Source organism: Enterobacter cloacae complex sp. P2B, assembly GCF_014895985.1.
GTDB lineage: Bacteria > Pseudomonadota > Gammaproteobacteria > Enterobacterales > Enterobacteriaceae > Enterobacter > Enterobacter bugandensis.
In genome coordinates this window covers 170046-226429 of sequence record NZ_JADBQQ010000022.1, presented here as the reverse complement: position 1 = coordinate 226429, position 56384 = coordinate 170046, and the positions used below count along the sequence as shown (strand labels likewise).

Sequence of the window (56384 nt, the reverse complement as noted above, 5' to 3'; positions counted from 1 at the left end):
TGTGGAAAATAACGCGTCAGAATCTCATCACGCGTGGTGTCATTGTTGCGTAACCGCACCTTTACCTGACCAGATAATTTCGCCTGTCTGAACCAGCATCAGCTGCATCTGCAGGGCTGGGGTATTCACATTACCGGTCGCATTAGAGTACAGCACATACTGGGCGCCAACGTTGCGGGCAATGCCAATCGCCTTGCTGCGGGAGCCGAGGCTATCCTGCGGCGACAGGCCCAGCTGCTGTTTGGCTAACGCGAGCTGCTGAGCAGAGACCAGCGTAAACTTACCGTTGTTTGCCAGCGCATTGCGCAGCGTTTCTGTCGCTTCGCCCGCGTTCAGCGAACCGTTGGTACGGTTGTTCACGCTATCCACCAGCAGCACGCTGCCTGCCGTCACGCCCTGAGCCTGCAGCATTTTACCGACCATCGGCTGCATCGCACCGTTCCAGTCGTAATGGCGCACGCGCGGCGCAGGTTGTGACGTCTGGTCCTGATGTTCAATCGGGCCAGGCTGTGACGGAATAGACGGTACAGACGGCACGGTTGGCTGGGTCTGCGTTGGCGGTGTCGGCTGCTCGGTACCCGGCTTTGCCTCTTCCACAGGTGCTGGCTGTTCTGTACGGGTCACACACCCTGCAAGGAACAGCGCGAATGCGGTCACGAGCGCATAACGGCTCATATTTTTAATCAAGGTTCACCCCTTAGAGATAAAGATAAAGTCTCACCTTATGCGCACCCAGATAGCTGGCGCTGTCATAGAGCGTTACCGACGACCTTGCCGGAAGAGTGACGCTGCGCGGCGCCTCCAGCGGGTGCATCTCAAGACCTCTTACGTCATACCAGAAAAAACGGTAGTGGACCGTCACCGGTTCATTTCTTTCGTTATAGAGCGTAGAGGAGGCAGAAGATTTAATTTCACTGATGGTCATTGCGGGCTGTTGCGCCGTGATGCCCGCAGCCAGCACGGAGGATTCCATCACCAGCGTCTGTTCATCGCTGACGGGGATCGCCGGACGCGTGCTGCACCCCACAACCATCATCGTCATTACCAGCGCTGCAATACGCCCTTTAAACATGTTACAGACCTTTGTGAGCCAGCATCGGTCCCAGCGGACGTCCACCCAGCAGATGCATGTGAATATGATAAACTTCCTGGCCGCCATGACGATTACAGTTCATGATCAGACGATAACCGTCTTCCGCTATGCCTTCCTGCTCGGCAATTTTCGCCGCCACCGTCAGCATACGACCTAACGCCACTTCGTGCTCGGTTTTTACGTCGTTTACGGTCGGAATCAGAATATTAGGAATGATTAGGATGTGTGTCGGTGCCTGAGGGGAAATGTCCCGGAAAGCCGTTACCAGTTCATCCTGATAGACGATATCCGACGGGATTTCGCGGCGAATAATTTTACTGAAAATCGTTTCTTCAGCCATGACCTTTTCCTTTTTTGTTAGGTGCGTCCGCTGTTAACACACTCTCTGGAGGACTGTGTGACACAATTCAAGAGTATGAGCGAGTTTCTCCTGTCCTTTCAACCTTCTCCCCCGAATTCTTTGCTGAATATTCATCAGCTGACTGAAGAGTGACCGCTCGCGTGCCTTAACGGGCTGAAACATTATTTCAGTTACGCACGACACATCTGTTTACAGCATTAATGGCAATGCGTATATTTCGCATTTGCATTTTCATGCGCATTTTTAACATAGAAAACGACGTCAGACCGTATTTGTGGGACTGACGCAAACACTCTTCACCGTTCATAAGGGTTTGATAATGTCTTTCATTGATCACACCAGGGATGGGCAACGTCAGCCTGTCGCAACGCCTTCGTTGCTGGCAGCCTGTATTGCTATGGCATTGACGCCAGCCGCCGCTTTCGCTGCATCAGCAACCGAAGACACCGTCGTCGTGGATGGAGGTTTTGACAATACGCAGGATCCTTCCGCAAGTCAGGACCGGGATTACAGCGTAAAAACCACCACCACCGGCACAAAGCTGTTGCTGGTTCCACGCGATATCCCACAGTCCGTTAGCGTGATTAGCCAGCAGCGTATGGCCGATCAGAACCTGCAGTCCATCGGTCAGGTGTTGACTAACACCACGGGCGTAACGGCGCAGGTGCAGGACAGCGATCGTACCGTCTTTTACTCGCGCGGATTTTTCGTCAGTAACTACGCGTATGACGACCTGCCCACCTCCATCAGCGAAGTGTGGAACTTCGGCGACACCGCCGCCGATACCGCGATTTACGACCGTATCGAAGTGGTTCGCGGCGCGACCGGGCTGATGTCCGGCACCGGTAACCCGGCGGCGTACGTCAATATGGTGCGTAAGCATGCGGACAGCAATGAGTTCAAAGGCAATGTCTCCGCCAGCTACGGCAGCTGGGACAAACAGCGCTACGTGCTGGATCTCCAGGCACCGCTGGTAGAGTCCGGGAAGGTACGGGGACGCCTGATTACGGGCTATCAGGACAACGACAGCTTCGTTGATAACTACCACTACCGGAAGAAGTTCCTCTACGGCGTGGTGGATGCGGACGTCAGCGACAGCACCACCCTCTCTGTAGGGTATGAATATCAGGAAAGCCACACCGCCGATCCGACCTGGGGCGGATTGCCGACCTGGTACAGCGACGGGAGTAAAACCGACTACAATCGCAGCCAGACCGTCGCGCCTGACTGGGCCTACTCGGACAAGGATAGCACCCGCATCTTCGCTAACCTGACCCAGCGTTTCGACAACGGCTGGGAAGCGCACGTCAACGGCATGCACGCGGAGACCAACTTCGACAGCAAGCTGATGTATATGTCCGGCTATCCGGAAAAAGAGACCGGGGCGGGCATGGTTGGCTACGGCGGCTGGAACAGAGGTGAACGCAAACAGGATGCGGTTGATGCCTTCCTGCGCGGCGGCTTCGATCTTTTCGGCCGCCAGCATGAGATGATGTTTGGCGGCAGCTTCAGCCGACAGCGCAACCACTATGACAACAGAATGCCGGATGCGCTGTACGGCATGGTGGACGTGGGGAATTTCAAAAACTGGAACGGAAATATCGCCGATCCGCAGTGGACGCCGTGGAAGCTCTATAGCAAGGACGACATTCGCCAGTCCTCAGCGTACACCTCCGCCCGCTTCTCGCTGGCCGACCCGCTGCACCTGATCCTCGGGGCGCGCTACACCAACTACAACATTCGCTATAACCCGGCGGGCTCTCCTGACACCCGTCTGGAAAGCACTGAAGATGACGTAACGCCTTACGCGGGCCTGGTCTACGATATCAACGAAGACTGGTCGACCTACGTCAGCTATACCTCCATCTTCCAGCCGCAGGACAAGCGCGACGCCAGCGGACGTTATCTCGATCCAACCACGGGCAAAAGCTACGAAGCCGGTGTTAAAGCAGACTGGTTTAATACCCGTCTGACCACCTCGCTGGCGATTTTCCGCATCGAGCAGGATAACGTGGCGAGCAACACCTATACCTACATGCCGAGCGGTGAGTCGATTTATGAATCGCTGGACGGCGTGGTCAGCAAAGGGATTGAGTTCGAGCTGAACGGCGCCCTGACCGATAACTGGCAGCTGACGTTCGGCGCGACCCGCTACATTGCGGAAGATAAGAACGGCAGCGCTGTCAGTTCCGATCAGCCGCGCACGACAATGAAGCTGTTTACCCGTTATCAGCTGCCAATGCTGCCGGCGCTGACGGTGGGCGGTGGCGTAAACTGGCAGAACAAAGTTTGGACGGATGTGGACGGTGGCCCGGCGGGACAATCCCGCGCAGAGCAAGGCAACTACGGACTGGTTAATCTGTTCAGCCGCTATCAGGTCACCAAAGATTTTGCTATTCAGGCGAACGTCAACAACGTGTTCGACAAAGAGTATTACGATTACGTCGGCTCTTACGTGGTTTATGGCGCACCGCTGAACGTTTCAGTGAGCGCAAGCTACGACTTCTGAGTGTTGGCACAACAAACCACAGCAATAAAAAAGGCAGCCATTCGGCTGCCTTAGTCTCCCCAGGTCACAGCTTAGCTGTTGCGGATGTACTCATCCATTTCGGTTTTCAGGTTATCGGATTTAGTACCGAAGATAGCCTGAACGCCCGAACCTGCAACAACCACGCCCGCTGCACCCAGTTTTTTCAGACCCGGCTGGTCCACTTTCGCAACGTCGGCAACGCTCACACGCAGACGAGTGATGCACGCGTCCAGGTTAGTGATGTTCTCTTTACCGCCGAACGCAGCAACCAGTGCCGGAGCCATTTCGCTGGTCGCGCCTGCTTTGCTGTCTTCAGTTGCATCTTCACGACCCGGAGTTTTCAGGTCCAGTGCTTTGATCAGCACGCGGAAGATGGTGTAGTAAACAACGGCGTAGCACGCACCCACGATTGGGAACAGCCACAGCTTGCTGCTGTTACCGGACAGAACGATAAAGTCGATCAGGCCGTGAGAGAAGGACGTACCGTCACGCATACCCAGCAGGATACAGATTGGGAACGCCAGGCCAGCCAGTACAGCGTGGATGATGTACAGGATTGGCGCAACGAACATGAAGGAGAACTCGATCGGCTCGGTGATACCGGTCAGGAACGAGGTCAGCGCTGCAGAGATCATGATACCGCCCACTTTTGCACGGTTTTCTGGCTTAGCAGAGTGCCAGATTGCAATCGCAGCAGCCGGCAGGCCGTACATTTTGAACAGGAAGCCACCAGACAGTTTACCTGCAGTTGGGTCACCCGCCATGTAACGTGGGATATCGCCGTGGAACACCTGACCTGCTGCGTTGGTGAATTCACCAATCTGCATCTGGAATGGAACGTTCCAGATGTGGTGCAGACCGAATGGCACCAGGCAACGCTCGATGAAGCCGTAGATACCGAACGCGACAACCGGGTTCTGGTAAGCAGCCCACTGAGAGAAGGTCTGGATAGCGGAACCGATTGGTGGCCAGATGAAGGACAGGATCACGCCAGTGAAAATCGCTGCCAGACCAGAAATGATCGGAACAAAACGCTTGCCCGCGAAGAAGCCCAGATACTCAGGCAGCTTGATGCGATAGAAGCGGTTGAACATATACGCTGCAATCGCACCGGAGATGATACCGCCCAGAACACCGGTATCTGCCAGGTGTTTCGCGGCAATCTCTTCTGCAGGTAAATGCAGAACCAGCGGCGCAACCACAGCCATGGTTTTCACCATGATGCCGTAAGCAACCACTGCAGCCAGCGCAGAAACGCCGTCGTTATTGGTGAAGCCCAGCGCCACACCGATAGCGAAGATCAGAGGCATGTTAGCAAAGACGGAACCGCCTGCTTCAGCCATCACATGGGAAACTACGGCTGGCAGCCAGCTGAAGTTAGCAGAACCGACACCCAGCAGAATACCTGCGATAGGCAGTACGGATACTGGCAGCATCAGCGATTTACCGACCTTTTGCAGGTTAGCAAATGCATTCTTAAACATAATTGAGAGTGCTCCTGAGTATTTGTGCTTTTTTTACGCTTTCACGCATTGGCCCGGGGGGAGTACCGTGCCGTGGACAGGACATCTAAGCGCCCTTTATTTATTACACAGAGTAAAATAATTCCCTCTGAGTTTGTTTGACGGCTATCACGTTTCAGCTTAAGACGGTCGAAAAACTTTCAGTAATTTACAAAAAGCATGTCTGGATGTTTCTAAGAACACCGTCACCGCCCCAAATGAGGCGGTGAACTTTACTCGTTTTATTTATTAATTACGAGCCTAAAAAAAACAGGCTTATCAGACGGATTGCAGGCGGGCGGGGTCGATATGGAACAGCGCAGAGAAGTTTTGCGTCGTGACGCGGGCCAGCTCTTCGATACTGACGCCTTTAAGCACGGCCATGTACTCTGCGACGTCTCGCGTCATGGCCGGCTGGTTCTCTTTACCGCGATGCGGTACCGGCGCCAGATACGGAGAGTCTGTTTCCACCAGAATGCGATCGAGCGGGACATAGCGCGCAGCATCACGGAGCTGCTCAGCGTTACGGAACGTCACGATCCCGGAAAACGAAATATAAAACCCCAAATCAAGCAGTTTACCCGCCGTTTCTCTGTCTTCTGTGAAACAGTGTAGTACGCCACCGCAATCCGTCACGTTTTCTTCCCGGAGGATCGCCAGCGTATCGGCGCGCGCATCGCGCGTATGTACGATGACCGGTTTATTCAGTTCGCGGCCGATGCGGATATGGTTGCGGAAAGACGCCTGCTGGCGCGCTTTCGTTTCCGGCGTGTAAAAATAGTCCAGCCCGGTTTCACCCATCGCCACGACGCCCGCTTCTGCTGCCAGTCGGCGCAGCTCTTCTACGTCATACTCTTCGTCCTGGTTCAGCGGATGAACGCCGCAGGAGAACACCACGTTATCGCGAACGCCCACCAGCTCACGCATTGAGCGATACCCTGGCAGCGTCGTCGCCACCGCAAGACAAAATTTCACATCGCGGTCAGCGGCTTTCGCCAGCACGTCATCCACGTCGTTGTGCAGGGATTGATAATCCAGGCCATCAAGATGGCAGTGTGAGTCGACTAAAAACATAATGTCTCTCTCAGAGATGGGAAACAGGCGGCGTAACGCCCGGTTGCAGGTAGTGTTCAATACGCAGTAACTGGTCGGTCAGCAAAAGCTCGCGATTAAGACCCGTCACGGTTAAAAGCTGTTCGCGGCTCTCGCAAACATCATGAAGGATAGCGTGCAGAGACGCGCCTGTAAGGCGGCTCGCCAGCATGTTCACCAGGGGCCACGCGTCTGGGTTAGTCAGCAGCGTAGCCCCTTGCTGGATTTTTAGCGCATCGAGCAATAAGGAGGCCAGCCAGTGCAGACGCTCAACGGCCCGATCGCTATTCAGCGCAGGCAGTAAACTCAGCCAGTCCTGGTTGTTAAGTGAAGCCTCAACGGCCCGGCAGAGCGCTTCTCGCTGCGACCAGACGTCAGGCTGTAGTAATGCCAGCGCCTCCGCGGGGGCGCCGCTACTGAGGCGCAGCGCAGACAACGCACTCTCCTGTGACGTTGTCACCTCTCGCTCAAGCCAGCTTAACGCCCACGATTCCTGAGGTACCGCCAGATGATGGAGACGACAACGGCTGCGCAGCGTCGCCAGTAAACGTCCCGGGTCCCGGCAGGAAAGGAAAAACCACGTCTTTTCCGGCGGCTCTTCCAGGGTTTTAAGCAGCGCGTTCGCCGCCGCCTCGGTAAGCAACGCAGCGTCGTTGAGCCAGACCACTTTTGCCCCGCCCAGACGCGCATGTTCGTACAGTTTCTCGCTGACTTCACGCACGGCATCAATGCCAAGCGCGCTTTTGCCCTTCTCAGGCTCAAGCGTGTAGTAGTCAGGATGCGTGCCGGCCTGCATCAGCTGGCAGCCGCGGCATTTACCGCAGCTTTTATGCCCTTCCGGCTGCTGGCACATCAGAAAACGAGTGATGGCGTAGATCAACGCATCATCGCCCATTCCCGGCAACGCCTGAATCAGTAACGCATGATGCCCCCGACCGGCCTGATAGCTGGCGATCAGCTGTTCAAAGTGCGGGCGCAACCATGGATACCATTTCATGCCTGCTGCTCCTGTAGCCACTGCGTAACGGTCTGTTGAATATCGCGCGTGACGTCGTCCAGAGATTGCGTGGCGTCAATGGTACGAATTGCGCTGTCCCGTGCGGCCAGCTCAAGATAGCGTGCGCGCGTGCGGTTAAAGAAATCGAAAGACTCTTGCTCAATGCGGTCCAGTTCGCCGCGCGCGCGGGCGCGCCTGAGGCCCACTTCCGGGGTCACATCCAGGTAGAGGGTCAGGTCCGGGCGAAAATCCCCCAGTACGGCATCGCGAAGGGTTGCCAGCATCGCCTGGTCAATACCGCGGCCGCCGCCCTGATAGGCCTGAGTCGACAGATCGTGACGGTCGCCGATCACCCACTTGCCGTCGGCCAGCGCAGGTTTAATCACGGTCTCAACCAGCTGGACGCGCGCCGCATAGAACATCAGCACTTCGGCTTTGTCAGTAATAACCTCGTCGCCAACGGATTTAATATCCAGCACCAGACTGCGCAGTTTCTCCGCCAGCTGAGTACCGCCCGGCTCGCGGGTAAAGACCATGTCAGCGACGCCAAGCGATTTCAGCGTATCCACTACCACGTTACGGGCGGTGGTTTTACCCGCCCCTTCGAGTCCCTCAATGACAATGTATTTACTGCGCATTTTTTTCCTTAAGTGCCTTCAGATAGTCCTGAACAGAGCGATTATGGCTGGCAAGGTTGGTGTTAAAGGTATGCCCCCCTTTTCCATCAGCCACAAAATAGAGGTAGGGTGTTTTGGCCGGGTGCGCGGCGGCTTTGAGCGAAGCCTCGCTCGGCGTGGCTATCGGGCCCGGCGGCAAGCCGTTAATCACGTAGGTATTATACGCCGTTGGCGTCTCCAGATCTTTTCTGGAGATCTTACCGGCATAGCTCTCGCCCATGCCGTAGATAACGGTCGGGTCGGTTTGCAGACGCATGCCGATGCGCAGGCGGTTGATAAATACCGACGCGACCCGGTCGCGCTCGGCCGCCACGGCCGTCTCTTTCTCAATGATCGAGGCCATTGTCACAAACTGGTTTTGATCTTGATAAGGCAGCCCGTCCATGCGCCCTTCCCAGGCGGAATCAACTGCCTCAACCATCTTTTTGTGTGCCCGTTTAAGAATCGCCACATCGGTCGTGCCCGCCGTATACATCCAGGTGTCTGGCCAAAACCAGCCTTCCACCCACTCAGGATGTTCAAATTTCAGCACCTCGGCGACCGTCTCATAGCGGTCATCTTTGAGCGTGTGCTTGATGTAAGGCGCATCACGCAGCTGCTTGAGGTAATCGCTTAAGCGCATCCCTTCAACAAAGCGCAGCGGGAACTGTGCCTCTTTACCGCTTTCCAGCAGCTGCAGCATCTCTCTGACGGTCATGCCGGGCGTAAAGCGATAGGTACCAGCCTTGAAGTGAGACAGTTCAGGCTCGATACGCAATAACCACTGGAACACGCGTGGACGGTTGATGATTTTATCCCCGTAAAGCTGCTCGCCCAGCGCCATCCGCCCGGTACCGGCTTTCAGGGTAAAAATCGTCTCGTCTTTAATCAGTATTTTACTGTCCGCCAGCTGGCGAACCTTCCATACTCCCGCTCCGCCGGCAATACCCAGCGCAACGAGCAGGAGAAGGACAAAGCGCAACATTTTCTTCATGACTTTTTGATTTGCTCACATATCGGGGCTAAAAACGTAAAGAGCTCTCGCGAAGACCAGCGCTGTTGACCATACGCCCGAACGGGTATAACAGGCATCAGCGCATTGCAGATCACAACTTCATCGGCGGACAGCAGCGCCTCTTCCTTCGCGTTTACTTCGACAACGCGAAAGCCTGCATGTGCCAGCTGTTGCAAACAAAACTGGCGCATGATGCCGTTAACCCCAGCCTGCTCCAGCGAAGGGGTGAAGACCTCACGGCCCTTCCGCCAGAGTAAATTAGCCGCACAGCATTCCGTAATGAACCCTTCGCTGTCAAGGACTAGCGCCTCATCCGCGTCCGTCTGTTCAAGATGAGTACGAATAAGCACCTGTTCAAGGCGGTTGAGATGTTTTATTCCGGCGAGCATAGGGTTTCGCCCCAGCCGTACCGGGCTCAGCGTCAGCGTTACCCCCTCCTCACGCCAGCGCGCATAGTGAGCAGGATACGCTGATACGGAAAGAATACGCGTGGGATGCTGACAGGCGGAACCGCTGTACCCTCGCCCGCCGCTGCCGCGGCTAAGAATAACTTTTAAAACGCCGTTTGTATTACCTGACGCCAGCCGGCGCATCTCGCGCTCGAGAATGTCCCACTGCATGAAGGGAATCAGCAATTTCTCGCAGGCTGTTTGTAAACGACGGATATGGGCGTCAAGCAGGCTCACCTCACCGTCAAGAATACGCGCAGTGGTGAAACAACCATCGCCAAACTGGATTGCCCTGTCGCTTGCCGGCAGCGTTTCTTGCTCAAGGCCATTAATTAAAAACATGGTGGCTCCTTATGCGTGGAGGCTCAGTCTGGCAGGATGTTAAAAGCCGGACAAGGGGATTTTCCCTAATAAAAAAGGCCCGCTAAGCGGACCTTTTTTTATAGCTTTCGGGCAGTCAGGCTCAGACCTTTTTGAAGATCAGAGAACCATTCGTGCCGCCAAAGCCGAAGGAGTTACACAGGGTGTACTCCATACCGCTAACCTGACGCGCTTCGTGCGGAACGAAGTCCAGATCGCAACCTTCATCCGGGTTATCCAGGTTGATGGTTGGCGGCACAGCCTGATCGCGCAGCGCAAGGATAGAGTAGATTGACTCTACTGCACCCGCCGCACCCAGCAGGTGACCGGTCATGGACTTCGTGGAGCTGACCATTACGCGGCTGGCAGCCTCGCCGAAGATAGACTTAACCGCCTGCGCTTCTGCTTTATCGCCTGCAGGCGTAGAAGTGCCGTGTGCGTTAACGTAGCCAATCTGTGCAGGGGTAATACCCGCATCACGGATCGCATTTTCCATCGCCAGCGCAGCACCCGCGCCGTTCTCCGGAGGAGACGTCATGTGATACGCATCGCTGCTCATCCCGAAGCCAACGACTTCAGCATAAATTTTCGCGCCACGTTTTTTCGCATGTTCGTACTCTTCCAGTACGAGCATACCTGCGCCGTCACCCAGCACGAAACCATCGCGGTCTTTATCCCACGGACGGCTCGCCGCCTGAGGGTTATCGTTACGGGTAGAGAGCGCACGCGCTGCGCCGAAACCACCAACACCCAGTGGGGTACTGGCTTTTTCAGCACCGCCCGCAACCATAGCATCTGCATCGCCGTACGCAATGATACGCGCGGCCTGGCCGATGTTATGTACGCCAGACGTACACGCGGTAGCGATAGAGATGCTTGGCCCACGCAGGCCGAACATAATGGTCAGGTGACCTGCCACCATGTTAACAATCGTGGACGGAACGAAGAACGGGCTGATCTTACGCGGTCCGCCATTCATCAGCGATGTATGGTTTTCCTCGATCAGGCCAAGACCACCAATCCCGGAGCCGATAGCGGCGCCGATACGGGTTGCGTTCTCTTCCGTAATCTCAAGGCCAGAATCCTGCATGGCCTGAACGCCAGCGACAATTCCATATTGAATGAAGGCATCCATCTTGCGCTGTTCTTTTCGCGAGATGATCTCTTCACAGTTAAAATCCTTTACTAAGCCAGCAAATTTCGTTGCATAGGCGCTAGTATCGAAATGGTCGATTAGGCTGATGCCGCTCTGACCGGCAAGGAGAGCTTTCCAGGTGGACTCTACGGTATTGCCGACAGGAGACAACATGCCAAGTCCGGTCACAACTACACGACGCTTAGACACGTTTGTCCTCCAGGGAGGGATAAAAAAAGAGATACGTGGGACTAAAAAAGATAAAACTCAGGCGGTCGAATGACCGCCTGGAGATGTTCACTTACGCCTGGTGGCCGTTGATGTAATCAATGGCAGCCTGAACGGTGGTGATTTTCTCAGCTTCTTCGTCCGGAATCTCAGTATCAAACTCTTCTTCCAGAGCCATTACCAGCTCAACGGTGTCAAGAGAATCTGCGCCCAGGTCTTCAACGAAGGAAGCGGAGTTCACAACTTCTTCCTGCTTAACGCCCAGCTGTTCGCCGATAATTTTCTTAACGCGTTCTTCGATAGTGCTCATACTCTTAAATTTCCTATCAAAACTCGCTTTCGCGATGGTTTTCGTAGTGTATAAAATGTTGAAAAATTTGCAACTAAATCCCGGCAGGTCTTACCACGATTTTACGTTATTTTGAGGCCATTTGCCCTAATAACGCAAATATTTTCGATCGTGATTAAACCATGTACATCCCGCCGTTGACGTGGAGGGTCTCACCAGTGATGTAACCCGCTTCGTCAGAGGCTAAAAATGCAACCGCACTGGCGATTTCTTTAGGGTCGCCAAGACGACCCGCCGGAACTGCCGCCAGCGTACCCGCACGCTGATCATCAGTCAGCGCACGCGTCATGTCCGTTTCAATAAAGCCCGGAGCAACAACGTTTACAGTAATCCCGCGGGACGCGACTTCACGCGCCAGCGACTTACTGAAACCGATCAGACCTGCTTTCGCCGCAGCGTAGTTAGCCTGACCAGCATTTCCCATGGTACCAACCACAGAACCAACAGTGATAATACGACCATGACGCTTTTTCATCATAGCGCGCATTACCGCTTTTGACAGACGGAATACAGATGACAGGTTGGTTTCGATAATATCGTTCCACTCATCATCTTTCATTCGCATCAGCAGGTTGTCGCGAGTTATCCCGGCATTATTGACCAGAATATCCACTTCACCAAACTCTGCGCGAATATTTTCCAGAACAGATTCGATAGATGCAGGTTCGGTCACATTCAGTACCAGACCTTTACCGTTCGCACCCAGATACTCGCTGATGGCCTGAGCGCCATTCTCGCTGGTTGCTGTACCAATCACCTTCGCGCCGCGCGCGACCAGTGTTTCAGCAATTGCACGCCCGATACCGCGGCTTGCGCCAGTAACCAGGGCAATTTTTCCTTCAAAACTCATGGTATTCCTCTTTTATTGCGAGAGTGCCGCTGACATCGCTTCCGGCTCGTTAATCGCCGAGGCAGTCAGGGTGTCAACAATACGTTTCGTCAGACCGGTGAGGACTTTACCAGGACCGACTTCATAAAGGTGCTCAACGCCCTGAGAGGCCATAAACTCAACGGTTTTGGTCCACTGTACCGGGCTATAGAGCTGGCGAACCAGTGCGTCACGGATAGCCTCAGGCGCGGTTTCGCATTTCACATCGACGTTGTTCACAACGGAAATCGTCGGTGCGTTAAAGGTAATTTTTTCCAGCTCAGCCGCCAGTTTCTCGGCTGCGGGCTTCATCAGTGCGCAGTGAGACGGTACGCTGACCGGCAGCGGCAGTGCGCGTTTGGCGCCCGCGGCTTTACAGGCAGCACCGGCACGTTCAACGGCCTCTTTATGACCAGCAATAACAACCTGGCCCGGCGAGTTGAAGTTAACCGGAGAAACCACCTGCCCTTCAGCAGATTCTTCACACGCTTTTGCAATCGCGGCATCATCCAGACCAATAATGGCAGACATGCCACCCGTTCCTTCTGGCACCGCTTCCTGCATGAATTTACCGCGCAGTTCTACCAGGCGCACCGCGTCAGCAAACGCAATCACACCGGCGCACACCAGCGCAGAGTATTCACCCAAGCTATGGCCCGCGAGCAGCGCTGGCGCTTTACCGCCCTGCTGCTGCCATACGCGCCACAGCGCAACGGACGCAGTCAGCAACGCTGGCTGAGTTTGCCAGGTTTTGTTCAGCTCTTCGGCCGGACCCTGTTGGGTCAGCGCCCACAGATCATAACCCAGCGCATCAGAAGCTTCACGAAAAGTCTCTTCAATGACCGGGTAGTTTGCTGCCATTTCAGACAACATCCCAACGGTTTGAGAACCCTGGCCCGGGAACACAAAAGCAAATTGCGTCATTTTTTATTCCTTATACTAGAAACGAACCAGCGCGGAACCCCAGGTGAACCCGCCACCGAAGGCTTCAAGCAAGACCAGCTGGCCCCGTTTGATTCGTCCGTCGCGTACCGCTTCATCAAATGCGCACGGTACCGACGCCGCAGAGGTGTTGCCGTGACGATCCAGCGTCACCACAACGTTATCCATCGACATGCCCAGCTTTTTAGCGGTGGCGCTGATGATACGCAGGTTCGCCTGATGCGGCACCAGCCAGTCGAGTGCGGTGCGTTCAAGGTTATTTGCTTCCAGCGTCTCATCGACAATGTGCGCAAGCTCGGTCACCGCCACCTTGAACACCTCGTTACCCGCCATGGTCAGGTAGATGGAGCTGTCCGGATTAACGCGATCGGCGTTAGGCAGCGTTAACAGCTCGCCGTAGCGGCCATCGGCATGCAGATGCGTGGAGATGATACCCGGCTCTTCGGACTGCCCCAGCAGCACCGCACCGGCACCATCACCGAAAATAATGATCGTTCCGCGATCGGTTGGATCGCAGGTACGCGCCAAAACGTCAGCACCGATAACCAGTGCATATTTGACGGAGCCAGATTTAACATACTGATCGGCAATGCTCAGCGCGTAGGTGAAACCTGCGCACGCGGCGGCAACGTCAAACGCCGGGCAGCCTTTAATACCGAGCATGTTCTGCACCTGACACGCCGCGCTTGGGAAAGCATGCGTGGCAGACGTCGTGGCAACCACGATCAAGCCAATCTCTTCTTTATCGATACCCGCCATTTCGATAGCGCGCTGTGCGGCTTCGTAACCCATGGTGGACACGGTTTCGTCTGGCGCGGCGATACGACGTTCACGGATACCTGTGCGCGTGACAATCCACTCGTCAGACGTATCTACCATTTTTTCCAGATCGGCGTTGGTACGCACTTGTTTTGGCAGGTAGCTGCCGGTACCTAAAATCTTCGTATACATGTACGCTCAGTCACTTTTAGCTAATACAGATTCCAGGCGAGCGGCAATCCGCTGAGGGACTTGTCGCTGCACCGCCTGCACTGCCTGTTCAATGGCGACAGAAAATGCTCGCTGATTGGCGGCGCCATGACTCTTAATCACGATGCCGCGCAATCCTAACAGACAGGCGCCATTATACTGGTCGGGGTTGAGGTGACTGAATCGCCGCGTCAGGCTCTTTTGTAACCAACGCTTCAATAAAATCAACCACCAGGCGCTTTTTTTGCCTTCTCCCTGAGATTTCAGCAGAGAAAGGAACATGCGCACGACCCCTTCCATGGTCTTCAACGTTACGTTTCCGGTGAAGCCATCGCACACCAGAACATCCGTTTTTCCCGTCAGCAACTCATTGGCTTCGAGATAACCAATATAGTTGATGGAGGGAACCTGTTTGAGCATTTCAGCAGCGTCGCGAATGCTGTCCAGGCCTTTGGTCTCTTCTTCACCAATATTCAATAACGCAACGCGGGGATTGTTGATCCCGACCACGTCTTCTGCCAGCACCGACCCCATCACGGCGAACTGAGCCAGCATGGTACTATCACAATCCACGTTAGCGCCCAAATCGAGCACCACCGTTTTCCCCTTCTGCTGATGCGGTAACACCGTCACCAGCGCCGGGCGCTCAATGCCCTCAATCGGCTTGAGCAGTAATTTCGACAGCCCCATCAGCGCGCCGGTATTGCCGGCGCTGACGCAAGCCTGCGCTCGCCCTTCTTTTACCAGCTCCAGCGCCATGCGCATAGAGCTGCCACGGCTATTACGAATCGCCTGTGAGGGGCGTGCATCACTGGCAATAACTGACTGCGCAGGAATAATCTGCAGACGCGAACGTTGTTCAAAGTCAGCTTTTGCAAGTAATGGCGTGATTGTGTCGGGATTGCCGACTAAAAGAAGTGTGAGTTGCGAATTAGAATTCAGTGCCTGCAATGCTGCAGGCACTGTCACGGAAGGGCCAAAATCTCCCCCCATGACATCTAACGCCAGGGTTAGACGTGTCAAGGTATCGTCGCAGCCTGGTTCGGTAACTTCCCCGTTTGCACGGGGAAATCCTCACTAAGCCTAATCACGCTTTCGCGCGATTACTTAGTGATAACCTTGCGGCCGCGGTAGAAACCGTCAGCGGTGATGTGGTGACGCAGGTGTTTCTCACCAGAAGTCTTGTCTACAGACAGGCTGGTAACTGCAGTCAGCGCGTCATGGGAACGACGCATGCCACGTTTGGAACGGGTTGGTTTATTCTGTTGTACGGCCATGGACCTTACTCCTCAATTACTTACGCTTTAAGCTGGCTAATACGGCAAATGGGTTTGGTTTTTGCGCTTCATCAGGCAGTTCCCCAAAGACCATGTCCGCCTCGGACACTTCACAGTGTTCAGAATCATGCACCGGAACGACTGGCAAGGAGAGGATGATTTCATCTTCAACCAGAGCCAGAAGATCGATTTCACCGAATTCGTTAACCTCAATCGGCTCATACGCTTCCGGGAGTGCTTCAGCCTGTTCGTCAGAACGAACCGGACTGAAACAATACGTTGTGTGAACATGCTGTACAAACGGTTTCCCGCAACGCTGACACTCGAGCGTTACCGTTACCTTTGCATCACCGGTTAAAACGGCGAGACGCTGGTTGTCGATAGCGAACGACATGGAGCATTCTACATCACTGTCCACACTGACTACAGATTCGGCAATACGCTCGGCCTGATCAGAAGTATAGATACCTTCGTAATCAAGGCGTTTTTGAGCCGTACGAACCGGATCAAGAGTCAGGGGTAATTTTACCTTTTGCATAGGGCGCGCATATTAACTTTGTAACGTCATAGAGTCAAAGAAAAAGGCAACCAGAGCTGCCTTTTGCCAATTATTCGCACACATTGCGGCCTGTAGTTTAAAATGGCTGGCATCGATACGCTATATCTGGTGATAAAAATATGCCAAATCTCGTCCTTGCTTCCACTTCTCCCTACCGTCGAACGCTGCTGGAAAAGCTCGGGATCCCGTTTGAATGCGCCGCGCCAGAAGTAGATGAGACGCCGCAACCGGGCGAATCACCTCGTCATCTGGTAACGCGTCTCGCTAAGGAGAAAGCGCAATCGCTGGCCGCACGTTATCCTGCACATTTGATTATAGGCTCCGATCAGGTTTGCGTGCTGGACGGCGAAATCACCGGCAAGCCTCATACGGAGGAGAATGCCTGCCAGCAGCTTCTGCGTGCGCGGGGCACTATCGTGACCTTTTACACGGGCCTGGCGCTCTATAACTCCGCCTCCGGCCATCTGCAAACCGAATGCGAGCCGTTCGACGTGCACTTCCGCCATCTTAGCGAGCAGGAGATTATGGACTACGTGCGCCGGGAACGTCCGCTGAACTGCGCAGGAAGCTTCAAAAGTGAGGGGCTGGGAATTGCGCTGTTCGACAAGCTGGACGGTCGGGATCCGAACACACTGGTGGGATTGCCGCTGATTGCCTTGTGCCAGATGTTACGGCGAGAAGAGTGTAATCCGCTGATCGTGTAAGTTATGCCCAGCGGCGCTTCGCTTGCACGGGCCTACGGGTTTCGTAGGCCGGGTAAGCGCAGCGCCACCCGGCACATAATCAGCCGCGCAGAACCTTCAGGCAGCGTTTCAACTGCTCGTCCAGCGGCGCTTCAATACGGATAATTTCCCCGGTATTAGGATGGGTAAACTTCAGCGCTGCCGCATGCAGGAACAGACGCGACAGGCCCGTACCCGCCAGCTGTTTATCAAATTCCCGGTCGCCGTAGCGGTCATCAAACGCAATCGGATGGCCCGCAAACTGGGTATGCACGCGAATCTGGTGGGTACGCCCCGTCACCGGGCTGCAACGCACCAGCGTGGCAAACTCATAGCGCTCTTCAACCTTAAAGCGCGTCTCCGACGGTTTCCCTTCCTGGCTCACGCGCACAATGCGCTCGCCGCTTTGCAGAATGTTCTTCAGCAGCGGGGCCTGCACCACCTTCACGTGGGACTGCCACTGACCGCGCACCAGCGCCAGATAATCTTTCTGCATGTCCTTCTCACGCAGCTGCTCGTGCAGGGAACGCAGCGCTGAACGCTTTTTCGCTACCAGCAGCACGCCTGAGGTATCGCGGTCCAGGCGGTGAACCAGTTCGAGGAAACGGGCTTCCGGACGCAGCGCACGTAACCCTTCAATCACGCCGAAGCTCAGACCGCTACCACCGTGGACCGCGGTACCCGATGGCTTATTCAGCACCAGAATATGATCGTCCTCATAAAGGATGACATCGCTCAGGGCCGCGACTTTTTGCAGCTTCGGCGAAACCACCTCTTCTTCACGTTCAGCCACGCGCACCGGTGGAATACGCACTTCATCACCGGCTTCGAGCTTATACTCAGGCTTCACGCGTTTTTTATTCACCCGCACCTCGCCCTTACGCAGGATGCGGTAAATCATACTCTTTGGCACGCCCTTCAGTTGGGTGCGCAAGAAGTTATCGATGCGTTGCCCCGCGTAGTCATCCGCGATAGCAACCATTTTTACGGCTGGAGTCTCTGTTTTCATGGTTGGCGATTCTAAATATCGTCAGCCATTAGCGCCACTCATTTTTCTATGCTTATATTTACTTTTATCCGGCCTGCGCCCCGTTTCACGCAATCGATTTGGTGGTTATTAAACCAATCACCACCTTGAGGTGAAGAAACTGTGAGTAACCGGGTGATAATTGGTAAAAGTCATCTTGCTATAACCCGGCGAGCAGTGGAATAATGGGGCTGTTTTCCGCGTTAAATCCGGGTTTTGTAAGGATGTCGACGGAATGACCAATTTTGTCTGACCGATCATCCACGCAGCAATGGCGTAAGACGTATTGATCTTTCAGGCAGTTAGCGGGCTGCGGGTTGCAGTACTTCCCGGTATAAGGATTGTTCTCTGGAGAGTTCTACCCAGGCAATTCCCCTGATAATTGCGCTGTGTTTCCGTATGAAATACAGGCAACCGACACTCTGCGCCTCTTAAGCGAGCGACAACCGTGAGGTTGGCGACGTGAACAGACACGAGGCCATCGGTTCATACCCCGGAAAGCGTCACCTTGCCCGCAGCTTTGTCGTCAATGTAAGAATAACGAGTAAGTTACGATGAAAAGAATGTTAATCAACGCAACTCAGCAAGAAGAGTTGCGTGTCGCCCTTGTGGATGGGCAGCGCCTGTACGATCTGGATATCGAAAGTCCTGGACACGAACAGAAAAAAGCGAACATTTACAAAGGTAAAATCACCCGCATTGAACCAAGCCTTGAAGCTGCATTTGTCGATTACGGTGCTGAGCGTCATGGTTTCCTCCCTCTGAAAGAAATCGCCCGCGAATATTTCCCTGCAAACTACAACGCCCATGGCCGCCCAAACATCAAAGATGTTCTGCGTGAAGGTCAGGAAGTTATCGTTCAGATCGATAAAGAAGAGCGCGGCAACAAGGGTGCCGCACTGACCACCTTTATCAGCCTGGCGGGGAGCTATCTGGTGCTGATGCCAAACAACCCGCGCGCGGGGGGCATCTCTCGCCGTATCGAAGGTGATGACCGTACCGAACTGAAAGAAGCGCTGGCAAGCCTTGAGCTGCCGGATGGCATGGGGCTTATCGTGCGTACCGCGGGCGTGGGCAAATCTGCCGAAGCGCTGCAGTGGGACCTGAGCTTCCGTCTGAAGCACTGGGAAGCTATCCAGAAAGCCGCAGAAAGCCGCCCTGCTCCGTTCCTGATCCACCAGGAAAGCAACGTTATCGTGCGTGCCTTCCGTGATTACCTGCGTCAGGACATCGGTGAGATTCTGATCGATAACCCGAAAGTGCTTGAGCTGGCTCGCCAGCACATCGCCGCGCTGGGTCGTCCGGATTTCACCAGCAAAATTAAACTGTACACCGGTGAAATCCCGCTGTTCAGCCACTATCAGATCGAATCCCAGATCGAGTCCGCCTTCCAGCGTGAAGTGCGCCTGCCGTCTGGCGGTTCTATCGTTATCGATACCACCGAAGCGCTGACCGCTATCGACATCAACTCCGCGCGTGCAACCCGCGGCGGGGACATCGAAGAGACGGCCTTCAACACCAACCTTGAAGCCGCTGATGAAATCGCCCGCCAGCTCCGCCTGCGCGACCTGGGCGGTCTGATTGTTATCGACTTCATCGACATGACCCCTGTTCGCCACCAGCGCGCGGTTGAAAACCGCCTGCGTGAAGCGGTGCGTCAGGATCGTGCGCGTATCCAGATTAGCCACATCTCGCGCTTCGGCCTGCTGGAGATGTCCCGCCAGCGTCTGAGCCCGTCGCTGGGTGAGTCCAGCCATCACGTCTGCCCGCGCTGCTCCGGCACCGGTACCGTGCGTGATAATGAATCTCTGTCTCTCTCTATCCTGCGTCTGATTGAAGAAGAAGCGCTGAAAGAGAACACCAAAGAGGTTCACGCCATTGTGCCTGTGCCGATTGCCTCCTACCTGCTGAACGAAAAACGTGCAGCGGTCAGCGCAATCGAAGCGCGTCAGGGCGGCGTTCGCTGCATCATCGTTCCAAACGACCAGATGGAAACCCCGCACTATCACGTGCTGCGTGTCCGTAAGGGCGAAGAGACCAGCACCCTCAGCTACCTGCTGCCGAAGCTGCATGAAGAAGAGATGGCGCTGCCTTCCGATGAAGAACCTGCCGAGCGCAAACTCCCAGAGCAGCCTGCGTTAGCGACCTTCATTATGCCTGAAGCACCACCGGAAGCGGCGCTGGAAAAACCTGCAGCCAAACCGGCGGCGCAGAAACCAGAAGCAACGTCAGTGAAAGCCCAGCCGGCGCAACCGGGTCTGCTGAGCCGCTTCTTCGGCGCGCTGAAGAAGATGTTTGCGGGTGAAGAAGTTCAGCCAGAGCAGCCGAAAGAAGAACCTAAAGCAGCCAAACCTGAACGTCAGCAGGACCGTCGCAAGCGTCAGAACAACCGCCGCGATCGTAACGACCGCAGCGACCGTAACGAGCGTCGTGACAGCCGTTCAGACAATAACGAAGGCCGTGAGCAGCGCGAAGACAACCGTCGCAACCGTCGCGAGAAACAGCAGCAGAATGTTGAAGATCGTGAAATTCGCCAGCAGGCGGGCGATGAGTCCGAGAAGAGCAAACAGCGCGACGAGCAGCAGCCACGCCGCGAACGCAACCGTCGTCGTAACGACGAGAAGCGTCAGGCGCAGCAGGAAGTTAAAAGCCTGAACCGCGAAGAGCCCGTTGAGCAGCAGGACGGCGAGCAGGAAGAACGTACTCAGGTGATGCCTCGTCGTAAGCAGCGCCAGCTGTCACAGAAAGTGCGCGTTGGTGCGGCTCCGGTAGAAGAAACCACCGTAGTTGCGGCTGAAGCGGCAGAAACCGCAACAGGCACGCAGGTTGCAAAAGTTGACCTGCCAGCCGTCGTGGACAATAACGTTGAGCAGGATGAAAACGGTGAAAACCGTGACAACGCAGGTATGCCGCGTCGCTCCCGCCGTTCTCCGCGTCATCTGCGCGTGAGTGGCCAGCGTCGTCGTCGCTACCGTGACGAGCGTTATCCGACTCAGTCTCCAATGCCGTTGACCGTGGCGTGCGCGTCACCAGAAATGGCATCCGGCAAAGTCTGGATCCGTTATCCGGTCGCACGCCTGGAGCAGGCTGTTGAAGAGCAGGCTGTGACCGAAGAGGTGATTGCTCCTGTAGCCGCGGTTGAAGATGCTGTGACCGAAGCAGCAACCGTGGTTGAACCTCAGGTTGTTGAAGCAGCAGAACCACACGCAGTGGACGTCGAAACCACCCATCCTGAAGTGATTGCCGCGCCGGTTGATGCCGCACCGCAGATTATCGCCGAAGATGATGTCGTGGTGGCTGAGGAAGTCGCTGAAGAGGCTGAACCTGTAGCCGCAGTGGAAGAAGCCGCTGAAACCGTCGTAGAAACCACCACTGAAGAAATCGTTCAGGACGTTGAGATTCAGGTTGAACCGGTTGTTGAAGAAGCGAAAGCGCCTGAAGTGGAGCCAGAGCCGGTTAAGGTTGTTACCGCTCCTGCGCCTGCTCACGTTGCGACAGCGCCGATGACGCGCGCTCCGGCACCAGAGTATGTGCCTGAAGCACCGCGTCACAGCGACTGGGTTCGCCCGGCGTTCAGCTTTGACGGTAAAGGCGCTGCAGGCGGTCACAGTGCAACGCATCAGGCGACTGCACCAGCGACGCGTCCACAGTCTGTCGAATAACGACGCAGAAAGTAAAAAGCCGACCTTCGGGTCGGCTTTTTTTATGGCTGCTGCACGGGCTTTCTCATCCCGGTGACCTCCGGCATGATCTGCCGCATTAGCTCCAGAAATCGCCGCAAGCGCGCAGGATAATACCGGGACCAGGGGTAAACCAGATGCACCGGTAACGCCGCCGGCTGCCACTCTGGCAGCAAATGTACCAGCCGACCTTCCCGGATATCATCCTGTACCGTCCAGCTGGATACTACCGCCACGCCAAGACCGGTGAGTGCCGTATTGCGTGCGACATACAGACTGTCAGTGCTCAGGCGTGGGGTAATTATCACGCGCGCGGTGGCGGATGATGCCTCGTGAAAAAGCTCCACATGGCGCTGGTAGAAAGAGCTAATGGCAATCCAGGGAAGCTGCTGCAAATCCTCCGGGGCGTTAACCGTCGGAAAGCGGTCCAGCAATGCCGGAGAAGCCACCACCGAGCGCGGCACTTCGGCCAGCAGCACGGACACGGTCGCCGGGTCGACTTCCATTCCCACCCGAATAGCGCAGTCAAGGTTGTCGCCCAGAAAATCTGCCGACCGATCGTTGAGCATCCACTCAATAGAAAGCTGCGGATAACGCTGTAGAAATTCGGTTAGTGGTTTCAGGAGCTGATCCTGACCAAACGCATGCGGCGCCCGCACTCGCAGCACGCCTACAGGTTCATCTTCCGTCTGCCCCACCTCATCTTCCAGCGCCAGCCAGCTGTCAATTACCCGACGGGCATGCTGATAGCAGCGCTCCCCGTCATCCGTCAGCCGCGTCGTGTGGGTGGTGCGCAACATCAGACGCACGCCCAGCATTGTCTCAAGCGACTGCAGCCGCCTGCTCACCGTGGCCTGGGTGGTGTCCAGCTGCCGTGCCGCCGCAGAAAGGGAACCCGCCTCCACAATGCGGACAAACGTCCGCATTAGCTCTACCCTGTCTATACGCTCAGCTCTTTTCATTTACTTTTCATCTATACGTTCAGCGTATAAGCGTTTTACCACCGCGCCCGCTACCGCCGCAAGGCGTACTGATGAAAAATAGCCTCACACGATGAATGAGGAACGTCTTATGAATACAACAACCGCCGCCCATGCCGTAAGCCGCTGGGTAATCTTAATGCTGGCGCTCGGTGCAGGCTTCAGCGTGGCATCCATCTATTATGCCCAGCCTCTGCTGCCTCTGATTGGCGCCGACCTTCACCTGAGTATCGAAGGAATGGGCCTGGTCCCGACCCTCACCCAGGCGGGATATGCCTTAGGGATCCTGTTCCTGCTGCCACTCGGCGATCGCCACGACCGCAGAACGTTAATCCTGATAAAGAGCGCGGCCCTGGCGCTGTTCCTGCTGGGCTGTAGCCTGACCGGACAGATCCACTCCCTGCTGCTGGCAAGCCTGCTCATCGGCATGGCCGCCACCATGGCGCAGGATATTGTCCCGGCTGCGGCGATCCTTGCGCCGGAAGGCAAACAGGGGAAAACCGTGGGTACGGTGATGACCGGTCTGCTGCTGGGCATTTTGCTCTCCCGAACCGTCAGCGGCGTGGTGGGCGAAGCATTTGGCTGGCGCGTGATGTATCAGCTGGCTGCGGGAAGTATTGCGTTTATCGGCGTGGTAATGTGGGCCGTACTCCCTCGTTTCGCCGTTCACTCCACGCTGAGCTATCCCGCTCTGCTGCGCTCGATGGAACATCTGTGGCGTCGCTATCCCGCTCTGCGCCGTGCCGCGCTGGCCCAGGGTTTTCTGTCGATAGCCTTTAGCGCCTTCTGGTCTACGCTTGCGCTCATGCTGCTGGAACGCTATCACCTCGGGAGTGCCGTCGCCGGTGGTTTTGGTATCGCAGGTGCAGCCGGTGCGTTGGCAGCCCCGCTGGCGGGCGGTCTGGCGGATAAACTGGGTGCCGGGAAAGTCACGCAGCTTGGTGCCGTCCTTGTGACCGTCTCGTTTGCCCTGATGTTCCTGATGCCCGCCCTGGGAGTTCACGGACAGCTGATTCTGATTGCCGTCTCTGCTATCGGGTTCGATCTGGGCCTGCAGTCCAGCCTGGTCGCGCACCAGAATCTGGTTTACAGCCTTGAGCCACAGGCGCGGGGTCGTCTGAACGCCCTGCTCTTTACCGTGATCTTTATCGGAATGGCTTTGGGTTCCGCGTTAGGCAGCAATATTTACACGCTGGCTGGCTGGACGGGCGTGGTTGCGCTGGCAACGGTCTGCGGCATCATTGCGCTGGCAATCCGTATGATTGAAAGCGCGCGGGTCGCCTCGGCACCAGCAGAAATGGCATAAAAAAAATGCCCAATCCAGACGGATTGGGCAGTAAAACATGCCCAGTTTCAAGACATGTTCCAAGAGGTCAAGATGTTATTTGTTCAGCTGGAACAGAGACATGCCCTGCATATCGCTAAACGCTTTATAAGAGGCCTGCAGGGCCGCCTGCTGCATGGTGTAAGAGGAGATCGCTTCGTTCCAGTCGACATCAACCAGGTCGCTCATCTGCTTGGTCTGACCCAGCGCGCGGTCATCGCCCAGCGTATCGAGTTTTTCCAGCTCGTTCATCTTCGTTCCCACATCCGCAACAACCGTCAGGACATTGTTCTGAGAGTTTTTGATGCCGATTTGCGCGTTGGAAATCACCTGGCTTTGCGCGGCGGCGGCGGCCGGATCGTTCTCAATCGGCGTTTTCAGCGACGCAATGGCAGAGTCCAGGATTTTAAACATGTTGGTGTCGCCATAGCCCCCGCCCGGCAGCTCTTGCGCATTACTGGTAATGCTCTCGAAGATCTGCTGGCCGGTATGGCTGATTGCCATGTTTCGCGCCGTATCAACCTGCTGCGTAATCGCCTCAGTACCACCATTGTAGGTGCCGGTTGCGGCATCAAACGGCGCGGTCTCGGTTTTGTATCCCGCAAAGATAAAACGACCGTTGCCGTCCGTGGTGTTAGCCAGGTTCATCAGCTGGTCGCGGATCCCCTGGATATCGGTCGCCAGAGAGAGACGGTCGTCATCGCTTAACGTGCCGTTAGACGCATAGACCAGCTTCTCACGCACGCTTGATAACGCAGTATTCACCTGGGCCAGCACGTTATCTTCCAGCGAGACCTTCTGCGTTGCAAAGGTACGCGCTAACGCAAACTGGCTGTTTTGTGACTGAGATTGTGACAGCACAATGGACTGCGAAGCCGCGATAGGATCGTCCGACGGACGGTTGACGCGCTTACCGGTCGACATTTGCTCACCGTAGCTCAGCCATTTGCTCTGGGAATCGGTGATCCCACGCATGTTCTGCTCGTACATCATCTGGGTGCTAATACGCATTTTTCACCTCAGCCTTAACGAATGTTGATAATTGCATCAAAGAGCGTACTGGCAGTCTGAAGCACCTGCGCGTTGGCGAGGTAGTACTGCTGATACCGCTGCAGGTTGCCATACTCTTCGTCGAGGTTGACCCCGGAGATGCTCTGCTGCTGCTTGGTTAACTGCGTTTCCACGTTGGCTTTTGTCTGGCTGCTCACCTTCAGTGAGGCAGTGGTGCTCCCGACGGTGCTGACGAGCGAGGCGTACGCATCGTTGAAAGTTTTGTTTCCGCCAACCACTTTGCTGTTTTGCAGATCGAGCATTTTCTGCCCGTTGCGGTTGTCACTTTCGCCGCCGTCCTGTGCCGCAGCCATGGCCAGTTTGGACTCGTCGCTGATGGACAATTTCATATTCATGATGACATCGGACACGGGCTTCACGGTAAAGCTGTCTTTAGTATTTGCCGAACCGCTGACGTTCACGTTGAGGCCATCAAACGACAGATTACCGCTGGCATCCGGGCTCATTGTAAAGCTGGTCTTGTCCGAGGCACGGGTGATGGTCCAGTCGGTGCCGTTAAACTGCAGCGTATAGTCCGTTGCCTGTACTTTGGTACTGTCCGCAACGGTGGCAGTGACCGCCGCCGTGCCGCTATTCTTGCTGTTGGAAAGCACGGCCGGAGAACCAAAGTCGAACAGCTTACCGCCCGCATCGCCATTGGCATCAAAGCCGGCCTCATGCTGTTTGTTCATCGCATCAGCAAAGGCCAGCGCCATCTGGTTCAGGGTGTTACGGGCCTTATCCAGATCTTCAGCACGGAAGGTCAGCAAACCGCCTAGCGAACCGGTCGTGATCATCTTTTCCGGGATCTCGACATTACCCACCACGTCATCAACGTAGGCAATAGTGGTACGGGACGGATCGGCGCTGGACTTCACGGCCGCCAGCTGGTTAGCTTTGCTGCCCTGCACAAGGCTGTAACCGTTGCCGAAAGAGATGTTATACGTGCCGCTATCCTGCACAGAGACTTCCACGCCCACGATTTTGTTCAGCTCAGTGACGAGCTGATCGCGCTGGTCGAGCAAATCATTCGGGGATGCGCCCGCGCCAACGCCGGTCAGACGGGAGATCTGATCGTTCAGGTTGGCAATCTGTTTGGCGTAGTTGTTGATCTGCGACACGCTGGTTGAAATCGCGGTATTCACCTGCGAATCCTGGTCGCGAAGATACTGATCGTTAGTTTTAAACTGGTTAACCAGACCATCCGCTTTTCCCAGCACTGTCTGGCGCGCGGCCGGATCTTCCGCGTTGCTCACCAGCGTTTGCAGGCTCTTAAAGAAATCCTGCAGGGTGGTGGAAAGCGAGTTGGTGGTATCGGAGAGCACATCGTCAATTTTTGACATCTGCTGATAGCGCGTGGTCAGGCCGCTGCTCTGGGTCTGCGCGGCGCGCAGCTGGTTGGTGATGAAAGCGTCATATTCACGCTGGACACCGGAGACATACACCCCGTTACCCACCCAGCCACCGCCGGTCAGCGTGCTGTTAGATGCACCCAGCACCGTCGTCTGGCGGGTGTAACCTGCCACGTTATAGCTTGAAATATTATTACTGACGGTATTGAGTGCCGACTGCGCGGCACTGAGGCCACTCATGGCGCTGTTAATCAAACTGGACATGGGGGTTCCTTTTATACGTTCAGACACGAGTCCTGATGAAGGTTATCGGCAACCTCCACCGGGACTTGAGAACTTTCAGAACAGATTTTCGATATCTGTGCTATAGGCTTTGCTGACCTTCTCGCCCATCGATTTCAGCTGCTGGATCATGCTGGTGAGCTTGCGCGCGTAGTTCGGGTCGGTTGCGTAGCCCGCGTTTTGCAGGGCCTGAGCGCCCTGCTCCGCCGTTGCCGCCTGCGTAACGGCGGTATAACGCGGATTTCGGCTCAGCAGGCCTACATAGTCAGACAACGCTTCCAGATACGAGCTGTAAACGCGGAATTTGGCTTTCACCTTCACCGCCGCGCCGTTCTCGTATTCCGTAGTCGTGATCTCGGTGGTCGGCCCCTTCCAGCTGGAGGTGGCCTTCACGCCGAAGATGTTGAAGCTCGGGTCGCCGTTTTCCTTGCGGATCTGGCGCTGGCCCCAGCCCGACTCCAGCGCGGCCTGGGCCAGAATCAGGTGGTGAGGCACGCCGCTCTGTTCACTGGCAAGCCGTGCCGGAAGAGAAAGCTGCGCCAGGAAGTCTTTGCTGTCACCGGAGAGCGCCTCGTCGCCGCTGCCCGTTGCCTTCGGTATCGCTTTACGCACCATCTGCGTCAGCGCCTGGTTCTGATAACTGGTCACCGTTTCGAGGTCGAACTTCATCGGCACCTGCGGCGGCTGCTCTTCTGGCTGAACACCCTGTGCGGCGGCGGTCTGTTTGACAATCATGTCAGCCAGACCGAGGCCTTTACCGGCGGTCATCTGCTGCGCAATCTGCTGGTCATACATGCTGGTATAAAGACGCGTTGAATCGCTGCTGAACATCCCGTCTTTCGGCAGGGTTTCGCGCATGCTCTTCAGCATCATCTGTACAAACATCCCTTCCACCTGGCGGGCAACCGGGCGGATATTCGCCGCCGGGTCTTTACCTGCTTTGGCTTTCAGTTCGTTGAGCGACTGGGCGTCCCAGGCGGCACTGGTCAACAGTTTGCTATCGGTCAACATTAGATGATTTCCAGTTTGGCGCGCAGGCAGCCCGCGCTTTGCATCGATTGCAGAATGGACATCAGATCCATCGGCGTCGCGCCCAGGGCGTTCAGGGCACGTACCACGCTGTTCAGGTTGGCGCTGGAGCGCACGCTCTGCAGGGAACCGCCGCTCTGGCGTAAATCAATCTGCGTTTGCGGCGTCACTACCGTCTGGCCGCCACCAAATGGTGTATCCGGCTGGCTGACGTTGGCGGAACGGTTAACCGTCACCGACAGGTTACCCTGCGCCACGGCACAGCTATCCAGCGACACTTCCCGGTTCATCACCACGGAGCCCGTACGGGAGTTGATGATCACTTTGGCATCCTGCACCGGCACGTTCACTTCCAGATTCTGGATATCCGCCAGCATGCGCACCTGGTTGCTGCTGCCGGTGGAGGTGCGGATCTGCACGGTACGCGCATCCAGTGCCGTGGCATTGCCATAGCTGCGGTTGATGGTGTCGGCAATCTGCTGCGCCATCGTGAAGTCTTCATTATTCAGCTGCAGGTTGATGGTGTTGCCCGCGCCAAACTGGGTCGGCAGTTCACGCTCGATGATCGCACCGTTGGTGATGCGCCCGCCGTTCAGCTGGTTCACCTGGACGCTGCTTCCGCCAGCGGATGCGCCTGCCCCGCCGACCAGGATGTTCCCCTGCGCCAGCGCGTAGACCTGGCTGTCGACGCCTTTCAGCGGGGTCATCAGCAGCGTACCGCCGCGCAGGCTTTTGGCGTTACCCATTGAGGAGACCACCACGTCAATGGTCTGCCCCTGGCGCGCAAACGCCGGGTAGGAGGCAGTGACCATAACCGCGGCCACGTTTTTCAGCTGCATGTTGGTTCCCGCCGGCACGGTAATGCCGAGCTGGGAAAGCATGTTGTTTAAGCTTTGGGTGGTAAACGGCGTCTGGGTGGTCTGGTCACCGGTACCGTCCAGCCCCACCACCAGGCCATAGCCAATCAGCGAGTTCCCGCGGACGCCCTGAACGCTGGTGAGATCGCGAATGCGGTCGGCCTGGGCAAACGTTGCGACAAGAACCAGCGCCGCGGCGAAGATCGATTTAAACATGGGTCACCTCGCTTACATCGGCGATAAATTAAGGAAGAAGCGCTGCAGCCAACCCATATTCTGCGCTTCATTAATGTAGCCGTTACCGACGTACTCAATGCGCGCATCCGCCACCTGGGTGGACGGAACGGTGTTGGTGCCGCTGATGGTGCGTGGATTCACCACGCCCGAGAAGCGAATGAATTCAGTGCCCTGGTTAATGGCGATCTGTTTTTCACCCACGACGTGTAAATTGCCGTTAACCAGCACCTGGTCAACCGTGACCGTCAGCGTACCGCTGAAGGTGTTGCTGGCGTTCGCGCCACCTTTACCGTTAAAGGTGTTGCCGCCGGAGGCCTCAACATCCGCACGGGCATTGCCGAACAGGCCCTGCAGATAGCGTGGAACGGTGTCAAAGCCAAAATTGGTTTTGCCATCGCGGCTGGCGTTCGCCGACGAGCTCTTGCTCGCGCTGACGTTTTCCTGCAGCACAATGGTCAATGTATCGCCGACATTACGCGGGCGGCGATCTTCAAACAGCGGCTGATAGCCGTAGTTAATCGGCTGCGCGGTCTGGAAAATGGAGCCGTTTACAACTGGCGCAGGGCCAGGAACGGGTTGGGCAGTCGTCGCACCCTGGACCAATGGTTTAGACGGGATCAAAGCGCACCCGCTGAGGGTGACGGCCAGAACAGTCAGTATCGGATAACGAAACGCCGCGTTTTTTTGCATTGCCTTCATCTTCGAAAACAGGGAGCCGGTGCGGGGTTTACCGCACCGGACTACACCTTAGAGTTGCGTCAGTTTCTGCAGCATCTGATCGGTCGTCGAGACTGCTTTACTGTTAATTTCATACGCGCGCTGGACCTGGATCATATTCACCAGCTCTTCCGCCACGTTCACGTTGGAGGTTTCAACATACCCCTGATACAGCAGACCGGCACCGTTCAGGCCTGGCGTACTTTCATTTGGCGTACCGGAGGATTGCGTTTCGGTGTAGAGGTTCTCACCAATGCTTTCCAGACCGGTATCGTTCATGAAGGTGGTCAGGTTGAGCTGGCCGACCTGGACCGGCGCGGCCTGCCCCTGCTGGGTCACGCTCACGATGCCGTCGCGGCCGATGGTAATGCTCAGGGCGTTCGCCGGAATGGTGATCGCAGGCTGAACCTGGAAACCGCCCGCCGTCACCAGCTGACCGTTCTGATCGACCTGGAAGGAACCGTCACGGGTGTAGGCAGAGGTCCCGTCAGGCAACTGCACCTGGAAGAAGCCCTGGCCTTTGATCGCCACGTCTTTGCTGTTGTTGGTCTGAGACAGGTTGCCCTGGCTGTGCAGACGCTCGGTCGCCACCGGGCGAACGCCGGTACCGATCTGCAGGCCTGACGGCAGCGTCGTCTGTTCAGAAGACTGCGCGCCCGGCTGGCGGATGGTTTGATAAAGCAAATCTTCGAAAACGGCGCGCTGACGCTTGAAACCATTGGTGCTCACGTTTGCCAGGTTGTTGGCAATCACATCCATGTTGGTTTGCTGCGCGTCCAGGCCAGTTTTCGCGATCCATAAAGAACTGATCATAAAGAGTCCTGTTAACTCATCGACAGAAGTTGGTTAGCCTTGCCCGCGTTTTCGTCCACGCTGCTGATAATTTTCATCTGCATTTCAAAACGACGGGCGCTGGCGATCATGTCGCTCATAGCGGCTACCGGCTTAACGTTGCTGCCTTCCAGAACGCCGGACATCACGCGGATGCTCGGATCGGCCTGTAAAGTGGCACCACGGGTAGCCTGAGCTGCCTGGGTCAGACGGAACATGCCGTCGTCGCCGCGCTGCACCTCTTTGCCTTCCGCTTTGACCAGCTTCAGACGCCCGACGGGGGCAACGGTGTTGGCCGGATCGCCCGGGTTCAGCGCCGAGATGGTGCCGTCCGCGGCGATGGTCAGCTCAGAGCCTTCCGGCACGGTCAGCGGGCCCGCTTCACCCATCACCGGATGCCCCTGAATCGTCAGCTGGCCGGTCGCGCTGACCTGGATATTCCCGTTACGGGTATAGCCTTCGCCACCGTCCGCCGTTTGCACCGCCAGCCAGCCGTCCTGCTGCAGAGCAACGTCCAGCGGGCGTGAGGTGTAATCCATCTGCCCTGGCGTCATGTCTGCGCCCGGGGTGGATGCCGCCACCAGCGTACGGGTCGGCAGGGAGAGCCCTTCCACCGGCACCGCGCGCAGCGCATTCAGCTGCGCGCGAAAGCCCGGCGTAGAGGCGTTTGCCAGATTGCTGGCGGTAACGGCCTGCTGGGTGAGCGTCTGACTTGCCGCGCCCATCGCGGTATATATTGCGTGATCCATTGCGCTTTCCTGTTAGCCGCTTAACGCAGGTTAACCAGCGTGTTGAGGATCTGATCCTGGGTCTTGATGGTCTGCGCGTTCGACTGATAGTTACGCTGCGCGACAATCATGTTCACCAGTTCTTTACTCAGGTCCACGTTAGAGGCTTCCAGCGCGCCGTTGGTCAGCGTGCCGAAGTTACCGGAGCCCGCGGTGCCCAGCAGCGCCACGCCGGAGGACTGGGTAGCCGACCAGACGTTATCGCCTTCAGATTTCAGACCTTCGTTGTTGGCGAAGTTTGCCAGCACGATCTGGCCCAGCACCTGAGTCTGCTCGTTGGAGTAGTTCCCGACGACGGTGCCGTCATCGTTAATCTGATAGCTCACCAGGTCGCCCGGCTTGAAGCCGTTCTGGTTGGTCGCCACGATATTGTTCGCACCGGTGTTCTGCTGCATGGAGTTAGCAAAACTCATCGCGAAGGTCGCCGGGTCCGCACCTGGGATAGTCGCGGTAGTGATGTTGATGTTTCCACCCCCGATCAACGTACCGTTATTATCGAAGGTCAAGGTCGTGGCCACTGCCGCCGGGCTGCCTGCCACGCTGCCGTCCTGGGCATACACTTTCCAGGAGTTGGCCGGGGTCGCATCTTTGACGTAAAACAGGTTCATGTTGTGCGCATTACCCTGGCTATCAAAGACGGTTACCGTACCTTTTTTGTTGTAGGTGTCCGGGTTGGCCGGATCGAAGGCGGCGGTTGGTGCGGCATCGGTGGAGTTGAGGTTAATCTGCTGGGAAGCCGTGGTGGTGGACTTCGCGGCCATCAGCGTGGTCGGGATATTAATCGCCTGTGGATTCGCACCGGTCTGAACCGTTGATGGCGTTCCGGCAACCGGATATCCCGTTAATTGCATCCCCTGCATGTTCACCAGGTTACGGTTTTCGTCCAGCTTGAACTGGCCGTTACGGCTGTAGAACACCGAGCCGTTTGCATCGACCATACGGAAGAAACCGTTCTGGCTGATGGCAACGTCCAGGCCACGACCGGTGTTGGTGGTGGTACCGTCGGTAAAGTCCTGAGTGATGCCCGCAACTTTTACGCCCAGACCCACTTTGGAACCGGCAAACATATCTGCAAAAGACGCAGAACCGGATTTGAAACCATAGGTCGCGGAGTTGGCGATGTTGTTGCCAATGACGTCCAGGTTGGTGGCCGCAGCATTCAGGCCGCTGACCGCTTGAGAAAAGGCCATGACTTACTCCTGATAAGTGTTAAGGCTTAGATAATCTGCCGAACTTCGTCGAGTGTGGTGGTACCGGAAGTACCCAAATCCAGTTTGTTGCCGTCGCCCCCTTTAATCACGCCCTGAACCAGCGCGAACTGCAGCGGCTGCGCCACCAGCTGGGTCGTCCCGTTGCTGGCGCTAATCGCGACTTTGTAGGAGCCATTTGGTGCTTTCGTGCCGTCGGTCAGGCTGCCGTCCCAGGTAAAGGTGTGAACGCCCGCTTTCAGCTCGCCGATGTCGATGGTGCGAACCACGGCGCCGGTTGAGTCGGTGATCGTCGCCGTCACTTTGTCAGCCGCCTGCTGCAATTCAACGCCGAACGGCGTAGTGGTGGTGGTCGATGTACCGTCGGTGGTGCTGGTGCCCGCCAGGATCGTGGTCCCCGGGATCATCACACCGTGACCAATCAGGCTTGCCGCCTGCAGGGACTGAGCGCTGTTAATCTGACCGGAGACGGAACCGAGGGTGGTGTTCAGTTTCTCAATGCCGCTCACGGTACTGATCTGCGCAAGCTGCGTGGTCAGTTCGTTGTTCTGCATTGGGTTAGTCGGATCCTGGTTCTTAAGCTGCGCCACCAGCAGCGTCAGAAAACTGCTCTGCAAATCGGAGGCATTGCTTCCCGTCAGGGAGCTGGAGCTTGTCGAACTTTTGGTGTTGTTAACACCCGTGTTCGTCGGATCATTCACATTTACGGCGATGGACATGCATGTCTCCTTTACTGGCCGAGAGTGAGTGTTTTGAGCATCATGCTCTTCACGGTATTAAGCACTTCGACGTTCGCCTGGTAGCTACGGGACGCCGACATGGAGTTCACCATCTCACCCACCACATCCACGTTTGGCATCTTCACGTATCCGTTAGCGTCCGCGAGCGGGTTACCTGGCTCATACACCAGCTTGTCCGGCGCCTGGCTCTCAACCACGTCAGACACCTTCACGCCGCCCGTCGCCGCGCCTGGCGCAGCGTCGACCTGAAACACAACCTGTTTGGCACGATAAGGCTGTCCGTCAGGTCCGGTCACGCTGTCGGCGTTCGCCAGGTTACTGGCGGCCACGTTCAGACGTTTGGACTGGGCGGTTAACGCCGAGCCGGCGATATCAAAAATATTCAGCAAGGCCATTTATCAGTTGCCCCCCTGCAGGACGTTCATCATGCCTTTGATTTGTCCGCCGAGTACGGTCAGGCCCGTCTGGTATTTCAGGCTGTTATCGGCAAACTGCGTACGCTCCCGGTCCATATCCACGGTGTTACCGTCGAGTGAAGGCTGGTCAGGGATGCGATAAAGTAAATCGGTCGCTGGCGCGGTCATCGCCTGAGCGGGAATATGGCGAGAGGATGTCATGGCGAGTGCAACACCGGTTCCTTCGGCACGTCCACGCTCCATCACCTTTTTGAGCTCACTGGAAAAATCAATATCGCGCGCCTGATACCCGGGCGTATCGGCGTTAGCGATGTTGGCGGCTAAAATCTCCTGCCGCTGGGCGCGTAAATTGAGCGCTTCCTGCTGAAAACGTAACGCGGCGTCGAGTTTATCGAGCATGTCTCCTCCGCTGATGGCAAAATTTCAGTTCACAGCTTAAATCTCACCCGGTCTCCCCTATCGACGGAATAAGCACAAAATGCGTCGCTATTTATTCCGTTGATGCAAAACCACTGCAGGTAGAATTCATCCAACTCTGGAAACGGTGGAACTTGCGATGCAAACGTTAAAACGTGGCCTGATGGCAACCTTCTTGCTGTTTAGCCCTCTGGTGAATGCCGAGGATTTACAGGATGCGCTGACGAATTTTTTTGCCCAGAAGCTGGCGGGCTTTAGCGATGACGTTAACGTGACCATCCGCACGCCGCCGAATCTGTATCCGACCTGCGAGCAACCGTCGTTCAGCGTGACGGGGACCACGAAGCTGTGGGGCAATGTGAACGTCCTGGCACGCTGCGCCAACGAAAAACGCTATTTACAGGTTGCAGTTCAGGCGACGGGCAATTATGTTGTCGCCGCCGTACCCATTGTGCGTGGCAGCGCCCTGCAGGCAAACAGCGTGACGTTAAAGCGCGGGCGTCTGGATCAGCTCCCGCCGCGGACAATGCTGGACATTAACCAGGCACAGGACGCCGTCAGCCTGCGCGATGTCGCGCCGGGCCAGCCGATTCAGCTCTCCATGCTGCGCCAGGCGTGGCGTGTCAAAGCGGGACAGCAGGTGATGGTCGTTGCCAACGGAGACGGCTTTAGCATCAACAGTGAAGGGAAAGCGTTGAACAATGCCGCGGTAGCGCAAAACGCCCGCGTCAGAATGTCCTCAGGCCAGGTGGTGAGCGGAACCGTCGATTCTGATGGGAATATTCTGATTAACCTATAATCTTTTTAAAGATTTCGCGGCGCGTGCCGATAAATATTCCACTAATGATGATGTCAGGCGCAAACGCCGCGAACCCTCGATGAGGACAACACTATGAGCATTGATCGTACATCAGCCCTGAAGCCGGTAAGCGCTGTACAGCCTCGCGAAACGAACGACGCTACCCCTCAGAAAACGCGTCTGGAAAAACCGTCAACGTCTAACAGCACCAGCGTGACCCTGAGCGATGCCCAGGCAAAACTGATGCAGCCAGGCAGCAACGATATCAATATGGAACGTGTTGAAGCGCTGAAAACGGCTATTCGCAACGGTGAGCTGAAAATGGACACCAGCAAAATCGCTGATGCCCTGATTCAGGAAGCACAGAGTTTCTTACAGAGTAACTAACCGTATGAGTCGACTGTCAGAAATACTGGATCAAATGACGGTTGTCCTGAACGACCTGAAAACGGTAATGGATGCTGAACAACAGCATCTCTCTTCCGGTCACATTAACGGCAGCGCGCTGCAGCGTATTACTGAAGATAAGAGTTCGCTGCTGGCCACGCTGGATTATCTGGAGCAGCAGCGCCGCGCCGAGCAGGACTCGAAGCGCAGCGCCAATGACGATATTGCCGAGCGCTGGCAGACCATTACCGAAAAAACCCAGCATCTGCGCGATCTCAACCAGCATAACGGCTGGCTGCTTGAAGGCCAGATAGAGCGTAATCAGCAGGCGCTTGAGGTGCTGAAGCCGCATAAAGAAACCGGACTGTACGGCGCGGATGGTCAGACGGCGACGGCACGTATTGCGGGTGTAAAAAAGATTTCGATTTGACGCGTAAGCGACAAATCATGCAATGGGGAGCACCCTGAGGTGAACTCCCCTTTTGGCGTTTATGCCGTCCGGCGGGTAAACTCTTTCACTTTGAAGCCCAGCACGGCGAGCGTGGCAAAATACGCTACCACCCCAACGCCCACCACGGCCATCAGCCGCATCAGACGATAAGGCATCGTACCCAGAGACCACTCCGGCATGACGTACATCATCCCGAAGAGTGCCGCAGACATCACCAGCACCGCCACGACCAAACGCACGAGGAAACTTGCCCACCCCGGCTGCGGCGTAAAGATATCCTGCTTGCGCAGCTGCCAGTAAAGCAGCCCGGCATTCAGACAGGCCGCCAGACCAATAGACAGCGACAAGCCGGCATGCTTCAGCGGGCCGATAAATGCCAGGTTCATCAGCTGCGTCATAATCAGCGTCACAATGGCAATTTTCACCGGCGTTTTAATGTCTTGACGCGAATAGAACCCCGGCGCCAGCACTTTGACGACAATCAGCCCCATCAATCCCACCGAGTAAGCGACCAGCGCTCGCTGGGTCATCGCGGCGTCAAACGCGGTGAATTTCCCGTACTGGAACAGCGACACCGTCAGCGGCTTGGCGAGGATCCCCAGCGCTACCGCGCTTGGCAGGGCCAGCAGGAAGCAGAGACGCAGGCCCCAGTCCATCAGGCGGCAGTATTCGTCATGGTTGCCGCTGGCAAAGCTTTTCGACAGCGACGGCAGCAGGATGGTCCCCAGCGCCACGCCCAGCACGCCGGACGGGAACTCCATCAGGCGGTCAGCGTAGTACATCCACGAGACGGAACCCGACACCAAGAAAGAGGCAAAAATGGTGTTGATAATCAGCGAGATCTGGCTGACGGAGACGCCAAGAATGGCGGGCCCCATCTGCTTGATAACGCGCATCGCCCCGGCATCTTTCAGGTTGATGCGCGGCAGCACCAGCATGCCGATTTTCTTCAGATGCGGCAGTTGATAAGCCAGCTGCAGCACGCCGCCCACGGTGACCGCCCAGGCCAGGGCCAGCACCGGCGGGTTGAAGTGCGGCGCGGCGAACAGCGCAAAACCGATCATGCTGACGTTGAGAAACGTCGGCGCAAACGCCGGAACGGAGAAGCGGTTCCAGGTGTTCAGGATCGCCCCCACCAGCGAGGCCAGCGAGATCAGCAGAATATAGGGGAAGGTAATGCGCAGAAGCTGCGAGGTCAGGGCAAATTTATCCGCCGTGTCGGCAAAGCCGGGCGCGGTCACCATAATGACCCAGGGCGCGGCCAGCATACCGACTACCGTCACCACGGCCAGCGCCAGCGTCAGCAACCCGGAGACATAAGAGACAAACACGCGCGTCGCGTCTTCACCCTGCTTGCTTTTATATTCCGCCAGAATGGGCACAAACGCCTGGGAGAACGCCCCTTCAGCAAAAATGCGACGCAGCAGGTTCGGCAGCTTGAACGCCACGAAAAAGGCGTCCGTTGCCATCCCTGCACCAAAGACCCTTGCCACAATGGCATCGCGCGCAAAACCGAGAACGCGAGAGAACATGGTCATCGAGCTGACGGCCGCCAGCGATTTTAATAAGTTCATTAACGTGAATTTCCAGAACCATACGGATTTATAGACCGGGAACGCACAAGCGCCACCCGGCAAAGCCAACAAGCGGCGCTTAGTCTAACCGGATTTCAACGAATTACTATCCGCAGATGTTACAGCGAGTTATTCACTCATGGCCTCGCGCCAGAGCCGTTCCACAATGCGCTGAGCCAGAATGGCCTGCTCGCCGGACGTTTCAGGAACCGTCTGATTTTGCACGCAGGTGATAAAGTGGCGGGCACATCCTGCGAAACCTCGTTGCTCCAGAGTGCTTTGCCAGCCGGGGACCGGCTGCATCACCACGCCGCCGCCCTTCTCTTCCCGCCATTCACGCATGTCGGTAACGTCGTACAGCGCGCCGTCGGTTACCGCCTGCACGGATTCCCGCTGGCTGCCCGCGCGGCGGTGCATGCTGGTGGTGACCTGAAGATGCTCAACGGCAAAATGGTGTTCCGCATACACCATCTGCCCCTGTTCGTTGGTGACAAGAGTGCCGCTTTTCAGCAACGCTTCGCCGTTAGTCAGCCACAGCGCGGTGTCCACCACGTGGAGGTAGTCATCGAGAAGGGTAAAGCGCAGATCGTTTGGTCCCACGCTGTCGGTGCGGTGCTTATCCATGCGCAGCGAGGCCATATTGCCGGACTGCGCCTTCAGCTGCTGGTAAAGCGGCGCGAAGCGGCGGTTGAAACCGACCATCAGCGTTAGTTTTTTACGTGCCGCCAGCTCAATCAGCCGTTCGGCGTCCTGAACATTTTCCGCCAGCGGTTTATCCACGCAGACGTGAACCCCCGCATTGAGCAACTCGCTCACCACCTGATAGTGGGTTGCCGTTGAGGTATGCACAAAGACCGCATCGCACTCGCGGGCCAGATCCTGGAGCGATGCCGCATACGGGATACGCCAGGTTTCACAGATACGTTCTGCCTTTTCTCGGGTGGGTGACCATGCCCCTTGCAGCGTCCAGTCAGACGCAGCGCCCAATACGGGCAGCCAGGCTTTCTGCGCAATACCGCCCAGCCCCACCACGCCAATGCGTAATTTTTTCACCGTTAGTCTCCCAAATGTGCCAGCAGTGCATCCAGACGCTGTTTCAGCCCGGCCACCTCGTCTTCCAGCGCCTCTACGCGCGCGGCAAGGTCGTCACGGGTTGCAGGGCTCGATTCCGTCGCCGCGCTTGCGGCGTCAACGTCGCCGCTGAAGAGATGCATGTAGCGGCTCTCACGTTTACCCGGCTCGCGCGCCAGGCGCACCACGAAAGGGCCATCCTCACGCGCGGCCAGCCCTTCCAGGGTCTGCTCGACTTCCTGCATGTCGCTGAACTCATGCATTCGGGATGCGCGCGTTCGCAGTTCCCCCGGCGTTTGCGCCCCGCGCAGCAGCAGCGTGGTAATAACCGCCACTTCCGCGCTGTTTAGCTTCAGATCGCCAAATTCGGAATTACAGAAGCGCTGCTCGTATTTGGTCACGCGGTTGCCGAAGCCGCTGACGGTGCGCAGATAGTGGCGCTTCACCAGCGCATCCAACACGTCCTGAACCTCATGCTCGCTGAGATTCATCACCGGCTCGCGGTTGGTCTTCTGGTTGCAGGCCATGGTCACGGCGTTAACAGAGAGCGGATACTGCTCCGGCGTGGTGACCTGTTTTTCGAGTAAGCACCCAATCACGCGCGCTTCCGTACCGTTTAGCTGATACTTCATCTTTTCTCCTTAACGACCTGCGGTCCAGTCACGGGTGGTTAATGCCGTCAGAACGTGGTCGCGCCACTCTCCGTCTATCAGCAGATAGTCTTTGGCATAACCCTCTTTCTCAAACCCTAAACGCGCCAGCAAATTCCCGCTGCGCTGATTATGCGGCATGTAGTTCGCCATAATGCGATGGATATGCTGCGTGCGTTGCATATAGCGGATGGCTACCGTTAACGCCTCGTACATCAGCCCCTGCCCCTGCCATTTCTGGCCGATGGAATAGCCAAGGTAGCAGGCGTGAAACGATCCCCGCACCACGTTTGAAAAATTGGCGATCCCGATAATCTCTTTCTCTTCTGGATCCAGCAGCGCGAAATAAAACGCGCTGCCCTGCTTATGAAATTCAGCGATCATGCTGAGGCGTGCCTGCCAGCCGGAGGGGTAACAATGGCTCTCATCCCGAACGGGTTCCCAGGGTTTTAAAAACTGGCGATTCTCGGCGTAATAATCCGCCAGACGCCAGGCATCACGCTCATGCACAAGACGAACGACCAGCCTGTCCGTTGTCAGACGCACTTTTGGCACATTACTGCGATAGCCAAACATCAATACCACTCCTTCCCGTCACTTCAGCTTACCCATTAGCTTTACTATACCTGCGCCCGTGCCGTCTGTGAAAACAGTGACATACCATTTTGACCTCTTTTCACATTTTTCGATGAGAACTCTCTATCAAAGCACCGTTTTGATAAAAAAATATTGTCGCGCCCGGGGGTGGGAAAAAACGCGGCGACACCGCAGAATGTTAGCGTGCTCACCTTCTTATTTTCCCTGGAGGGAAAATGTCCCGCGTATCACAGGCCAGGAGCCTGGGTAAATATTTCCTGCTCGTCGATAACATGCTGGTCGTGCTCGGCTTTTTTGTCGTGTTCCCCCTCATCTCGATCCGCTTTGTCGATCAAATGGGCTGGGCGGCATTAATGGTTGGGATTGCCCTGGGGCTACGCCAGTTTGTCCAGCAGGGGCTGGGCGTCTTTGGCGGCGCGATCGCTGACCGCTTCGGCGCTAAACCGATGATCGTTACCGGGATGCTGCTCCGCGCGGCAGGCTTTGCCACGATGGCGATCGCCCACGAGCCCTGGCTGCTGTGGTTTTCCTGCTTTCTCTCCGGTATCGGTGGCACCCTGTTTGACCCGCCGCGCACCGCGCTGGTGGTAAAGCTGATTCGTCCTCAGCACCGCGGCCGTTTCTTCTCCATTCTGATGATGCAGGACAGCGCCGGGGCGGTTGTTGGCGCCCTGCTGGGCAGCTGGCTGCTGCAGTACGATTTCCGTCTGGTTTGCGCGGCCGGGGCGGTGCTGTTTATTCTGTGCGCCCTGTTTAACGGCCTCTACCTTCCGGCCTGGAAGCTGTCGACGGTAAAAGCCCCGGTGCGCGAGGGGCTAGGACGCGTCCTGCGCGACAGGCGTTTTGTCACCTACGTGTTGACCCTGACCGGCTATTACATGCTCGCCGTACAGGTGATGCTGATGCTGCCAATCATGGTGAACGATATTGCGGGCACGCCTGCTGCCGTAAAATGGATGTACGCCATTGAAGCCTGTCTGTCATTAACGCTGCTCTACCCGATTGCCCGCTGGAGTGAACGGCGTTTTCGCCTGGAGCATCGCCTGATGGCAGGCCTGTTTCTGATGACGCTGAGCATGATGCCGATCGGTCTGGTAAACACGCTTCAGCAGCTTTTTACGCTGATCTGCACCTTCTATATCGGCTCCATCATCGCCGAGCCCGCCCGCGAAACGCTGAGCGCCTCGCTTGCGGATGCGCGTGCGCGCGGCAGCTATATGGGCTTCAGCCGCCTGGGTCTGGCCTTTGGCGGTGCGCTGGGTTACGCCGGCGGCGGCTGGCTGTTCGATGCCGGCAAAGCGCTGAACCAGCCGGAACTCCCCTGGATGATGCTCGGCGTGGTAGGCATCATGACGCTTCTCGCCCTGTGGTGGCAGTTCAGCCAGAAGCGCAGCGCGAGCGGCATGCTCGAGCCTGGCGCGTAGCCTTTCCCTCGGGCGGGAGCCTCTCCCGCCCCACTTCTCAGTTTTTTCTGCTGGTTTCTGCCCATTCACGCTGACATACTGGCGTAACAGGACAGAAGCGCCGATTTTTCGTTGAGGAGCACTATGAAGAAAATTGTCTTAGCCGCGGCATTCGTTGTCAGCGGTCTGCTGGTGGGCTGTAACCAGCTTACGCAATATACCGTCAGTGAGCAGGAAATTAATCAGGCGCTGGAAAAACATAACAATTTCTCTAAAGACATTGGCGTGCCGGGGCTGGCCGATGCCCACATCGTTCTCACCAATCTCACCAGCCAGATTGGTCGCGAAGAGCCGAATAAAGTCACTCTCGCAGGCGATGCCGCGCTTGATATGACGTCTCTTTTTGGCAATCAGAAAGCCAACATCAAGCTCAAGCTGAAGGCGCTCCCCGTTTTCAACAAAGAGAAAGGGGCGATATTCCTGCAGGAGATGGAAGTGGTCGATGCGCAGGTTTCGCCGGACAAAATGGCGCCGGTACTGCAAACCCTGATGCCCTATCTGAACCAGTCGCTGCGAAACTACTTTAACCAGCAGCCGGCGTACGTCTTAAGCGAAGACAACAGCAAGGGTGAAGCCCTCGCGAAGAAATACGCAAAAGGGATAGAGGTGAAACCGGGAGAGATCGTTATTCCTTTCACCGATTAACCTGAAGGGCGCTGCGGCGCCCTTTTTTTTACGGAAAAGTGTGCAAACGAAAACGTTTCCGCTTATGATTTGTGTCCGGCAAAAACAGCCATCCTTATGACTGATTCCTGACAAGCCGGAGCTTCCATGACTGCACAACCCCAGGTTCTTAAAATCCGCCGCCCAGACGACTGGCATATCCATCTGCGCGATGGCGATATGCTGAAAACCGTCGTGCCCTATACCAGTGAAATTTATGGCCGCGCGATTGTCATGCCAAACCTGGTTCCGCCAGTCACCACCGTCGATGCCGCCATTGCCTACCGTCAGCGCATTCTGGATGCCGTTCCGGCGGGACATGATTTCACCCCGTTGATGACCTGCTACCTGACCGATTCACTGGATCCGAACGAAGTGGAACGCGGGTTTAACGAAGGCGTATTTACGGCGGCGAAACTCTACCCGGCGAACGCCACCACCAACTCCAGTCACGGCGTCACCAGTATTGATGCCATCATGCCGGTGCTGGAGCGCATGCAGAAACTGGGCATGCCGCTGCTGGTACACGGTGAAGTAACGCATGCGGAGATTGACATCTTCGACCGTGAAGCCCGTTTTATCGAAACCGTGATGGAGCCCCTGCGCCAGCGCCTGCCGGCGCTTAAGGTGGTCTTTGAGCATATCACCACCAAAGACGCGGCAGAGTATGTTCGCGACGGTAACGAGCTGATCGCTGCGACCATCACCCCACAGCATCTGATGTTTAACCGTAACCATATGCTGGTGGGCGGAGTGCGCCCTCACCTTTACTGCCTGCCGATCCTCAAGCGCAACGTTCACCAGCAGGCGCTGCGCGAGCTGGTCGCCAGCGGATTCACGCGTGCGTTCCTGGGCACGGACTCCGCGCCTCACGCCCGCCATCGCAAAGAGGCAAGCTGCGGCTGCGCGGGCTGTTTCAACGCCCCAACGGCGCTTGCCAGCTACGCAACCGTATTTGAAGAGATAAACGCGCTGGAACATTTCGAAGCGTTCTGCTCCCTCAACGGCCCGCGCTTCTACGGCCTGCCGGTCAATGACACTTTTATTGAGCTGGAGCGCAAAGCGAGCCAGGTTGAGAAGTCTATCGCGCTGACGGATGACACGCTGATCCCCTTCCTGGCAGGTGAAACCGTAAGCTGGACGGTAAAACGCTAAAAAATCAACGCCCCTTGTTGTCAAACCGACAATATGCCTGTATAAATAAACAGTATATTACACAGGGGGCATTTATGCGTATTGAAGTCACCATAGCCAAAACTACCGTTCTGCCTGCCGGCGCGCTTGACGCTCTGGCAGGCGAATTATCCCGTCGTATTAACAACACCTTTCCCGACAACGCGGGCGCCGTAACGGTGCGTTACGCCGCAGCGAACAACCTCTCCGTCATGGGTGCCGCAAAAGAAGATAAAGATCGCATCAGCGAAATCCTGCAGGAGACGTGGGAAAGCGCAGACGACTGGTTCATTACCGATTAACACTGCTCCCTCATTGTGTTTTTTGCCGGGTCGCCCCGGCTTTTTTTTGCCTCTAATTTCGAAAGTTCAAATTAATTCAGCGTGTTCTTAAAAAATCGTGAACGAGATGGTGTTTTATTGTTCGAACAATCCTAAAAAGCAGAAAAATGTGTTGCTACCTGTTTATTTTTCCCTTTGGAACCCTTATTACTTGGTATACTGAAGAAGCTTTCAGAAAAACATGCATTGAACCTCAGAGCCGTTGTCTTCTAACACGCATTAAGGGGGTTATAATGGAAAAGAATAACGAAGTCATCCAGACCCATCCGCTTGTAGGCTGGGATATCAGTACCGTAGATAGCTACGATGCACTGATGCTGCGTTTGCACTACCAGACCCCAAATCAACTCAACCGTGACGAAGCGGAAGTGGGACAGACGCTGTGGCTAACAACAGACGTCGCCCGTCAGTTTATTTCTATTTTAGAGGCAGGCATTGCAAAAATAGAATCTGGCGACTATCAGGAAAATGAGTATAAACGGCACTAACCTTATGCCCACTTTTCACTCAACAGGCACCCTCGCGGTGCCTTATTTATTTCCCGCTTGTTTACGCCCGCGTTGTTAATTACTCTGCTAACAAACCGTAAGTTTACGAGATGCATATGAGATACGACTTAATCATTATTGGTAGCGGCTCCGTTGGATCGGCCGCCGGTTATTACGCAACGCAGGCAGGGCTAAACGTCCTGATGATTGACGCCCACCTGCCGCCGCATAGCGAAGGTAGCCATCATGGCGACACCCGTCTCATTCGCCATGCCTATGGCGAGGGGGAGCGCTACGTTCCGCTGGTGCTTCGCGCCCAGACGCTGTGGGACGAGCTGGCAAAACAGACTGAAGAGCGCATTTTCGAACGTACCGGCGTTATCAATCTGGGCCCGGCCCACTCTGAATTTCTCGCAGGCGTCGAACGCAGCGCGAAAGCCTACAATCTGGACGTTGAAAAGCTGGACGCGACGGGCATTAGCGCGCGTTGGCCCGAAATTACCGTCCCTGAGGATTATATTGGCCTCTTTGAAGCCAACTCCGGTGTGCTGCACTGTGAAACGGCGATCAAAACCTGGGTCGATCTTGCCGCCAAAGCGGGCTGTGCGCAGCTGTTCAATTGCCCCGTAGAGGCCATCACGCATGATGCAAACGGCGTTACGGTGAAAACCGTAGACGGGGAATATTCGGCTTCCCGCCTGCTAATTAGCGCAGGAACCTGGGTTACCCGCCTGCTCCCGGACCTGCCGATCCAGCCGGTACGCAAGGTCTTCTCCTGGTTCCAGTCGGACGGGCGTTACAGCGCGCAAAATAAATTCCCGGCGTTTACCGGCGAGTTACCCAACGGCGATCAGTTCTACGGTTTCCCTTCCGAGAAGGACGCTCTCAAGATTGGAAAACACAACGGCGGGCAGGTCATCTCCTCACCTGAGGAGCGCAAGCCGTTTGGCGCCTGCCCGCAGGACGGCTCAGAAGCCTTCTCGTTCCTGCGCAATATTCTCCCGGGCGTCGGCGGCCTGCTTTATGGCGCGGCCTGCACCTATGACAACACGCCGGATGAAGACTTTATCATTGATACGCTGCCGGGACATGACAACACCCTGCTGATTACCGGGCTGAGTGGCCACGGCTTTAAGTTCGCTTCGGTGTTGGGTGAAATCGCCGCGCAGTTTGCCCAGGGTATCACGCCACAGTTTGATCTGACGCCGTTCTCACTCTCGCGTTTTAACGGATAATCGGCCACGGGCTCCGGCGGTATCGGGGCCCGTTTTCTTCGTACTCAATTGTGGGGCGTTATGCGCAGGATAGTGGATTTCCTCATCAATAACATTCGCGAACACTTTATGCTCTATATCTTATTGTGGGCGCTGCTCGCTATCGTTGATGTTATATACATTGTGTTTTATTGAAAGTGACAATTGACGTTAACTGACGTTACTTTATGTTTATTTAAGATTTTTTCTTCTGCTAAATACGTCTTGCACGAAGCCATTGAATTAATCTCGCCGTTTCTTTTCAAAATCGCTGAAATAAATAAAATAAAAATCAATAGTCAATTATTTCAGTTGCAATATCGCGTCTTCCCGTTCATTTTTACCTTTCGGTTAATTTGAAAATGGACATTCTGATGCAATTGCGTAACTCCTCCCGGCGCTACGGAATAATATCCATAAGTTTGCACTGGATATTTGCCATTGCCGTCTACGGTATGTTCGGACTTGGACTCTGGATGGTCACGCTCAGCTATTACGATGGCTGGTATCATCAGGCACCCGAGCTGCATAAAAGCATCGGGGTTCTGCTGATGCTGGGGCTGGTATTTCGCGCCATCTGGCGACATATTTCCCCACCGCCCGCGCCACTAAAGACATACGGAAAAATAACCCGCGTCAGCGCCGTTGCCGCGCATATTGCGCTTTACGCACTGCTCTTCGCCATTCTGATCAGCGGCTATCTCATTTCAACGGCAGACGGCAAACCAATTAGCGTTTTTGGCCTGTTCGAGGTTCCGGCAACGCTCAGCGATGCCGGGGCTCAGGCCGATACGGCAGGCGTCGTTCACCTCTGGCTTGCCTGGAGCGTGGTGATCCTGTCCGTACTGCACGGGCTCGCCGCCCTTAAACACCATTTTATTGATAAAGACGATACGCTCAAGCGCATGCTTGGCCGCTCGTCAGTTGACTCTGGAGCATAAAATGAAAAAACACCTGCTGGGTATTGCCCTCGGTTCTCTGTTATTTACCACCGGTTCTGCCGTAGCGGCTGACTATAAAATTGATAAAGAGGGCCAGCACGCTTTCGTCAATTTCCGCATTCAGCACCTGGGATACAGCTGGCTGTACGGCACCTTTAAAGATTTCGACGGCACATTTACTTTTGACGAGAAAAATCCTGCGGCAGATAAAGTCAATGTGACCATTAATACGAACAGCGTCGACACGAACCATGCTGAGCGCGATAAACACCTGCGCAGCGCAGAGTTCCTCAACGTCACAAAATTCCCACAGGCCACCTTCACCTCCACGGAAGTTAAGAAAGACGGTGATAAATTGGCTATTACCGGGAATCTGACGCTGAATGGCGTAACCAAACCCGTTACTCTGGATGCGAAATTGGTCGGTCAGGGCGACGATCCGTGGGGCGGAAAACGCGCAGGTTTTGAAGCGGCGGGTAAAATTCACCTGAAAGATTTTAATATCACAACGGATTTAGGCCCGGCGTCGCAGGACGTTGAGCTGGTTATTTCCGTTGAAGGTGTGCAGCAGAAGTCGTAATAGATTCGCCCGGCAGGCTTTCGCCGTGCCGGGCGTTATTATCATTCCGGGTCAGGAATACCCAGTTTGGTATTCAGACGGCCGCGTGATTTATTAAAAATCTTATTACCGTTTTCACGCCCCGCGCGACGACGACGCTGCTCTTCTTCCGGCAGGACGCTCTCTTCGCTGCACAGCTCGCTACAGCAGCCGTTAAACTTCTCGGCACAGGCCGGGCACTGAATAAACAGCAGATGACACCCGTCGTTTTTGCAGTTGGTGTGGGTATCGCACGGCGCGCCGCACTGGTGGCACTGGGCAATCACATCTTCTGAAATGCGCTCGCCCATGCGCTCGTCAAAGACGAAGTTTTTACCGATAAAGCGTACCGGTAAGCCCTGCTCACGGGCGCGGCGGGCGTACTCAATAATACCGCCTTCAATGTGCCAGACCTTGTTGAACCCATTGTGCTTCATCCACGCGCTGGCCTTCTCGCAGCGGATACCGCCGGTGCAGTACATAACGATTTTTTTATCCTTATGCTCCTGCATCATCTCCACCGCTTTAGGCAGCTGCTCGCGGAAGGTATCGGCCGGAATCTCCATCGCGTTTTCGAAATGCCCCACTTCGTACTCGTAGTGGTTACGCATATCAATGAACACGGCATCCGGATCGTCCAGCATCGCATTCACTTCCGCGGCCTTCAGATATTCGCCGACGTCCGCCGGGTTAAACTCAGGATCGTCAATACCGTCCGCCACGATGCGTTCACGCACCTTCATGCGCAGCACCCAGAACGATTTTCCATCGTCATCCAGGGCAATGTTCAGGCGTAAGCCGTTGAGGGCCGGATCGAAGCTATAAAGCGCGTCGCGGAACGCATTCACTTTGCTTTCCGGCACGCTAATCTGCGCGTTAATGCCTTCGCGGGCAAGGTAGACGCGCCCGAAAACGTTCAGCGCCGTGAAGGCCTGATAAAGCGCATCGCGGGTCGCCTGCGGATCGTCGATGGTGAAGTATTTGTAGAAGGAGATGGTCGTGCGCGGTTCGGTTTCAGCCAACATGCGCGCCTTTAACATCTCATTCGAAACGCGGTTGTGTAACACTGGCATGGTGTACAAGTCCTGCAATCGTCAGAGAGAATCAAAATCGGTCGGCATCATATAGCAAACAAAACCAATTTACATCCACACAATTTACGCTACATTTCACACACCCTGATGAATCAGGCTTAACAATTGCCGTCGTCGTGCAGGTTTCGACGGCAGATATTTTGGCTACGTCTCAAAAAATGCGACAATAGCGAAACAGGACGTTTGAACACAGGAAAGACATGACCCAGTTACCAAAATTTACCGTCGCCCTTTTGCACCCCCGCTATTGGATGACCTGGCTTGGCATTGGCTTTTTATGGCTACTGGTACAGCTTCCCTACCCTGTTATCTTCCGGTTAGGTACATCATTAGGCCGACTCGCGCAAACGCTTATGAAGCGCCGCGCCCGCATCGCGTATCGTAACCTTGAGCTGTGCTTTCCGCAGATGAGCGAGGCAGAGCGCCATGATATGGTCTCGAAGAATTTCGAATCCGTCGGCATGGGTCTCATGGAGACCGGAATGGCGTGGTTCTGGTCGGACAAACGTATGGCCCGCTGGAGCAAGGTTACAGGCACCGGCATGGAGCCGGTGCATACGCTTCAGGCCAATCAGACCGGCGTGCTGCTGATCGGCGTCCATTTCCTGACGCTCGAAATCGGGGCGCGTATGTTTGGCATGCAGGCGCCCGGCATCGGGGTTTATCGTCCTAACGACAACCCGGTTATCGACCTCATCCAGACCAACGGCCGCATGCGCTCCAACAAAAGCATGATCGACCGTAAGGATCTGAAGGGCATGATCCGCGCGCTGAAGTCCGGTGAAGTGGTCTGGTATGCTCCCGATCACGACTATGGCCCCCAGGCCAGCGTCTTTGTCCCCTTCTTCGCCGTTGATGAGGCCGCCACCACGACCGGCACCTGGATGCTGGCGCGGATGTCCAAAGCCGCCATCGTTCCCTTTGTTCCCCGCCGTATGCCGGATGGCTCAGGCTACGAGCTGATGATGCTTGAGCCGGAACTCGCGCCGCCGCTGGAAGATGCGGAAACCACCGCACGCTGGATGAACGGCGTTGTGGAGAAGTGCATCATGCTGGCACCCGAGCAGTACATGTGGCTGCATCGACGCTTTAAAACGCGGCCAGAAGGCACGCCTTCCCGCTATTGATCATCATGCGGCCCTCAGGGCCGCATGCTATTTTAGCTTTAAAAGCTCCCCCTCATTGCGGCAATCATAACCCAGGCGCATAATTAGCAGGCTTATTACTTCATGCCTCAGGTGCTCTGCACCTCACTATGCGGATTGTTATGACACCCTCAGATGCCCCCATAAACTGGAAGCGTAACCTCACGGTTGCGTGGCTTGGCTGTTTTCTTACCGGCGCGGCGTTTAGCCTGGTCATGCCTTTCCTGCCGCTCTACGTCGAACAGCTGGGCGTGACGGGCCATAGCGCACTCAACATGTGGTCTGGCCTGGTATTCAGCATCACGTTTCTCTTTTCCGCCATTGCCTCGCCCTTCTGGGGCGGCCTTGCCGACCGCAAGGGACGTAAAATCATGCTGCTGCGTTCGGCGCTGGGGATGGCGATAATCATGGCGCTGATGGGCGTGGCGCAGAACGTCTGGCAGTTCCTGATATTGCGCGCATTACTGGGCTTGTTGGGCGGATTTATTCCCAACGCGAACGCCCTGATCGCTACGCAAATTCCTCGCCATAAGAGCGGCTGGGCGCTTGGCACGCTCTCAACCGGTGGCGTGAGCGGCGCCCTGCTTGGGCCGCTGGCGGGGGGATTACTGGCGGATAACTACGGCCTGCGCCCGGTCTTTTTCATCACCGCCAGCGTGTTGTTCCTGTGCTTTATCGTCACCCTGGTCTGCATCCGTGAAAAATTTACGCCCGTCGCCAAAAAAGAGATGCTTCACGCCAGAGACGTGCTGACCTCGCTTAAAAATCCCAGACTGGTGCTGAGCCTGTTCGTAACGACATTGATCATTCAGGTGGCAACCGGATCGATCGCTCCTATTCTCACCCTATACGTTCGCGACCTGGCGGGTACCGTCAGCAATATTGCATTTATCAGCGGACTGATTGCTTCTGTGCCCGGCGTGGCGGCGCTGGTTAGCGCACCGAGACTGGGGAAATTGGGTGACCGGGTCGGCCCGGAAAAGATCCTGATCTGGGCACTGATCATTTCCGTCCTGCTGCTTATCCCCATGTCGATGGTGCACTCTCCGTGGCAGCTGGGCGTGCTTCGCTTTTTGCTGGGTGCCGCCGACGGGGCGTTGCTGCCCGCCGTACAGACCCTGCTGGTCTACAACTCCACGAATCAGATTGCCGGGCGTATCTTTAGCTATAACCAGTCGTTTCGCGATATCGGTAACGTCACCGGGCCGCTTCTCGGGGCGGGTATTTCCGCCAGCTTCGGTTTTCGCGCCGTCTTTATCGTGACGGCAGGCGTGGTGCTGTTCAACGCGATTTACTCGTGGTTCAGTTTATCCCGCGCGTTACGGCCGGTGACGGAATAAGAAGAACGCCTGACGGCTTATTTTCGCATTCATACTTGCAGAATCTGATATTCAGCTATTCTTTCCCTGAAACCTTCTGGAAAACAGGGAGACACCAATGACCATGTACGCCACGCTGGAAGAAGCTATTGATGCCGCTCGTGAAGAGTTCCTTGCCGATAATCCCGGCGTTGAGGAAGAAGATGCTGACGTGCAACAACTTAATATCCAAAAATATGTTCTGCAGGATGGGGATATTATGTGGCAGGCCGAATTCTTTGCCGACGAAGGTGAAGAAGGGGAATGTTTGCCGGTCCTGAGCGGTGCAGGTGCGCAGGCCGTGTTTGATGGCGACTATGATGAAATCGAGTTACGCCAGGAATGGCTGGAGGAGAATACGCTGCACGAGTGGGATGAGGGCGAATTTCAGCTCGAGCCACCGCTGGATACGGAAGAAGGTCAAACCGCAGCCGATGAATGGGACGAGCGTTAATTTACGCTACTCGTACGGGCCGTGGCTGGCATCGATGGGCAGCAACAGCGTGTCGAAAATCAGCGAGAACGGCAGATCGAGCACCGTCAGGTAGCGCCATGCGGAATCACGGACATCCCATTTTACGCCCGGGTAGTACTGGTTGCCATGGCCCTGACCTGGAATAGTGCGGCTGATGATGCTGCCGCAGCCGCTCAGCAGGCATGCCATCATGACGACGATGATTATTTTCATCAGTAACCTCTAAAAAAATACCGGCCTCACAGCCGGTATTTTATCTGGCGGGTGGCGCTTTGCTTACCCGCCTTGCTTAACCGCTTACTTCGCCTTCAGCGCCAGCGGGTTCAGCTTCAGCTCTTTGTAGTAGTTCACCCACGAAGAGTACTTCTCCGGAGCGGACCATACGCGATAGTGAAGTCTTGCCATCGTGACCGGATCGCTCAGCAGCACCAGACGACGGTCGCGATTGAGTTTTTCCGGGGTCTCGTTAAGCGCCTGCTCAACGTGACGATCGCGGGCAATCTCCAGTACCTGGCTTGCGCGGTGGCGCGCAGTGGCCATTGCCGTCGCCAGAGCGTTGAATGACGGATTAAACACGGCGTGCATAAAGCCATCGTCCAGCGTGCGGTTACGGTTCTGCTCCAGATAGGTATCGGTATCCACCAGCACCTGCGGCGGGGAATACTCTTCCGGGATCAGGAACAGTTTCCAGCGTTTGGTACGCAGCCCTACCGTTGAACGGCTGGAGATCACGGACACAAACGGCGACAGGATCAGCGAGAAGACAATCGGCGCCAGCCAGAACAGGAAGCGCAGATCCAGCCAGGCCATTCCGGCCGCCCACACCAGGCCCAGCAGCAGCTGAGACCCGTGACGCATGAAGGCTTCACTCCACGGCGTGGAGTCGTCATCACGCTGCGGTGAGTTCCAGACCACTTCCCAGCCCAGGAAGGCACTGACCACAAACACGGTGTGGAACAGCATACGCACCGGCGCCAGCAGCACGGAGAACAGCACTTCCAGCAGCAGCGAAAGGGTGACGCGGAAGAATCCGCCGTACTCTTTCGAGCCTTTGCACCAGATCAGGATGATACTGAGCAGCTTAGGCAGGAACAGCAGCACCATGGTGGAAGCAAACAGCGCAATCGCCAGCTCCGGACGCCACTGCGGCCACACCGGGAACAGCTGGCGCGGTTGCAGGAAGTATTGCGGCTCCGTCAGGGCATGGACGACCTGCAGCGCAGTGGAGAGCGCGAGGAACATAAACCACAGCGGTGCGGAGAGATAAGACATTACGCCCGTCAGGAACACCGCACGGTGAACCGGGTGCATCCCTTTTACGAGGAACAGGCGGAAGTTCATCAGGTTACCGTGACACCAGCGGCGGTCGCGCTTGAGCTCGTCCAGCAGGTTCGGCGGCAGCTCTTCGTACGATCCCGGCAGGTCGTAGGCAATCCAGACGCCCCAGCCAGCACGACGCATCAGCGCCGCTTCCACGAAGTCATGCGACAGAATCGAACCGGCAAACGAACCCTCGCCCGGCAGCGGCGCCAGCGCACAGTGTTCGATGAACGGCTTCACGCGGATAATGGCGTTGTGGCCCCAGTAGTGCGACTCACCCAACTGCCAGAAGTGCAGACCGGCGGTAAACAGCGGGCCGTAAACACGGGTGGCGAACTGCTGGCAGCGCGCGTACAGGGTGTCCATGCCGGATGCTTTTGGCGAAGACTGAATGATCCCCGCGTTCGGGTTGGCTTCCATCAGACGCACCAGACCGCTCAGGCAGTCACCGCTCATGACGGAGTCAGCATCCAGCACGACCATGTAGCTGTACTGGTTACCCCAGCGGCGGCAGAAGTCATCGATGTTGCCGCTTTTACGCTTCACGCGACGGCGGCGGCGGCGGTAGAAGATCTGTCCTTCGCCCTGCACTTCTGCAATCAGCTCCATCCAGGCTTTTTGTTCTGCAACGCAGATATCTGGGTTGTAACTGTCACTCAGGATGTAAACGTCAAAATGCGCCGCATTACCGGTTGCCTTTACGGACTCCCAGGTTGCACGCAGCCCCGCAAATACGCGGTCAACGTCTTCGTTACAGATAGGCATAATCAGTGCGGTACGGTGCTCGGGATTGAGGGGTTCATCCCCGACCGTTGACGCCGAAATGCTGTACTTGTCCCGTCCCATCAGCAGCTGCAGGAAGCCCATCAGCGCGGTCCAGAAACCGGCCGAGACCCAGCAGAAGAGGACCGCGAACAGCAGGAGAATGCCGCTCTGCAGGATATACGGCAGCAGCTGCATGAAGGAGACCCAGAGATCCTGGCCCATCATGTCCGTCGGGTTGATAAACGCCCAGCCCTGGTAAGGCAGAATGGTTTTCATATACCAGGTCGCGACAACCGTCTGCGCCAGCGTCAGAAGCAGCAGGATATAACGGCGAATTGTCCCCACGGTACGCCATTTCTGTTCGGAGGCCTGCTCTTCTTTCGTCAGGCGCGACAGATAGCGCGGCGTGACGTCACGCCCGCGCAAGCGATCCCAGAAGCGGCCAACCGGGTTGGTGCGCCATGGATCGGGGAACATTGAGGAACGCGTCGCTTTCGGCATCGCCTGAAGCTGATCGCGTTCTTCGTCGTCTTTAATCAACTGCCCTTCTGCCAGCGAGTCCGGCCAGGCCTGCTCCAGACGCGCCTTGACTGACCCCAGCGGCGTATCATCATCACGGGAAAACTGACGATGTTCGCCATCCAGCGCGGTATGAACCGCGCGGATGTCGCTCTTAGGCAGCGCCGCTTTTTCGATATCCGTCAGCGGCATGGCATCAATATATTCAGATGTATTATTCATTGGCAGGTAGCTGGTAGCTCCAGGTTTCACTCAGCGGCTGATCTTCACTGACCAGCGCAGCACGCATTTCAGTGGTCTGTTTCGGATCTTTCACTTTCACGCGCAGGGTCAGACGCCAGCCTTTGGTTACCGGGTTGTAACGCACGGTGTTCTCTACGATTTCACCGTTGTCACCGATGCTGGCCTGGGCCGACACCGCAGTATCAGGAGACAGTTTCTTCATATCCTGGCCGGTGAAGTCCACGACAAACGCTACCGTACCGTCAGGCTGACGGATCAGGTTAGACTGCTTCACGTCACCCGTAGAGCGGCGAGTCTGCGTCACATACGCGTTATCCGGCGCATGCAGCTTATCTTCATCGCGGCTGAAGGTAATGGTGTACTTGAAGTTCATCTCTTTACCGGCTTCCGGCAGCTGATCCGGCGTCCAGTATGCGACGATGTTGTCGTTGGTTTCGTCGTTGGTTGGGATTTCAACCAGCTCTACCTTGCCTTTACCCCAGTCGCCTTTCGGCGTAACCCAGGCGCTTGGACGCAGGTCATAGCGGTCGTCGAGATCTTCAAAGCGAGAGAACTGACGGCCACGTTGCAGCAGGCCAAAGCCCTGCGGGTTTTCCATCGCAAAGCTGCTGACCGCCAGATGTTTCGGGTTATTCAGCGGACGCCAGATCCACTCACCGTTACCGGCATGAATAGACAGACCGTTGGAGTCATGCAGTTCCGGGCGGAAGTTGGTTGCCGGTGACGGCTGGTTCGGCCCAAACAGGAACATACTGGTCAGCGGAGCGACGCCCAGTTTGCCCACTTTGTCACGCAGGTAAACCTTAGACTGCACGTCAACGACCGTGTCACGACCTGGCATAATCACAAAGCGATAGGCACCGGTTGCGCGTGGGGAATCCAGCAGCGCATAAATAGTCAGACGTTTGTCCGTTGGTTTTGGACGCTCAATCCAGAACTCGCGGAAACGCGGGAACTCTTCACCTGATGGCAGCGCGGTATCAATAGCCAGACCGCGCGCAGAAAGCCCGTACACCTGCCCCGCGCCAATCACGCGGAAGTAGCTGGCGCCAAGCATGCTAACGATTTCGTCGTTTTTATCTTTGCTGTTGATCGGGTAAAGCACCTTGAAGCCTGCGAAGCCCAGGTCTTTCACCGTATCTTTGTCGTGCTGCACATTGCCAAAATTGAAGTAATCCGGGCTGTACTTGATCTTACGTACCGCGGTCGCCGTCACTTCATTGATGGCAACAGGAGTGTCGAAGTACATACCCTGATGATAAAATTCAAGCTTGAACGGGGTTTTAACGTTGTTCCAGTACGCTTTATCGTGGTTGAACTGGATCTGCTGATAGTCCGCATACTTCATGTCGCGGAAAACGGAGGGCAGGTTACTTTTCGGCGCTTCGTAGCTCTTGCCTGCCATCGATTTTGCCTGTTTTGCGACATCGTCGATGTTAAAGGCCAGTGCCGATGAGGTATACAGTGATAACACCACCGCAACACCCAACCAACGCATTTTCATCATCTGTGGTTTATGTTTCATAATAAGTAAGCACTTCCCCCTTTGTGTGCTTATATCGATCCGATCCATTTTAATGGAAACTCAGGCAATCCGACAACATAATCACTGCTTTGTTCAGCTGCTGGCTCATGGATTAAGCAAATGAAAGAACCCGTTATTCACTTTGCGTGCTTATCCTGGAGACAGTGTGTCGGTCTTGGTGTAGGGTTGGCGTCGAATGTAACCATTATGAGCCTTAGGGATAAGGCGAAAAGTCTGAGAATGCGCAACGTTATATGAGCACAACACCGACACAACGGGAATATTTCCTCGACTCGATCCGGGCATGGCTGATGCTATTGGGGATCCCCTTTCATATTTCACTGATTTACTCCAGCCACACGTGGCATGTTAATAGCCAGATGCCCTCCTGGTGGCTGACGCTGTTTAATGACTTTATTCACGCCTTCCGCATGCAGGTGTTTTTTGTCATCTCCGGCTATTTCTCGTACATGCTTTTTTTACGCTATCCGCTTAAGCGCTGGTGGAAAGTGCGCGTAGAGCGCGTAGGTATTCCCATGTTAACCGCCATACCACTGCTGACGCTGCCGCAGTTCATTATGCTGCAATACGTTAAAGGCAAGGCGGAGAACTGGCCGAATCTCTCGCTGTATGAAAAGTACAACACGCTGGTCTGGGAGCTGGTGTCTCACCTCTGGTTCCTGCTGGTTCTGGTGGTGCTGACCACGGTCAGTCTGGTGATTTTCAGCCGCCTGCGCCGTCATCTCAGCACGACAGCAGACTCTTTCTTCGCTAACGTCACGCTGGGCAAACTGTCGGTGCTCTTCTTACTGTTGGGGATCGCCTATGCCGCGGTGAGACGCACGCTGTTTATTGTCTATCCACCGATACTAAGCGACGGCCTGTTCAATTTTGTGGTGATGCAGTCGCTGTTCTACATTCCGTTCTTTTTGATTGGCGCGCTGGCCTTTATTCATCCGAGGCTTAAAGCGCTATTTACCACCCCGTCACCGTGGTGCGCGGTAGGTGCGGCCATTGCCTTCGTGGCCTACCTGCTGAACCAGCGCTACGGGAGCGGCGACGCCTGGATGTATGAAACGGAAAGCGTGATCACCATGCTGTTGGGCTTATGGATGGTGAACGTGGTGTTCGCGCTCGGCCACCGTTTGCTGAATTTTAAGTCCAGCCGCGTGACCTACTTCGTCAATGCCTCACTGTTTATCTATCTGGTGCACCACCCGTTGACGCTGTTCTTCGGGGCATACATCACGCCGCATATCGCATCCAACACGCTGGGCTTCTTTACCGGGCTGGTGTTTGTGGTGGGGATTGCCGTCGTACTCTACGAGATCCATCTGCGGATCCCTCTTCTGCGCTTCCTGTTTTCAGGAAAACCTCAGCCGAAAGCCGCCTGAGCAGCGCGGCGCACTCACGGTGCGCCGCCTTCGCTTCAACTCTCCAGCTCCTGTCTGC

At 55.9% G+C, this 56384-nt stretch carries 60 protein-coding genes (2 of these 60 cut by a window edge); 20 read left to right on the top strand and 40 right to left on the bottom strand.

Going from position 1 to position 56384, the window contains the following annotated elements:
- The 4 genes in view from thiK to hinT are tightly spaced (at most 13 nt apart) and all read right to left on the bottom strand, a layout consistent with a single transcriptional unit that may run on beyond the window.
- Positions 1-59: the start of a thiamine kinase gene (thiK, locus tag IM313_RS19705; RefSeq protein WP_192970910.1), read on the bottom strand. The gene continues 766 nt to the left of window position 1, outside the view; 59 of the gene's 825 nt are visible here — the first part of the coding sequence; the start codon lies at positions 57-59; its stop codon lies off the left edge, out of view.
- A complete protein-coding gene (lpoB, locus tag IM313_RS19700) occupies positions 40-684 on the bottom strand; it encodes a penicillin-binding protein activator LpoB (RefSeq protein WP_126327402.1) in 645 nt (214 codons plus the stop codon). The genes thiK and lpoB overlap by 20 nt, the downstream gene beginning before the upstream one ends.
- A 13-nt stretch (positions 685-697) precedes the next feature.
- On the bottom strand, positions 698-1072 hold the full coding sequence (locus tag IM313_RS19695; RefSeq protein ID WP_126817563.1) for a YcfL family protein: 375 nt from the start codon (positions 1070-1072) through the stop codon (positions 698-700).
- A 1-nt stretch (position 1073) separates the two neighbouring features.
- Positions 1074-1433, bottom strand: coding sequence for a purine nucleoside phosphoramidase (gene hinT / locus IM313_RS19690; RefSeq protein WP_006809243.1), 360 nt, complete (start codon positions 1431-1433; stop codon positions 1074-1076).
- 340 nt (positions 1434-1773) lie between these two features.
- Here hinT and fhuE point away from each other — a divergent pair, with 340 nt between their 5' ends.
- Positions 1774-3963 carry a ferric-rhodotorulic acid/ferric-coprogen receptor FhuE gene (gene fhuE, locus IM313_RS19685; RefSeq protein WP_193034330.1) on the top strand — a complete coding sequence of 730 codons (2190 nt, stop codon included), beginning with the start codon at positions 1774-1776 and terminating at the stop codon, positions 3961-3963.
- A 71-nt stretch (positions 3964-4034) separates the two neighbouring features.
- On the opposite strand, the gene ptsG is transcribed toward fhuE, so the two are convergent.
- The 14 genes from ptsG to yceD form a co-directional block, all read right to left on the bottom strand.
- Entirely contained in the window at positions 4035-5468 is a 1434-nt protein-coding gene (ptsG, locus tag IM313_RS19680; protein WP_028012724.1) for a PTS glucose transporter subunit IIBC, read from the bottom strand.
- A 297-nt stretch (positions 5469-5765) separates the two neighbouring features.
- Positions 5766-6560: a metal-dependent hydrolase gene (locus IM313_RS19675; protein ID WP_192970909.1), complete on the bottom strand. Its 795-nt coding sequence runs from the start codon at positions 6558-6560 to the stop codon at positions 5766-5768.
- 10 nt (positions 6561-6570) lie between these two features.
- Complete coding sequence (gene holB / locus IM313_RS19670; RefSeq protein ID WP_192970908.1) at positions 6571-7575, bottom strand: DNA polymerase III subunit delta'; 1005 nt, start codon at positions 7573-7575, stop codon at positions 6571-6573.
- Positions 7572-8213 (bottom strand): dTMP kinase, encoded by a 642-nt coding sequence (gene tmk / locus IM313_RS19665; protein WP_041910511.1) that lies wholly within the window; start codon positions 8211-8213, stop codon positions 7572-7574. The genes holB and tmk overlap by 4 nt, the downstream gene beginning before the upstream one ends.
- On the bottom strand, positions 8203-9225 hold the full coding sequence (yceG, locus tag IM313_RS19660) for a cell division protein YceG (RefSeq protein WP_049136778.1): 1023 nt from the start codon (positions 9223-9225) through the stop codon (positions 8203-8205). Before yceG ends, tmk begins: the two co-directional genes overlap by 11 nt.
- Positions 9222-10037 (bottom strand): aminodeoxychorismate lyase, encoded by an 816-nt coding sequence (gene pabC / locus IM313_RS19655; protein ID WP_192970907.1) that lies wholly within the window; start codon positions 10035-10037, stop codon positions 9222-9224. Before pabC ends, yceG begins: the two co-directional genes overlap by 4 nt.
- Positions 10038-10158: 121 nt before the next feature.
- Positions 10159-11400 carry a beta-ketoacyl-ACP synthase II gene (gene fabF, locus IM313_RS19650; protein ID WP_045630098.1) on the bottom strand — a complete coding sequence of 414 codons (1242 nt, stop codon included), beginning with the start codon at positions 11398-11400 and terminating at the stop codon, positions 10159-10161.
- 91 nt (positions 11401-11491) lie between these two features.
- Complete coding sequence (acpP, locus tag IM313_RS19645) at positions 11492-11728, bottom strand: acyl carrier protein (protein WP_003857954.1); 237 nt, start codon at positions 11726-11728, stop codon at positions 11492-11494.
- Positions 11729-11882: 154 nt separating this feature from the next.
- Complete coding sequence (gene fabG, locus IM313_RS19640) at positions 11883-12617, bottom strand: 3-oxoacyl-ACP reductase FabG (protein ID WP_010429699.1); 735 nt, start codon at positions 12615-12617, stop codon at positions 11883-11885.
- A 12-nt stretch (positions 12618-12629) separates the two neighbouring features.
- The gene (fabD, locus tag IM313_RS19635) at positions 12630-13559 is read right to left on the bottom strand and encodes an ACP S-malonyltransferase (protein WP_028012717.1); all 930 of its coding nucleotides are present in this window, start codon (positions 13557-13559) and stop codon (positions 12630-12632) included.
- Between the two features lie 15 nt (positions 13560-13574).
- Positions 13575-14528, bottom strand: coding sequence for a beta-ketoacyl-ACP synthase III (locus IM313_RS19630; protein ID WP_041910515.1), 954 nt, complete (start codon positions 14526-14528; stop codon positions 13575-13577).
- Between the two features lie 6 nt (positions 14529-14534).
- Positions 14535-15569: a phosphate acyltransferase PlsX gene (gene plsX, locus IM313_RS19625; protein ID WP_028012715.1), complete on the bottom strand. Its 1035-nt coding sequence runs from the start codon at positions 15567-15569 to the stop codon at positions 14535-14537.
- Between the two features lie 80 nt (positions 15570-15649).
- Positions 15650-15823 (bottom strand): 50S ribosomal protein L32, encoded by a 174-nt coding sequence (gene rpmF, locus IM313_RS19620; RefSeq protein ID WP_003857964.1) that lies wholly within the window; start codon positions 15821-15823, stop codon positions 15650-15652.
- Positions 15824-15839: 16 nt separating this feature from the next.
- Positions 15840-16361: a 23S rRNA accumulation protein YceD gene (gene yceD, locus IM313_RS19615; RefSeq protein WP_021240759.1), complete on the bottom strand. Its 522-nt coding sequence runs from the start codon at positions 16359-16361 to the stop codon at positions 15840-15842.
- A 140-nt stretch (positions 16362-16501) separates the two neighbouring features.
- Between yceD and IM313_RS19610 the strand changes: the two genes are divergently transcribed.
- Positions 16502-17086 carry a nucleoside triphosphate pyrophosphatase gene (locus IM313_RS19610; RefSeq protein WP_059354893.1) on the top strand — a complete coding sequence of 195 codons (585 nt, stop codon included), beginning with the start codon at positions 16502-16504 and terminating at the stop codon, positions 17084-17086.
- Positions 17087-17165: 79 nt separating this feature from the next.
- Here the strand turns inward: IM313_RS19610 and rluC are convergent, their stop codons facing one another.
- On the bottom strand, positions 17166-18113 hold the full coding sequence (rluC, locus tag IM313_RS19605) for a 23S rRNA pseudouridine(955/2504/2580) synthase RluC (protein ID WP_192970906.1): 948 nt from the start codon (positions 18111-18113) through the stop codon (positions 17166-17168).
- A gap of 572 nt (positions 18114-18685) precedes the next feature.
- Here rluC and rne point away from each other — a divergent pair.
- Positions 18686-21793 (top strand): ribonuclease E, encoded by a 3108-nt coding sequence (rne, locus tag IM313_RS19600; protein ID WP_192970905.1) that lies wholly within the window; start codon positions 18686-18688, stop codon positions 21791-21793.
- A 41-nt stretch (positions 21794-21834) separates the two neighbouring features.
- Here rne and IM313_RS19595 read toward each other — a convergent pair whose 3' ends face one another.
- Positions 21835-22773, bottom strand: a complete 939-nt coding sequence (locus IM313_RS19595) for a LysR family transcriptional regulator (RefSeq protein ID WP_048960926.1) — start codon at positions 22771-22773, stop codon at positions 21835-21837.
- 109 nt (positions 22774-22882) lie between these two features.
- Between IM313_RS19595 and IM313_RS19590 the strand changes: the two genes are divergently transcribed.
- Positions 22883-24097 (top strand): MFS transporter, encoded by a 1215-nt coding sequence (locus tag IM313_RS19590; protein WP_192970904.1) that lies wholly within the window; start codon positions 22883-22885, stop codon positions 24095-24097.
- A gap of 75 nt (positions 24098-24172) precedes the next feature.
- Here the strand turns inward: IM313_RS19590 and flgL are convergent, their stop codons facing one another.
- The 11 genes from flgL to flgB all read right to left on the bottom strand — a co-directional run bounded on the left by flgL (position 24173) and on the right by flgB (position 34021).
- A complete protein-coding gene (gene flgL, locus IM313_RS19585) occupies positions 24173-25126 on the bottom strand; it encodes a flagellar hook-associated protein FlgL (protein WP_048999996.1) in 954 nt (317 codons plus the stop codon).
- A gap of 14 nt (positions 25127-25140) precedes the next feature.
- On the bottom strand, positions 25141-26781 hold the full coding sequence (gene flgK, locus IM313_RS19580) for a flagellar hook-associated protein FlgK (protein ID WP_048999998.1): 1641 nt from the start codon (positions 26779-26781) through the stop codon (positions 25141-25143).
- Between the two features lie 75 nt (positions 26782-26856).
- Positions 26857-27810, bottom strand: coding sequence for a flagellar assembly peptidoglycan hydrolase FlgJ (flgJ, locus tag IM313_RS19575; protein WP_041910522.1), 954 nt, complete (start codon positions 27808-27810; stop codon positions 26857-26859).
- On the bottom strand, positions 27810-28901 hold the full coding sequence (locus tag IM313_RS19570; protein ID WP_028012706.1) for a flagellar basal body P-ring protein FlgI: 1092 nt from the start codon (positions 28899-28901) through the stop codon (positions 27810-27812). The genes flgJ and IM313_RS19570 overlap by 1 nt, the downstream gene beginning before the upstream one ends.
- Before the next feature lie 12 nt (positions 28902-28913).
- A complete protein-coding gene (gene flgH / locus IM313_RS19565; protein ID WP_023311139.1) occupies positions 28914-29612 on the bottom strand; it encodes a flagellar basal body L-ring protein FlgH in 699 nt (232 codons plus the stop codon).
- A gap of 57 nt (positions 29613-29669) precedes the next feature.
- Positions 29670-30452, bottom strand: a complete 783-nt coding sequence (gene flgG, locus IM313_RS19560; protein WP_000625853.1) for a flagellar basal-body rod protein FlgG — start codon at positions 30450-30452, stop codon at positions 29670-29672.
- An 11-nt stretch (positions 30453-30463) separates the two neighbouring features.
- Complete coding sequence (locus IM313_RS19555) at positions 30464-31219, bottom strand: flagellar basal body rod protein FlgF (protein ID WP_049000001.1); 756 nt, start codon at positions 31217-31219, stop codon at positions 30464-30466.
- A 20-nt stretch (positions 31220-31239) separates the two neighbouring features.
- A complete protein-coding gene (gene flgE / locus IM313_RS19550) occupies positions 31240-32448 on the bottom strand; it encodes a flagellar hook protein FlgE (protein ID WP_049000002.1) in 1209 nt (402 codons plus the stop codon).
- Positions 32449-32474: 26 nt separating this feature from the next.
- Positions 32475-33185 carry a flagellar hook assembly protein FlgD gene (gene flgD, locus IM313_RS19545; RefSeq protein ID WP_041910524.1) on the bottom strand — a complete coding sequence of 237 codons (711 nt, stop codon included), beginning with the start codon at positions 33183-33185 and terminating at the stop codon, positions 32475-32477.
- Between the two features lie 11 nt (positions 33186-33196).
- Entirely contained in the window at positions 33197-33601 is a 405-nt protein-coding gene (gene flgC, locus IM313_RS19540) for a flagellar basal body rod protein FlgC (RefSeq protein WP_013097138.1), read from the bottom strand.
- Positions 33602-33604: 3 nt separating this feature from the next.
- A complete protein-coding gene (gene flgB, locus IM313_RS19535; RefSeq protein WP_008500815.1) occupies positions 33605-34021 on the bottom strand; it encodes a flagellar basal body rod protein FlgB in 417 nt (138 codons plus the stop codon).
- A gap of 157 nt (positions 34022-34178) precedes the next feature.
- Between flgB and flgA the strand changes: the two genes are divergently transcribed.
- The 3 genes from flgA (at position 34179) to flgN (ending at position 35655) form a co-directional block, all read left to right on the top strand.
- A complete protein-coding gene (flgA, locus tag IM313_RS19530) occupies positions 34179-34838 on the top strand; it encodes a flagellar basal body P-ring formation chaperone FlgA (RefSeq protein ID WP_192970902.1) in 660 nt (219 codons plus the stop codon).
- 93 nt (positions 34839-34931) lie between these two features.
- Positions 34932-35225: a flagellar biosynthesis anti-sigma factor FlgM gene (flgM, locus tag IM313_RS19525; protein WP_014883360.1), complete on the top strand. Its 294-nt coding sequence runs from the start codon at positions 34932-34934 to the stop codon at positions 35223-35225.
- A gap of 4 nt (positions 35226-35229) precedes the next feature.
- The gene (gene flgN / locus IM313_RS19520) at positions 35230-35655 is read left to right on the top strand and encodes a flagella biosynthesis chaperone FlgN (protein ID WP_028012701.1); all 426 of its coding nucleotides are present in this window, start codon (positions 35230-35232) and stop codon (positions 35653-35655) included.
- Positions 35656-35714: 59 nt separating this feature from the next.
- On the opposite strand, the gene murJ is transcribed toward flgN, so the two are convergent.
- From murJ to rimJ, 4 genes are all read right to left on the bottom strand, one after another.
- Positions 35715-37250 (bottom strand): murein biosynthesis integral membrane protein MurJ, encoded by a 1536-nt coding sequence (murJ, locus tag IM313_RS19515; protein ID WP_049000004.1) that lies wholly within the window; start codon positions 37248-37250, stop codon positions 35715-35717.
- Between the two features lie 129 nt (positions 37251-37379).
- The gene (locus tag IM313_RS19510; RefSeq protein WP_047368281.1) at positions 37380-38303 is read right to left on the bottom strand and encodes a Gfo/Idh/MocA family protein; all 924 of its coding nucleotides are present in this window, start codon (positions 38301-38303) and stop codon (positions 37380-37382) included.
- Between the two features lie 2 nt (positions 38304-38305).
- Positions 38306-38953 (bottom strand): YceH family protein, encoded by a 648-nt coding sequence (locus IM313_RS19505; RefSeq protein WP_192970901.1) that lies wholly within the window; start codon positions 38951-38953, stop codon positions 38306-38308.
- Between the two features lie 9 nt (positions 38954-38962).
- On the bottom strand, positions 38963-39547 hold the full coding sequence (gene rimJ, locus IM313_RS19500) for a ribosomal protein S5-alanine N-acetyltransferase (protein ID WP_013097146.1): 585 nt from the start codon (positions 39545-39547) through the stop codon (positions 38963-38965).
- Between the two features lie 236 nt (positions 39548-39783).
- Here rimJ and mdtH point away from each other — a divergent pair, with 236 nt between their 5' ends.
- The 9 genes from mdtH (at position 39784) to IM313_RS19455 (ending at position 46470) form a co-directional block, all read left to right on the top strand.
- Entirely contained in the window at positions 39784-40992 is a 1209-nt protein-coding gene (gene mdtH / locus IM313_RS19495; protein ID WP_045630086.1) for a multidrug efflux MFS transporter MdtH, read from the top strand.
- 123 nt (positions 40993-41115) lie between these two features.
- Positions 41116-41676: a lipoprotein gene (locus IM313_RS19490; RefSeq protein WP_028012696.1), complete on the top strand. Its 561-nt coding sequence runs from the start codon at positions 41116-41118 to the stop codon at positions 41674-41676.
- Between the two features lie 126 nt (positions 41677-41802).
- The gene (pyrC, locus tag IM313_RS19485) at positions 41803-42849 is read left to right on the top strand and encodes a dihydroorotase (RefSeq protein ID WP_192970900.1); all 1047 of its coding nucleotides are present in this window, start codon (positions 41803-41805) and stop codon (positions 42847-42849) included.
- Between the two features lie 74 nt (positions 42850-42923).
- Entirely contained in the window at positions 42924-43169 is a 246-nt protein-coding gene (gene dinI, locus IM313_RS19480) for a DNA damage-inducible protein I (protein WP_028012694.1), read from the top strand.
- Between the two features lie 272 nt (positions 43170-43441).
- Positions 43442-43696 carry a biofilm formation regulator BssS gene (gene bssS / locus IM313_RS19475; RefSeq protein ID WP_023299782.1) on the top strand — a complete coding sequence of 85 codons (255 nt, stop codon included), beginning with the start codon at positions 43442-43444 and terminating at the stop codon, positions 43694-43696.
- 116 nt (positions 43697-43812) lie between these two features.
- A complete protein-coding gene (gene solA, locus IM313_RS19470) occupies positions 43813-44931 on the top strand; it encodes an N-methyl-L-tryptophan oxidase (RefSeq protein WP_049120009.1) in 1119 nt (372 codons plus the stop codon).
- A gap of 60 nt (positions 44932-44991) precedes the next feature.
- On the top strand, positions 44992-45105 hold the full coding sequence (locus IM313_RS19465; RefSeq protein WP_032644857.1) for a YceO family protein: 114 nt from the start codon (positions 44992-44994) through the stop codon (positions 45103-45105).
- Between the two features lie 218 nt (positions 45106-45323).
- On the top strand, positions 45324-45890 hold the full coding sequence (locus IM313_RS19460; protein WP_028012692.1) for a cytochrome b: 567 nt from the start codon (positions 45324-45326) through the stop codon (positions 45888-45890).
- Between the two features lies 1 nt (position 45891).
- On the top strand, positions 45892-46470 hold the full coding sequence (locus IM313_RS19455; protein ID WP_048998806.1) for a YceI family protein: 579 nt from the start codon (positions 45892-45894) through the stop codon (positions 46468-46470).
- A gap of 41 nt (positions 46471-46511) precedes the next feature.
- On the opposite strand, the gene IM313_RS19450 is transcribed toward IM313_RS19455, so the two are convergent.
- Complete coding sequence (locus IM313_RS19450; protein ID WP_028012690.1) at positions 46512-47561, bottom strand: rhodanese-related sulfurtransferase; 1050 nt, start codon at positions 47559-47561, stop codon at positions 46512-46514.
- Positions 47562-47782: 221 nt separating this feature from the next.
- On the opposite strand from IM313_RS19450, the gene IM313_RS19445 reads away from it, so the two are divergent.
- The 3 genes from IM313_RS19445 (at position 47783) to IM313_RS19435 (ending at position 50539) form a co-directional block, all read left to right on the top strand.
- On the top strand, positions 47783-48709 hold the full coding sequence (locus tag IM313_RS19445; protein ID WP_028012689.1) for a Kdo(2)-lipid IV(A) acyltransferase: 927 nt from the start codon (positions 47783-47785) through the stop codon (positions 48707-48709).
- Positions 48710-48849: 140 nt separating this feature from the next.
- Positions 48850-50067: a multidrug efflux MFS transporter MdtG gene (gene mdtG, locus IM313_RS19440; RefSeq protein WP_048998807.1), complete on the top strand. Its 1218-nt coding sequence runs from the start codon at positions 48850-48852 to the stop codon at positions 50065-50067.
- A 97-nt stretch (positions 50068-50164) separates the two neighbouring features.
- On the top strand, positions 50165-50539 hold the full coding sequence (locus IM313_RS19435; protein WP_028012687.1) for a MysB family protein: 375 nt from the start codon (positions 50165-50167) through the stop codon (positions 50537-50539).
- Between the two features lie 6 nt (positions 50540-50545).
- On the opposite strand, the gene IM313_RS19430 is transcribed toward IM313_RS19435, so the two are convergent.
- The 3 genes from IM313_RS19430 to mdoG form a co-directional block, all read right to left on the bottom strand.
- Complete coding sequence (locus tag IM313_RS19430; protein ID WP_013097162.1) at positions 50546-50773, bottom strand: YceK/YidQ family lipoprotein; 228 nt, start codon at positions 50771-50773, stop codon at positions 50546-50548.
- A gap of 84 nt (positions 50774-50857) precedes the next feature.
- Positions 50858-53386 (bottom strand): glucans biosynthesis glucosyltransferase MdoH, encoded by a 2529-nt coding sequence (gene mdoH / locus IM313_RS19425; protein ID WP_192970899.1) that lies wholly within the window; start codon positions 53384-53386, stop codon positions 50858-50860.
- Positions 53379-54932 carry a glucans biosynthesis protein MdoG gene (mdoG, locus tag IM313_RS19420; RefSeq protein ID WP_028012685.1) on the bottom strand — a complete coding sequence of 518 codons (1554 nt, stop codon included), beginning with the start codon at positions 54930-54932 and terminating at the stop codon, positions 53379-53381. Before mdoG ends, mdoH begins: the two co-directional genes overlap by 8 nt.
- Before the next feature lie 254 nt (positions 54933-55186).
- Between mdoG and mdoC the strand changes: the two genes are divergently transcribed.
- On the top strand, positions 55187-56326 hold the full coding sequence (gene mdoC, locus IM313_RS19415) for a glucans biosynthesis protein MdoC (protein WP_192970898.1): 1140 nt from the start codon (positions 55187-55189) through the stop codon (positions 56324-56326).
- 35 nt (positions 56327-56361) lie between these two features.
- Here the strand turns inward: mdoC and ymdB are convergent, their stop codons facing one another.
- Positions 56362-56384 carry the 3' end of an O-acetyl-ADP-ribose deacetylase gene (gene ymdB / locus IM313_RS19410; RefSeq protein WP_045630081.1) on the bottom strand. It continues 520 nt past the right edge of the window, so the window shows 23 of its 543 coding nt (coding positions 521-543); its start codon lies off the right edge, out of view; it ends in the stop codon at positions 56362-56364.

Bases quoted from the DNA above. Each gene is read 5' to 3' on its own strand.
- IM313_RS19695 (WP_126817563.1), bottom strand. From the start codon at position 1,072: ATGTTTAAAGGGCGTATTGCAGCGCTGGTAATGACGATGATGGTTGTG.
- hinT (WP_006809243.1), bottom strand. From the start codon at position 1,433: ATGGCTGAAGAAACGATTTTCAGTAAAATTATTCGCCGCGAAATCCCG.
- fhuE (WP_193034330.1), top strand. From the start codon at position 1,774: ATGTCTTTCATTGATCACACCAGGGATGGGCAACGTCAGCCTGTCGCA.
- ptsG (WP_028012724.1), bottom strand. From the start codon at position 5,468: ATGTTTAAGAATGCATTTGCTAACCTGCAAAAGGTCGGTAAATCGCTG.
- IM313_RS19675 (WP_192970909.1), bottom strand. From the start codon at position 6,560: ATGTTTTTAGTCGACTCACACTGCCATCTTGATGGCCTGGATTATCAA.
- holB (WP_192970908.1), bottom strand. From the start codon at position 7,575: ATGAAATGGTATCCATGGTTGCGCCCGCACTTTGAACAGCTGATCGCC.
- tmk (WP_041910511.1), bottom strand. From the start codon at position 8,213: ATGCGCAGTAAATACATTGTCATTGAGGGACTCGAAGGGGCGGGTAAA.
- yceG (WP_049136778.1), bottom strand. From the start codon at position 9,225: ATGAAGAAAATGTTGCGCTTTGTCCTTCTCCTGCTCGTTGCGCTGGGT.
- pabC (WP_192970907.1), bottom strand. From the start codon at position 10,037: ATGTTTTTAATTAATGGCCTTGAGCAAGAAACGCTGCCGGCAAGCGAC.
- acpP (WP_003857954.1), bottom strand. From the start codon at position 11,728: ATGAGCACTATCGAAGAACGCGTTAAGAAAATTATCGGCGAACAGCTG.
- fabG (WP_010429699.1), bottom strand. From the start codon at position 12,617: ATGAGTTTTGAAGGAAAAATTGCCCTGGTTACTGGCGCAAGCCGCGGT.
- fabD (WP_028012717.1), bottom strand. From the start codon at position 13,559: ATGACGCAATTTGCTTTTGTGTTCCCGGGCCAGGGTTCTCAAACCGTT.
- IM313_RS19630 (WP_041910515.1), bottom strand. From the start codon at position 14,528: ATGTATACGAAGATTTTAGGTACCGGCAGCTACCTGCCAAAACAAGTG.
- rpmF (WP_003857964.1), bottom strand. From the start codon at position 15,823: ATGGCCGTACAACAGAATAAACCAACCCGTTCCAAACGTGGCATGCGT.
- yceD (WP_021240759.1), bottom strand. From the start codon at position 16,361: ATGCAAAAGGTAAAATTACCCCTGACTCTTGATCCGGTTCGTACGGCT.
- IM313_RS19610 (WP_059354893.1), top strand. From the start codon at position 16,502: ATGCCAAATCTCGTCCTTGCTTCCACTTCTCCCTACCGTCGAACGCTG.
- rluC (WP_192970906.1), bottom strand. From the start codon at position 18,113: ATGAAAACAGAGACTCCAGCCGTAAAAATGGTTGCTATCGCGGATGAC.
- rne (WP_192970905.1), top strand. From the start codon at position 18,686: ATGAAAAGAATGTTAATCAACGCAACTCAGCAAGAAGAGTTGCGTGTC.
- IM313_RS19595 (WP_048960926.1), bottom strand. From the start codon at position 22,773: ATGAAAAGAGCTGAGCGTATAGACAGGGTAGAGCTAATGCGGACGTTT.
- IM313_RS19590 (WP_192970904.1), top strand. From the start codon at position 22,883: ATGAATACAACAACCGCCGCCCATGCCGTAAGCCGCTGGGTAATCTTA.
- flgL (WP_048999996.1), bottom strand. From the start codon at position 25,126: ATGCGTATTAGCACCCAGATGATGTACGAGCAGAACATGCGTGGGATC.
- flgK (WP_048999998.1), bottom strand. From the start codon at position 26,781: ATGTCCAGTTTGATTAACAGCGCCATGAGTGGCCTCAGTGCCGCGCAG.
- flgJ (WP_041910522.1), bottom strand. From the start codon at position 27,810: ATGTTGACCGATAGCAAACTGTTGACCAGTGCCGCCTGGGACGCCCAG.
- IM313_RS19570 (WP_028012706.1), bottom strand. From the start codon at position 28,901: ATGTTTAAATCGATCTTCGCCGCGGCGCTGGTTCTTGTCGCAACGTTT.
- flgH (WP_023311139.1), bottom strand. From the start codon at position 29,612: ATGCAAAAAAACGCGGCGTTTCGTTATCCGATACTGACTGTTCTGGCC.
- flgG (WP_000625853.1), bottom strand. From the start codon at position 30,452: ATGATCAGTTCTTTATGGATCGCGAAAACTGGCCTGGACGCGCAGCAA.
- IM313_RS19555 (WP_049000001.1), bottom strand. From the start codon at position 31,219: ATGGATCACGCAATATATACCGCGATGGGCGCGGCAAGTCAGACGCTC.
- flgE (WP_049000002.1), bottom strand. From the start codon at position 32,448: ATGGCCTTTTCTCAAGCGGTCAGCGGCCTGAATGCTGCGGCCACCAAC.
- flgD (WP_041910524.1), bottom strand. From the start codon at position 33,185: ATGTCCATCGCCGTAAATGTGAATGATCCGACGAACACGGGTGTTAAC.
- flgC (WP_013097138.1), bottom strand. From the start codon at position 33,601: ATGGCCTTGCTGAATATTTTTGATATCGCCGGCTCGGCGTTAACCGCC.
- flgB (WP_008500815.1), bottom strand. From the start codon at position 34,021: ATGCTCGATAAACTCGACGCCGCGTTACGTTTTCAGCAGGAAGCGCTC.
- flgA (WP_192970902.1), top strand. From the start codon at position 34,179: ATGCAAACGTTAAAACGTGGCCTGATGGCAACCTTCTTGCTGTTTAGC.
- flgM (WP_014883360.1), top strand. From the start codon at position 34,932: ATGAGCATTGATCGTACATCAGCCCTGAAGCCGGTAAGCGCTGTACAG.
- flgN (WP_028012701.1), top strand. From the start codon at position 35,230: ATGAGTCGACTGTCAGAAATACTGGATCAAATGACGGTTGTCCTGAAC.
- murJ (WP_049000004.1), bottom strand. From the start codon at position 37,250: ATGAACTTATTAAAATCGCTGGCGGCCGTCAGCTCGATGACCATGTTC.
- IM313_RS19505 (WP_192970901.1), bottom strand. From the start codon at position 38,953: ATGAAGTATCAGCTAAACGGTACGGAAGCGCGCGTGATTGGGTGCTTA.
- rimJ (WP_013097146.1), bottom strand. From the start codon at position 39,547: ATGTTTGGCTATCGCAGTAATGTGCCAAAAGTGCGTCTGACAACGGAC.
- mdtH (WP_045630086.1), top strand. From the start codon at position 39,784: ATGTCCCGCGTATCACAGGCCAGGAGCCTGGGTAAATATTTCCTGCTC.
- IM313_RS19490 (WP_028012696.1), top strand. From the start codon at position 41,116: ATGAAGAAAATTGTCTTAGCCGCGGCATTCGTTGTCAGCGGTCTGCTG.
- pyrC (WP_192970900.1), top strand. From the start codon at position 41,803: ATGACTGCACAACCCCAGGTTCTTAAAATCCGCCGCCCAGACGACTGG.
- dinI (WP_028012694.1), top strand. From the start codon at position 42,924: ATGCGTATTGAAGTCACCATAGCCAAAACTACCGTTCTGCCTGCCGGC.
- bssS (WP_023299782.1), top strand. From the start codon at position 43,442: ATGGAAAAGAATAACGAAGTCATCCAGACCCATCCGCTTGTAGGCTGG.
- solA (WP_049120009.1), top strand. From the start codon at position 43,813: ATGAGATACGACTTAATCATTATTGGTAGCGGCTCCGTTGGATCGGCC.
- IM313_RS19465 (WP_032644857.1), top strand. From the start codon at position 44,992: ATGCGCAGGATAGTGGATTTCCTCATCAATAACATTCGCGAACACTTT.
- IM313_RS19460 (WP_028012692.1), top strand. From the start codon at position 45,324: ATGCAATTGCGTAACTCCTCCCGGCGCTACGGAATAATATCCATAAGT.
- IM313_RS19455 (WP_048998806.1), top strand. From the start codon at position 45,892: ATGAAAAAACACCTGCTGGGTATTGCCCTCGGTTCTCTGTTATTTACC.
- IM313_RS19450 (WP_028012690.1), bottom strand. From the start codon at position 47,561: ATGCCAGTGTTACACAACCGCGTTTCGAATGAGATGTTAAAGGCGCGC.
- IM313_RS19445 (WP_028012689.1), top strand. From the start codon at position 47,783: ATGACCCAGTTACCAAAATTTACCGTCGCCCTTTTGCACCCCCGCTAT.
- mdtG (WP_048998807.1), top strand. From the start codon at position 48,850: ATGACACCCTCAGATGCCCCCATAAACTGGAAGCGTAACCTCACGGTT.
- IM313_RS19435 (WP_028012687.1), top strand. From the start codon at position 50,165: ATGACCATGTACGCCACGCTGGAAGAAGCTATTGATGCCGCTCGTGAA.
- IM313_RS19430 (WP_013097162.1), bottom strand. From the start codon at position 50,773: ATGAAAATAATCATCGTCGTCATGATGGCATGCCTGCTGAGCGGCTGC.
- mdoH (WP_192970899.1), bottom strand. From the start codon at position 53,386: ATGAATAATACATCTGAATATATTGATGCCATGCCGCTGACGGATATC.
- mdoG (WP_028012685.1), bottom strand. From the start codon at position 54,932: ATGAAACATAAACCACAGATGATGAAAATGCGTTGGTTGGGTGTTGCG.
- mdoC (WP_192970898.1), top strand. From the start codon at position 55,187: ATGAGCACAACACCGACACAACGGGAATATTTCCTCGACTCGATCCGG.